Below are 57275 nucleotides of genomic sequence, written 5' to 3'. Positions count from 1 at the left end.
TCAAGGTGAACCCGACCCGGTTCTGGAACGTCAGCCTCGCCGGTGCGATCGCCGGCGCCGGTGGTGCGTACTTCACGCTGGTGTCGGTGCCGACCTTCACCAAGGAGATGACCGCGGGCCTGGGCTTCATCGCCCTCGCCGCCGTGATCTTCGGACGCTGGGACCCGATCCGCGCCACCCTCGCGGCGCTGCTGTTCGGGTTCGCGACGAACCTGCAGAACCTTCTGACGGTGCTGCGGACGCCGATCCCCAGCGAGTTCATGCTCATGCTGCCCTACCTCGTGACGATCCTCGCGGTCGCCGGGTTCGCGGGGCACATCCGTGGGCCGGCCGCCGCCGGCAAGCCGTACATCAAGGGGTGACACCGCTGTGACAGACATCGATTGGGACGAGCTGCGCGCCGTCGCGACGGAAGCCATGACGCGCGCCTACGCGCCGTACTCGCGCTACCGGGTGGGCGCGGCAGCGCTCGTCAGCGACGGACGCATCGTCTCGGGATGCAACGTCGAGAACGCGTCGTACGGCGTCGGGCTGTGCGCCGAGTGCGCCCTCGTCGGCGACCTGCACATGTCGGGCGGCGGACAGCTCGTCGCCTTCGTGTGCGTCAACAACGACGGGCAGACGATCATGCCGTGCGGTCGGTGCCGCCAGCTGCTGAACGAGTTCGCCCTGCCCGGAATGCTGCTCGAGACCGTCTCGGGCATCCGCACGATCGACGAGGTGCTGCCCGATGCGTTCGGGCCCCGCGACCTCGAGGAGGCCGCCCGATGAGCGCCGAGTCCACCGCATCCGCTGTCGAGGCGTTCGACGCCGTCGACGTCATCCGCACCAAGCGTGACGGGGGTGCCGTCCCTGAGGACGCGCTCCGCTGGATGATCGACGCGTACACGCGCGAGTACGTCGCCGACTCGCAGATGGCGGCTTTCGCGATGGCGGTGCTGCTCAATGGGATGCAGCGCGACGAGATCCGCGTCATGACCGACGCGATGATCGCTTCGGGCGAGCGCATGAGCTTCGCCGGTCTCGGCAAGCGCACGGTCGACAAGCACTCCACCGGCGGTGTCGGCGACAAGATCACTCTGCCGCTCGCGCCGCTCGTCGCCGCGTTCGGCGTCGCCGTGCCGCAGCTGTCGGGACGCGGCCTCGGCCATACCGGCGGCACGCTCGACAAGCTCGAGTCCATCCCCGGCTGGCGTGCCGCGCTGTCGAACGACGAGATGTTCGCGCAGCTTCGCGACGTCGGCGCCGTGATCTGCGCCGCGGGATCGGGCCTCGCGCCCGCCGACAAGCGGCTGTACGCGCTCCGCGACGTCACCGGCACGGTCGAGGCGATCCCGCTGATCGCCTCGAGCATCATGTCGAAGAAGATCGCCGAGGGCACCGAGTCGCTCGTGCTCGATGTGAAGTTCGGCTCCGGCGCCTTCATGAAGGACGTCGACAAGGCTCGCGAGCTCGCCCGCACGATGGTCGCGCTCGGCGCAGACTCGGGGGTCGCGACGACCGCGCTCCTCACCGACATGAACGCCCCGCTCGGTCTCGCGATCGGAAACGCGAACGAGGTCCGCGAATCGGTGGAGGTGCTCGCCGGCGGCGGCCCCGCCGACGTCGTCGAACTGACCGTCGCGCTCGCGCGCGAGATGCTCGCGCTCGCGGGTCAGCCCGACGCCGACGTGGAGGCCGCCCTCGCCGACGGCCGGGCCATGGACGTCTGGCGCCGCATGATCCAGGCACAGGGCGGCGACCCGGATGCCGCACTCCCGACGCCCCGCGAGACGCACACGATCACCGCGCCGACGGCCGGCGTCGTCTCTCGCCTTGAGGCGCTGCCCTTCGGCATCGCCGCCTGGCGTCTCGGTGCCGGCCGTGCGCGTGCCCAGGACCCCGTCATCCACGCCGCGGGCATCGACCTGCACGTCAAGCCGGGCGACGAGGTGGCAGCCGGTCAGCCGCTTTTCACCCTGCTGGCCGATGATGGTGCGCGGTTCGACCGCGCTCTCGACGCGCTGCACGGCGCGTGGGAGATCGACGACGACGCCCCGCCTGCGGGGCCGCTCGTCCTCGAGCGCATCACAGCCTGAGCCCGCCGGCACACCCCGTCCGTCCACCCGCCCGTTTCTTCCGGAGGAGCCCGTCATGCCGATCGAACAGCACGCCGACGTCAAACTGCAGGGCGTTTCCGTCCGGTCGCTGCCGAAGGTGTCGCTGCACGACCACCTCGACGGCGGTGTCCGCCCCGCGACCATCGTCGAACTGGCGGACGAACTCGGGCTCGACGTTCCCGAGACCGACGCCGACGACCTCGCCGACTGGTTCGAGGAGCAGAGCGACTCGGGTTCGCTCGTCGACTACATCAAGACCTTCGAGGTCACGCTCGGGGTCATGCAGACCGGCGAGGGACTGCGCCGCATCGCGCGCGAGTTCGTCACCGACCTCGCCGCCGACGGCGTGGTCTACGGCGAGGTGCGGTGGGCGCCCGAACAGCACCTGCGCGGCGGACTGTCGCTCCAGGAGGCCGTCGACGCCGTGCAGGAGGGCATCGAGGAGGGCGAGGATGCCGCCGAGGCGAAGGGTCACGACATCCGCGTCGGTCAGATCCTCTCGGCGATGCGTCAGGCCGACCGCTCGCTCGAGATCGCGCGTCTGGCGGTCGACAACCGCGGTCGCGGAGTCGTCGGCTTCGACATCGCGGGACCCGAGGACGGCTTCCTCCCCGCACAGCACCGCGAGGCGTTCGACTACCTCGCCTCGGAGTTCTTCCCGGTGACGGTGCACGCGGGCGAGGCTGCGGGACTCGACTCGATCCGATCGGCGCTCATCGACGGCCGGGCGCTGCGCCTCGGTCACGGCGTGCGCATCGCGTCGGACCTCAACGTCGTCTCGCGTGAGGGCGAAGAGGTGCTCGTCCAGTTCGGCGACCTCGCCCGGTGGGTGCGCGACCGCGAGATCCCGCTCGAGCTGTCGCCCTCGTCCAACCTGCAGACCGGAGCCATCGCCGGATGGGGCACGCAGTGGGAGGACCACCCCTTCGACCTGCTGTACCAGCTGGGCTTCTCGGTCACCGTGAACGTCGACAACCGCACGCAGAGCCGCACCTCGCTCACGCGAGAACTCGCGACTCTGGCGCAGACCTTCGACTACGACCTCGACGACCTCCAGGCCTTCCAGCTGAACGCCGCCGCCGGTGCTTTCCTCTCGGTCGAGGAGCGCGAGGAGCTGATCGAGGTCATCGCCGAGGGCTTCGGAGCCTGACCCCGAACTGGGACCCAACTCCTCAGATCTGTGCCGATTGCGCGGAGTTTGCGCGTTCCACCGAGGCCCTGAAGCTGGATCTGAGGAGTTAGCGCGCCGGACGGTTCGACACCACAGCTCGGAGCTGGTGCGCCAGCCGGTCGCGGTGGTGGAAGATGTCCTCGGCGAGCGGACGAATGGTCATGTACCCCTGGGTCGCGGCTGCGAGATCTCGTCGCTTGTCGCGCTTCTGGGCATCCCAGCCCGAGTGGTGGGCCTCGCTGTCGCATTCGATGATCAGCCACCCCTCGACGAGGAAGTCGACGCGGCCTACCCCGGGGATGACGACCTGGCTCTCGAAGCGGCACCCGATCGACCGGAGAATGAGGCGGAGGAGCGACTCGGAACCAGATTCTGCTGAGGGGTCGAGCAGTGGACGGAGGCGTCGGTAGCGGCGCGGCAATCTCTGAAAGACATCCTCGATGTCCTCCGCGTCGATCATGCGCTGGTGCCAGGCGTTGTCGAGAGTGGCGACCGCTGCGCGCGGATCTTGGCAGCGGCAGGCCTGCGCAAGGGCCGACACGAGATCGGCGGCAACCGAAGTCGGCGGGTCGTCATCGATTCGCCAGTGCCGGATGACGCCGTCGGGCGCCGCCGGAAGCCTGCTGGACCCGACGCGGGCGTTCACATGCAAAGAGTGTCGATCCAGGACGAACACGCCGACAGCTTTCAGCAGCGACACGCAGTCGAGACGGCAGCCCAGACGCGCCGCCGCCAGGAGATCGTGATGAGTCGAGGCGGGAAGGTAACGGCCGCGGCGGACACGGACCAGCGTTCCCTCCGCGAGCGCGCGGTCGATCTCTGAACGGCGGAGACCGAGGTCTGTCGCGCTCTTCCAATCCGTCGGCAGCACTCCGGCAGTATGCGAACTCCGTGCCTCCTGCGGGGGGCGTAGTGCGCTGCTGTGGACAGCAGGCCCCGGAATCAGCTCGGGGGAGGATCCGCTGCCCCGGCATCAACTCCTCAGTTTTTCAACCTCCGCAGGACCCGCTGCAGTCTCGGGCGTCTTCGGCGCCCACATCTGAGGAGTTATGCCGCCCGGGCCACCGGGTCAGCGGGGGAGAGAGGCCACGAGGTCCGACAGAGCCGCAGTAACCTCGGCGCGCATGTCGGGATCGGAGATGGTGGGGGTGCCGTCGCCGGCCTGCGGGCCGTAATCGCCGAAGGATGCGTGGCTGGCGCCGTCGATCTCGACGAAGGTCGTATCCGCGGGGAGGAGGTGGCGGTTGTCGTCGACCTTCTGAGGGGTCGTCAGGCCGTCCTCCGAGCCGGACAGGCTGAGCACCGGCAGCCCCGACGCCGACAGATCGGTCGCGCAGTACGACGCGAACAGGACGAGCCCGTCGGCATCCGCGGCCAGCTGACAGGCCCGTACGCCACCGAGCGAATGCCCACCGACCAGCCAGGCGTCCACACCGGGGACGAGGTCGGTGAACGACGAGAGCGAGCGAGGGTCGAAGAAGGCGAGGTTCAGCCACGGCCGGGTGATCACCACGCTGACGTCCTCGTCGGCGACGACATCGGCCAGGATCGCGGCGTATGCCTCGGCCTGCACCTTCGCACCCGGCACGAAGACGAGTCCGACCTCTGCCGGTCCCGCAGCCGGTTCGAGCACGAGACTGCCGCCTGCCTCCGACATGACGATGCGCTCGTCGGCGCGGACGGCGTCGAGCGGCCCGGCCTCGGCGTCCATGACTCCGACCTGGCTCCAGACCAGCATGCCGATCACCGCGGCCACGACGATCCCGACGACCGACAGAACGACGACGAGGACGATCCGACGCCGTCGCGAGCGACGATGCGGGCGAGCGGGCTCGTCACCCGTCGCCCGCACCGCTGCCGCGTCGCTCATCGAGCGTCGGAGCCGATCGCCGCCTGACGTTCGGAGACGGCGCGCTCGACCCGCGGGTACAGCGGGTGCGAGGGCTCGAGTCCGGTAACGGATGCCGTGAAGGATGCCGCGTCCTCGGCACGCAGGCGCTGCTGCAGCTCGACGGACTGCGGGTCCTCCGGGTCGTCGAACGCGAGGGCGGCACCGATCGCCGCGACCAGCGCATCGACCGACAGGCCGGCCTCGGCTGCTTCCGCGGCCGGGCCGACGAAGCGCTCGTGCCGGGAGAGCTTGCGCAGTGGCTGACGCCCCACACGTCCGACGGTGTCGGGCAGCTCGGGGTTGGCGAAGCGCCGCAGGATCGTGGCGCGGTAGTCCGCGAGCTCGCCGGCGTCGAGACCGTGCTTGTGGACGAGGAGCGCCGAGGTCTCTTCGAGCGCGGCCGAGACGCTCGCGGCGATCTCCGGCACGGCGAGGGCTTCGGCCACGGTCGGGGTGCCGGCCTGCGCGCCGAAGTACGCGGTCGTGGCATGACCGGTGTTGACCGTGAAGAGCTTGCGCTCGATGTACGGCTCGAGGTCCTCGACGAAGTGCGCGCCGGGGATGTTCGGCAGTTCGCCGCCGAACGGGCCGGACTCGATCGCCCACTCGTAGAACGGCTCGACCGTGACGTCGACTCCGGCGCCGGCGGGCTGCGCGGGCACGATGCGGTCGACGGCGGTGTTGGCGAAGATCGCTCGGCCCGAGAGGGTCTCCCACGCGTCACCGGCCTGGGCGCGGATCTCGTCGCGCAGCAGGTCGGTGGCGCCGATCGCGTTCTCGCAGGCCATCACGGCCAGCGGTGCCGCGGCCGGGTCGCGCAGAGCGAGGCCGGCGAGGATGTGGGGCGCGATGAACTTCAGAACGGTGGGACCCACCGCGGTCGTGACGACGTCCGCGTTCGCGACGGCATCCGCGACGGCCTGCGGGTCCTCCGCGCTGTTGAGTGCGCGGAAACCGGTGACGGTGCGGTCGACACCGCCCTCGCCGACCTCGTGGACGGTGTACTCGGAGGCAGCGTTGATGGCGTCGACAAGGGGAGCGGCGACGTCGGAGAAGACGAGCTCGTAGCCGCCTTCGTTCAGGAGGAGGCCGACGAAGCCGCGGCCGATGTTGCCGGCTCCGAAGTGGACCGCGGTGCTCACTGGTTCACCGAAGCGAGCAGGGCGTAGAGCTCGTCGGGGGTCTGCGCGGCCTTCAGGCGAGCGACGTCGTCCTCCTCGGAGAAGAGGAGGGCGATCTGAGACAGGATGTCGAGGTGCTCGTCGCCCTTGCCGGCGATGCCGACGACGAACGACACCGGCTCCCCGCCCCAGTCGACACCGCCGTCGTAGCGGACGAACGACAGCGCCGAGTCGAGGATCGCGTCCTTGGTCTCGTTGGTGCCGTGGGGGATGGCGAGCTCGTTGCCCATGTACGTCGACACGGTCTGCTCGCGCTGCTGCATGGCGTCGAAGTACGCGGAGGTCACGGCACCTGCGGACTCGAGCAGGTCAGCGGCCTCCTTCATCGCCTCTTCGCGGGTGGCGCTTCCGGAGTGGATGCGGATCTGACCGATGTTCAGGACCTCACGTGCCATGTCTGTCTCCTTCGAATGATGTTGCTGGGGGATGACGCGGGGCCGGGGCGGATGGACCGCCCCGGCCCCGGGTCTGGGTTTCGAGCCTACGCGTCGGCGTCGTGCTGCTTGCGGACCATCTCCACGACCTCGTCGTACTTCGGCGAGTTCATGAAGTTGTCCACCGACACGTGAACCGCGTCGGGGTTCTGCGCCTTGGCGCGGTCGGTCAGCTGCTGCTGCGTGATGACCAGGTCGGCGGTGCCGTCGAGGTTCGCGATCGCCTTGTTGACGACCGTGACGTCCTCGATGCCGGCCTTCTTGAACTTGTTGCGCAGGACGCTCGCGCCCATCGCGGACGAGCCCATGCCGGCGTCGCAGGCGAACACGACCGACTGGATTGGCTTCGTCGCCGTCGCGGTGGCGGCGCCGGTCTCGGCTGCTGCACCGGTGGCGGCGGCAGCACCCGATGCGCGCAGACCCGACAGGGCCTCCGAGCTCTTGCCCTTGTTGGCCTCGGTGCGTGCGATCGCGTCCTCGAAGGTGCCCTCACCAGCCTGCTCGCGAGCGAGGTCGCGCTTGCGGCTCGCCAGCAGGATCGCCGCCGAGACCGCGAACGTCACACCGGCCGAGATGATCACCGAGAGGATGACGCCGAGGTGGCTGCCCGGGGCGGTCTGGATGAGCACCGCGAAGATGGATCCCGGCGAGGCCGCGGCGACCAGGCCGGAGTTGAAGATGGCGTTCGTGGCAACACCACTGGCGCCGCCGGCGATGAGCGCGACGATCAGGAGGGGCTTCGCCAGCACGTACGGGAAGTACACCTCGTGGATGCCGCCGAAGAACTGGATGATGAACGCACCCGGTGCGGTACCGCGCGCGATGCCGACCCCGAAGACGGAGATCGCGAGCAGGAGGCCGGCACCCGGGCCGGGGTTCGCCTCGACGAGGAAGAGCAGGCTCTTCCCGGTCTCGAGCGACTCCTGGGTTCCGAGCGGGGTGAACACGCCGTGGTTGATGGCGTTGTTGAGGAACAGAACCTTCGCGGGCTCGACGATGATGCTCGCCAGCGGGATCAGGCCGCGGTCGACGAGGAAGCCGACGGCGCCACCGAGCACGTCGGTGACGAACTTCATCACCGGGGCGAGCCAGAAGAAGGCTGCGAGCGCGGCGAAGAATGCGACGAAGCCGGCGCTGAAGTTGTCGACGAGCATCTCGAATCCGGCGCGGACCTTGCCCGCCCACAGCTTCTCGATCCACTTGAGTGCCAGGGCGGTCAGGGGACCGGCGACCATTGCGCCGAGGAACATGATGGTCCCCGAGGCGCCCACGATGACGCCCATCGCAGCGACGGCGCCGACGACACCGCCGCGGACACCGAAGACCATGCGGCCACCGGTGTAGGCGATCAGGGTGGGCAGCAGGTAGGTGATGATGGGACCGACCAGGCCGGTCCACTCGGTGCCGTCAGGGGTGACCCCGCCGCCGAGCATGCGGGAGTCGGCCCACTGCCAGGCCTCGATCGGCCCGTCCTGTCCGACCCATCCCGTGTCGATGAACAGAGCGGTGATCAGACCCCATGCGATGAAGGCCGCGATGTTGGGCATGACCATTCCCGAGAGGAAGGTTCCGAAGCGCTGGACGCGGACCCGGACCCCACCTCCCGCGGGTGGTGTTGACGTCGTTGTCATTTCTGGTTCTCCTTCTGGTGCAGTGTGTGGTGCGGGTGCTGGTGCTGATCAGATGCCGGCGGCGGTCTGGGCGGCGGCACGTGCCGAGGCCGCGTCGGTCGCGGTCAGGGCGGCCTCGGCGATGCGGCGGGCGTCGTCGAGGGTGTGGTTGAGCAGGGTGGCGCGAACGTCGGCGAGCGCGGTGGGCGCCATCGACAGGCTCGTGGCGCCGAGGCCCACGAGCACGACGGCCAGCAGCGGGTCAGCTGCGGCCTCGCCGCAGATGCCCACGGGCTTGCCGTTGGCCTGGCCCGCCTTGCCGGTCTCATGGATGAGACGCAGCACAGCCGGGTGCCAGGGGTCCTGGAACGACGACACCGAACCGAGCAGGCGGTCGGCGGCGAGCGTGTACTGGGTGAGGTCGTTGGTGCCGATCGAGGCGAAGTCGGCGACCTTGAGGACGTGGTCAGCGAGCAGCGCCGACGACGGCACCTCGACCATGACACCCGCGGTCTTGATGCCGTACTCGCGGGCGATGCCGACGAAGTACTCGGTCTCCTCGACGGTCGAGACCATCGGCGCCATGACCCACAGGTCGGCCTCGGTCGCGGCATCCGCCTCGGCGAGCGCGGTGAGCTGTTCGCGCAGGATGTCCTCGCTGGCGCGCAGGGCGCGGAGACCGCGGAGGCCGAGCGCCGGGTTCTCCTCGTGCGCGTCGTTGAGGAACGCGAGCGGCTTGTCGGCGCCGGCATCCAGCGCGCGGACGACGACCTTCTGGCCCGGGAACGCCTGCAGCAGCTTCGTGTAGGCCTCGCGCTGCTGGGCGACGGTGGGCGCCTGCGACGAACTGAGGAAGAGGAACTCGGTGCGGAAGAGGCCGACGCCCTCGGCGCCCAGCTCGACGGCCTGTGCCGCGCCCTCGGGCTTGCCGAGGTTCGCCAGCAGCGGGATGGCGGTGCCGTCGGCGAGCGCGCCGGGGGTGATCGGGGCGGATGCCGCCGACTTGCGCTCGTCGGCACGGTTCTGCGCCTGTGCGAGCTCGTCCTCGCTCGGGTCGGTCGTGACGACGCCCTTCGCGGCGTCGACGATGACCGTCTCGCCCTCGGAGAGGCTGGCGGCGTCCGTGACGCCGACGACGGCGACGATCGACTTCTCGCGGGCGAGGATCGCGGTGTGCGAGGTGGGCCCGCCCTCGGAGGTCACCAGCGCCAGGACCATGTCGAGGTCGAGCAGCGCGGTGTCGGCGGGGGCGAGGTCCTTGGCGACCAGCACGAAGGGGTGGCCCGGCTCGGGGACACCCGGTGCGGGGACGCCGCGGAGGTGAGCGATGACGCGCTGCGCGACGTCGTCGAGGTCGGCGGCGCGCTCGCCGAGATAGCCGCCCATCGCGGACAGCTGGTCGCGGAACGAGGCGAAGGCGTCGTACACGGCGAACTCGCCGGTCTTGCCGGCCTGCAGGCGGGTCGAGACCTCGGCCTCGAGGCTCGGGTCCTCGGCCATCATGGCCTGCGCTTCGAGCACGTCGCGGGCGGCGCCGCCCGCCTGTGCGCCACGCTGTTCGAGCTCGCGCGCGACAGCGGCGACGGCATCCTTCACGCGCGCCGTCTCCTCGTCGAGCGACAGCTCCGACTTCTCGTCCTTCGGCGCGGGAAGCGGCTCCGCCATCCGTGCGATCGGTCCCTGCGCGACTCCCAGGCCGATGCCCACTCCGCGAAGCTCACTCATTGCTCGATCTCCTTCGTATCGTCCGTGTTCGTATCGATGGTCGTTCGTGGTCACTCGTCGTGATCGGTGGCGAGCAGGTCGGCGAGTTCGTCCAGGACGCTCTCGGCGCTGTCGCCGTCGGCCGTGAGGGTGACGTAATCGCCGTACTCGACGCCGAGCGCGATGACTCCGAGGATGCTCGCGGCGTTCACGGGAGAGCCCGAGCCCTTCGCGATCGTGACGTTGGCACCCGACTGCTTGACCGCCTGGGCGAACAGCTTCGCGGGACGGGCGTGGAGCCCGTTGGACGATCCGATGCGGACGGTACGCGATGCCTCGCTCATGAGGGGGTCCTCTCCGTTGAAGGGATGTCGGTGCTGGAACGTGTCGTGGTGGTGGCCGGAGCGGTGATCAGCGCGAGCGTCCGGCTCCCGTCGAGATCTCGGAAGATGTCGGCGGGCATCAGGATGACGCGCGTTCCGCGGGCAGCCGCGGCCTCGGTGATCCGGTCCAGCTTCGGGATGAGCTGGGGGCCGACGAGGACGATGTCCGCCGCGTCGAGATCGATCGGCAGTGACTGCTCGGTTCCGGCGGTGGCGGTGATGTCCAGGCCACGCGTCTGCGCCGCATGGCGCACCCGCTGTGCGACGAAAGTACTCGACGCGCCCGCGCCGCATACGACCAGGATCCTCATCGACCCGCCTCCTCCTCTCCCCATTGTTGTGAGACCCCTGAGAGGCGACAAGGTCTTCCTGCTTCCGCAGGGGCGGAAGGTCGGCCGGGCCATGATGGAATGGGAGCGTGACCAGGAGCCGGCAGGACCGCGTCCTCGCGATTCTCGCGCGCGACGGCGACTGGGTGACCGCAGCCGCGCTCGCGGATGCGATCGGGGTCACTCCGCGCTCGATCCGCAGCTACGTCACGGCCCTGAACGCCCGGGTGCCGGATGGCGTCGTGGTCGAGTCCGGACCGCAGGGCTACCGCGCGGGGCCGGAGAGCGCCGCGGCGGTGCATGTGGGCGACGCCGGCACTCCGCGCGACCGGCTGCACCGTCTGGTGCGCGCGCTGCTCGATTCCCCGGACGGAATCGACGTCTTCGAGACGGCCGAGGCCTTCTTCGTCAGCCCCGCCACGATCGATGCCGATCTCAGCCGGGTGCGCGGGCTGCTCGGCGGCACCGAGCTCAGCCTGGAACGCACGTCGTCGCGGGCACGGCTGCGCGGCACCGAGATGGCCCAGCGACGGCTGCTCAGCAGGCTCGCCCACGAGGAGACCGATGACGGCTCCTTCGACCTCGACAGCCTCCGTCGCACTCTCGGCGAACGGTCCGTCGGGGCGGTCGCCTTCGGCCCCTTCAAGGACGACCTGGTCACCGAGCTGACCGAGCTCGGCTACTTCGTCAACGAGTTCGGCATCGGGGATGTCGTCATGCACATCGCCATCGCCGCCGACCGGATCACGCGGGGTCGGGCTCTCGAAGTGGCGGAGGCCGACGACGCCGCGTTCCGCGCGGAGGTCGGCGACATCCTCGACCGCCTCACGCGCCGGCACCTCGGCGTCGTGCTGGGGTCGGGCGACCGTCAGCATCTCGCCGCCCTCGTGCTCACGCGCGTCGTGGCGCCCGGTGCGACCGAGCCGGCGGCGCTCATCCGCGAGCGCATCGACCCGGACGTCGCGACCGCCGTCCGGGACGTCGTGCGGCGGGCGGCCGCGGAGTTCCTCGTCGACATCGACCAGGAGGACTTCGTGCTGCGCCTGTCGCTGCACGTGCAGAACCTCAAGCACCGGGCACGCGAGCAGGCGTGGTCGCGCAACCCGCTCACACGATCGCTGAAGACGACGTATCCGATGATCTTCGAGGTCGCCGTGTACATCGCCGACGCGCTGCGGGGTCTGCTCGGCATCCCGCTCCTCGACGACGAGATCGCCTACATCGCGATGCACGTCGGCGGGCGCCTCGAACGCAGCCGGCTCTCGGCGCAGGCGCTGACGGCGACGATCGTGTGCCCCGGGTACTACGAGCTGCACGAGCTGTTGCGCTCGAGCGTCGACCGTTCGCTGGGACAGGCACTCGACGTGGTGGGCGTCGAGACGCGCGTCGACCCGGACTGGGCCTCCATCGACACCGACCTCATCCTGTCGACCATCGCGCCTCCGGTCATGAGCGACCGGATCGTCCACATCCAGCCCTTCCTCACCGACGCCGACATCGATCGGGTGCAGACCGCCGCCGCGCGGCTCCGCCGGGCCCGGCGCCTGACGCGCTTGCGCGCCGAGCTGGAGCGCTACTTCGACCCGTCCGCGTTCATCCGCGGGCTCGACGGCGACGGGGGAGAAGAGGCCGCGATCCGCCGGCTGGGCTCACTGCTGGTCGATCAAGGCGTCATCGACGACGACTACATCGAGCGCACGATCGAGCGCGAGCGGCTCTCGTCCACAGCCTTCACCGACGCGCTCGCCGTCCCGCACGCCATCGGGATGACCGCGACGCGTACGGCCATCTCGCTCGGGATCGCCGACCCTTCGATCGCATGGGGTGACGGCCGGGTGCAGGTCGTCGCGATGGTCGCCTTCTCGGAGTCGGACCGCGCCGCGTTCCAGACGGTCTTCGAGCAGCTGGTCGAGGTGTTCAGCGAGCGCGAGAGCGTGCAGCGCATCGTGCGACGGGGGACCACCTTCAGCGCCTTCCTCGACGAGCTCGTCGCGGTCGTCGACGGCTGATCGCTCGCGCTCAGCGGGCGAGTCGTGCTTCGAGCCCCAGCTTCACCGCAGGCCACTCGTGCGGGAGCACGGAGTACACGACCGTGTCGCGGAGCGTCCCCTGCGGGCCCAGCCGGTGGTTGCGGAGCACACCGTCCTGCTTCGCGCCGAGACGCTCGATCGCCGCGCGCGACTGGCGGTTGTGCCACGACGTGCGGAACTCCACCGCGATGGCGTCGCAGCTCTCGAACGCGTGGCCGAGCAGCAGACGCTTCGCGGCCGTGTTGACCGCCGTCCGCTGCGCCGACGGCGACAGCCAGGTGTGCCCGATCTCGACGCGGCGGTTGGGCTGGTCGATGTTGCAGAACGTCGTCATCCCCACCGCGACATCGTCGCGCAGCACGGCGAAAGGGTTCATGTGGCCCTCGTCGCGCCAGGCGAGACGCTGCGCGATGTCAGCGGGAACGGACGCGGGAACCGAGGTGTACCAGGCGTACTCGAGGCCGGCCGTGGCTCGCGCGAGGTCGTCGGCGTGGTCGAGGTCGAGCGGGACGAGTCTCACGTGGTCGTCAGCGAGCTCCACAGGTTGCGTCAGCAGCACTCCCGAAGCCTAGCGGCGCGGATACGCGATACAGACGTCGGACGGGTGGTGCTGGTGGGGTGTGCGGGGTCGCTCGAGGCGACATCAGCCCCGCGCGTCCGACGAATGTATCGCCAGAAGCGCGGGACCGTGCAGGCCGGAGGGCGGGGATCAGCCGATGGCCGCGAGCAGCTCGCGCACGCCGGCCTCGAGCGCGGCGAGCCGGGATGCCGCGTCGGCGGCCGAGTCTCCGCGAACATCGAGGTACAGCTTGAGCTTCGGCTCGGTGCCGCTCGGGCGCACGAGGATACGGGCGTCGCCCTCGAGCCAGAGGCGCAGGATGTCGCCGAGCGGCGGACCCGATACCGGAGCGGCGAGATCCTCGAACGACACGACTGCCGCGTCGCCGATGCGGGTCGGCGGTGCCGCGCGGAGCGCTGCGGTGATGCGTCCGATGACCGCGAGATCGTCGACCCGGACCGATACCTGCCCGCTCGCGAAGCTGCCGAACTCGGCGTCGAACTCGGCGAGCAGGTCACCCAGCGTCCGACCCTGTTCGCGCGCCTCGGCGGCGAGGCCGAGGATCGCGATGGCGGCGGAGATGCCGTCCTTGTCCTTCACGGTCTCGGGGTTCACCAGATAGCCGAGTGCCTCTTCGAAGCCGAAGACGAGTCCGGGGGCGCGCGAGATCCACTTGAAGCCGGTGAGGGTGGCGTGGAAGGCGAGGCCGTGGCGCTCGGCGACGACCTGGAGCGCCGGCGAGGATACGAGCGAGCAGGCCAGCGACGCGCCCTCGGCGACGCCGCCCTCCGCGGCTCGACGTGCCGCGCGCCAGCCGAGCAGCAGGCCGATCTGGTTGCCGGTCAGTCGCCGCCAGCCGCCCTCGACGGCGGTATCCGGAATGGCGACGGCGAGGCGATCGGCGTCGGGGTCGTTCGCGAGGATGAACTCCGCGTCGTTCGCGCGGGCGGTCTCGAGTGCCAGATCCATCGCGCCCGGTTCCTCGGGATTCGGGAACGCGACGGTCGGGAATCGGCCGTCCGGCTCGGCCTGCTCGGCGACCGGGACGGGGTGCGGGTAGCCCGCAGCGTCGAGGATGCGCAGCATGGTCTCGGTTCCGACACCGTGCATGGCGGTGTAGACCCAACGCATCCCGTTCGCGCCCGCGGGCGCCGGGGCGACGGTCGCCGTCGCGGCGACGTACGCCTCGACGACGGTGTCGTCGGCGGTCTCGTACTGCTCGGAGCGGGGGAGGACCGAGATGTCGCCGGCGTCCGCCACCCGCTGGATGTGCGCGGCGATCTCGCCGTCGGCGGGCGGGACGATCTGCGAGCCGTCGTCGGCCCCGCCGAGGTACACCTTGTAGCCGTTGTCGTCGGGCGGGTTGTGGCTCGCCGTGACCATCACACCGGCGTCGGCGCCCAGGTGCCGCACCGCGAACGCGAGAACCGGCGTCGGGAGCAGCCGCGGCAGCAGGATGGCGCGCAGCCCCGCCCCCGCGAAGATCTCGGCCGAGTCTCGCGCGAACCGCGCTGAGCCCCGGCGGCCGTCGTAGCCGATGACGACGACGGGGGGAGCATCCGGTCCGGCCTTCTCGAGCAGATACGCCGCGAGCCCCGCGGCTGCTTGCGTGACGAGCACGCGGTTCATGCGGTTGCTGCCGGCGCCGAGGCGGCCGCGGAGTCCCGCGGTGCCGAAGGCCAGGCGCGTGCTGAAGCGGTCGACGAGGTCGGCCGCGGCCGCTTCGTCGCCTGACTCGGCTGCGGCGATGACTGCGGCCAGCTCATCGCGGGTGTCGGAGTCGGGGTCCTGGGCCATCCAGGCGCGCGCAGCGTCCCAGGGAACCGCCGGCGTCGTCGCGTCGACATTCACGCCCGTGACCGGCTCGTCCGCGCCGGTCACAGCGCCTCGATCACGCGGGCGAGGAGCGCCGAGATCACCGGCTCGGCCTCGCGCCCGGCCTCGATCACCTCGGCGTGGCTGAGCGGGGTCTCCTGGATGCCGGCGGCGAGGTTCGTGATGAGCGAGAACCCGAGGATCTCCATGCCGGCCTCGCGGGCCGCGATGGCCTCGAGCGCCGTCGACATGCCCACGATGTCGCCGCCGAGCGTGCGAGCCATGCGCACCTCGGCCGGCGTCTCGTAGTGCGGGCCGCGGAACTGCGTGTACACGCCCTCGTCGAGCGTGGGATCGATCGAGCGCGCGATGTCGCGCAGTCGCGAGGAGTACAGGTCGGTCAGGTCGACGAACGTCGCGCCCTCGAGGGGCGAGTCGGCGGTGAGGTTCAGGTGGTCGCTGATGAGCACCGGCTGGCCGGGCCGCCACGTCGGCTTGATGCCGCCCGCGCCGTTGGTCAGCACCATGATCTTCGCGCCGGTGGCGGCGGCGGTGCGCACGCTGTGCACGACCCGGCGAACGCCGTGCCCCTCGTAGTAGTGGGTGCGGGCGCCGATGACGAGGATGCGCTTGCCCTCGGGGGTCAGGATGCTGCGCAGCGTCCCGACGTGCCCCTCGAGTGCGGGTTTGCTGAAGCCGGTGACGTCGGTGGCGGGGATGGTCGCCGTGGTCTCGCCGATGAGCTCGGCTGCGCGACCCCAGCCGCTGCCGAGGGTGAGCGCGATGTCGTGGCGCTCGACGCCGCTGATACGGGCGATGTCGGCCGCAGCCTCGCGGGCCACATCGAGCGGGTCGACAGCGGGATCGTCGAGCGGGTGCGCGGAGGAGTCAGGCATCCCCCCACTCTAAGACTCGCGACCCTCCAGACGCAGGCGTGCGCGACCGACTCCGCGGCTGAGGAAGAATGGAGACCATGTCGCCTCTCAGCTTCGAGCGCACCCAAAGCGTCGCCGTCCTCGGCGGCGGCCCCGGCGGATACGAGGCGGCCCTGGCCGCCGCCCAGCAGGGTGCGGAGGTGACGCTGGTCGAACGCGCCGGCGTGGGCGGCTCGGCCGTCATCACCGACGTCGTCCCCTCGAAGTCGCTGATCGCCACGGCTGATGCGGCCGTCGCCATCAGCGAGGCATCCGATTTGGGCGTGCAGCTGTTCGCGCGGTCCGACTCCGGCACTCCGCTCAAGCCGGAGGTCGCCATCAATCTCGCGGCCGTCAACCGCCGGCTGCTCTCTCTCGCTCGCCAGCAGTCCGACGACATGCGCGCGCAGCTCGTCGAAGCGGGCGTGCGCATCATCTCCGGCCACGGGCGCCTCGACGGCACGCACGCCCTGATCGCGGCGACAGGCCCCGGTGGCACCGACTTCGACCGCGTGGAAGCCGACACCCTCGTCGTCTCCGTGGGGGCGTCGCCGCGCGAACTGCCCAGTGCGAAGCCCGACGGGGAGCGCATCCTCACCTGGACGCAGCTCTACGACATGAAGTCGCTGCCCGAGCACCTCATCGTCGTGGGATCCGGTGTGACGGGAGCGGAGTTCGCCTCGGCCTACATGAACCTCGGGGCGAAGGTGACGCTGATCTCCAGCCGCGACCAGGTGCTCCCGGGCGAGGACGTCGACGCGGCCGCCGTCATCGAGAAGGTGTTCAAGCGCGGCGGGATGACGGTGCTGTCGAAGTCTCGCGCCGAGAAGGTCGAGCGCACCGAGAACGGCGTCGTGGCGACCCTCTCGGACGGGCGCACGGTCGAGGGGAGCCACTGCCTCATGGCGGTCGGCTCGATCCCCAACACCGCCGGCATCGGTCTCGAAGAGGCGGGCGTCCAGCTGACGGATTCGGGCCACATCCAGGTCAACCGCGTCGCGCGCACATCCGTGCCGAACATCTACGCCGCGGGTGACTGCACCACGTTCGTGCCGCTCGCCTCGGTCGCCGCCATGCAGGGGCGCCAGGCCGTGTTCCACGCGCTCGGCGACACCGTCATCCCGCTCGAGCGTCGCCGCATCACCGCGAACATCTTCACCGCGCCCGAGATCGCGACGGTGGGCCAGCAGCAGAAGGACATCGAGTCGGGCCTGGTCAACGGGTACGTGCACAAGCTCCCGCTCGCCGCGAACCCGCGCGCCAAGATGATGGGCGTCAAGGACGGCTTCGTGAAGATCATCGCGCGCGAGGGCTCGGGAACCGTCATCGGCGGTGTCATCGTGGCGCCCCGCGCCTCGGAGCTCATCTACCCGATCGCGATCGCCGTCGAGCGCCGTCTCACGGTCGACCAGGTCTCGCGGGTCTTCGCGGTGTACCCCTCGCTCACGGGCAGCATCACGGACGCCGCTCGCGCGATGCACCTCGTCCAGCGCGACGAGGATCCGCTCTCCTGAGCCGAGCCGAGCCCACGAGCGTCGGAGAATCGCGCGAAAGTCGGAGTGATCCTGGCGATCGCTCCGATGTACGCGCCTCTCTCCGACGCTCACGCGCGGTCATGCGGCGCCGTGTCACCTCACATCGGCGTAGTAGCGCGTCTCCGGCTCGGCGCGGACGGCAATCCTGACGGCGGTCGTGCGGGTGGCATCAACGAGCTCGAGAGCGTGCGGCTTCTCGTCGCAGTCGACGCTCGTCTCCACGCCACGCGAGCCGGACGTCGTCGAAGCCTCGACGAACACCGTCGCGGTGTGACCGCCGAAACACCGCACCTCGACCACACTCGCCGGCGCCGGCTCGGCGAGCGTCAGGATGACACCTGCGCTCCGGTCGCCGGAGTTCTCCAACGGCATCGTATGGCCGCTCGTCGTGCCGATGCCGACATCCGCGCCGGCTTGTTCGGCCGCGACCGAGGCGAGCCACGCGTCCGCCGCCGCGAGGTCGACCGTGTCGGAAGCGCAGCCGCTCAGCCCGAAAGCGAGCCCCAGCAGGCAGACGATGGGAATGACACGTGCAGGGCGGCGCATGCCCCCACCCTAGGGGTCAGGAGATGGTGAGCAGGGGGTGACCCGCGCCCACGGTGGTGCCCGGCGTCGCGTCGATGGAGCCGACGACGCCGTCCTTGTGGGCCTGGATGGGCTGCTCCATCTTCATCGCCTCGAGCACCACGACGAGGTCGCCCTTGACGACCTGCTGGCCGGCTTCGACCGCGACCTTGACGATCGTCGCCTGCATCGGCGACTTCACGGCGTCTCCGGATGCCGCGGCGCTGGCGTTGGCCGCGTGCGAGCGCCGCGACGGCGGCACCTGCGCGGGGCGGCCCACCGCGACCGGCGGGGAGGCGACCCGGTCGGGGAGGCTCACCTCGAGGCGCTTGCCGGCGACCTCGACGACCACCGTGTGCCGGCCGCTGGGTTCGGCGGGAGCCTCGAGCTCGCCGTCCCATGCCGGGATGTCGTTGACGAACTCGGTCTCGATCCACCGGGTGAACACGCCGAACGTGCCGTCCTCCGCCGTGAAGGCGGGCTCTCGCACCACGCGGCGGTGGAACGGCAGCACGGTGGGCATACCGGCGACCTCGAACTCGTCGAGCGCGCGGCGCGAGCGCTCGAGTGCCTCCTCGCGGGTGCGACCCGTGACGATGATCTTTCCGAGCATCGAGTCGAACGCGCCGGAGACCGAGTCGCCGGCCGTGACACCGGAATCGAGACGGATGCCGGGACCGCCGAACGTCTTGAAGACGTGGATGCGGCCGGGCTGCGGGAGGAAGTTGCGTCCCGGGTCTTCGCCGTTGATGCGGAACTCGATCGAGTGTCCGACCGGTGCAGGATCGTCGTAGTCCAGCGTGCCGCCCTCGGCGATGCGGAACTGCTCGCGGACGAGGTCGATCCCGGTCACCTCTTCGGATACGGGGTGCTCGACCTGGAGGCGCGTGTTGACCTCGAGGAACGAGATCGTGCCGTCTGCGCCGATGAGGAACTCGCAGGTTCCCGCCCCGACATAGCCGACCTCGCGCAGGATGGCCTTCGAGGCGGAGTAGAGGATGTCGTTCTGCTCGTCCGTGAGGAAGGGCGCGGGCGCCTCTTCGACGAGCTTCTGGTGGCGTCGCTGCAGCGAGCAGTCGCGCGTGGAGACGACGACCACGTTGCCGGCTGCGTCGGCGAGGCACTGCGTCTCGACATGGCGCGGCTTGTCGAGGTACTTCTCGACGAAGCACTCGCCTCGGCCGAACGCGGCGATCGCCTCACGAGTGGCCGACTCGAACAGCTCGGCGACCTCGTCGAGCTCGCGCGCGACCTTCAGACCACGCCCGCCGCCGCCGTAGGCGGCTTTGATGGCGATCGGCAGGCCGTACTCGTTCGCGAAGGCGATGACCTCGTCGGCACCGTCGACGGGCCCGGGGGTGCCGGGCGCGAGCGGAGCGCCGACCTTCTCGGCGACGTGCCGCGCGGTGACCTTGTCGCCGAGAGCCTCGATGGCTTCGGGGGAGGGGCCGATCCAGGTGAGTCCCGCGCCGATGACGGCGCGGGCGAACTCGGCGTTCTCCGCGAGGAAGCCGTAGCCGGGGTGCACGGCGTCGGCGCCGGAACGTCGCGCGACGGAGAGGATCTTCTCGATGGAGAGGTAGGTCTCGGCGCTCGTGGACCCCTCGAGGGCGTACGCCTCGTCGGCGAGGCGGGCGTGGAGCGCGTCGCGGTCCTGGTCGGCGTAGACGGCGACGGACGCCTTCCCGCTGTCACGGGCGGCGCGCACGATACGGACGGCGATCTCGCCGCGGTTCGCGATCAGGACCTTGGCGATCTCAGGCATGAATGCCAGCCTAGCGAGCACGCGGCCCCGTCTTTTGGATCACTCGCACAAAGTGACCGGCCGAACGTGAGTGGATGCCTACGAAGCGGGCCCGCCGCTCATGATGTCAGCCCCGTGGTCCAGAGGTCGGGCCAGGCCACGCCGAGCTCACGGACGAGGCGGCGCAACGTCGACAAGGACATCCCGACGACCGTGGAGGGATCGCCGTCGACCCGCGTGATGAAGGGGCCGCCGAGGCTGTCGACAGTGAAGGCTCCCGCCACCTGCAGAGGTTCGCCGGTGCCGACGTACGCCGCGATCTCGTCGGCGGTGATGTCGTCGGCGAAGGTCACCGCGGCGTCCGCGACGGCGTACGCCTCCTGCGCAACGGTCCCCGGGCGCACGCGGAACACCGAGTGCCCCGAGTGGAGGATGCCGGTGCCCCCGCGCATCCTCTCCCACCTCGCGGTCGCCACGTCGGGCCGGAGCGGCTTGCCGAGAACCTCGCCGTCGAAGGCGAACATCGAGTCGCCGCCGATGACGATGCCGTCGAAGTCGGGTTCGAGTCGCGCGAGCGTCGCGACCACGTCGGCCGCCTTGCGTCGCGCCAGCAGCAGGACGTGCTCGTCGGGCGGCAGCACGCGACCCTCCTCGGCTTCGAGGGCGGCGACGACGGCCTCCTCGTCGACCTCGGGGGCACGGGTCGCGGGTTCGATGCCCGCCTGACGCAGCAGCATGAGGCGGGCGGGGGAGGTCGAGGCGAGGCACACGCGCATGCCGTTCACGCTACCTGCGGGCGCGCGTGTGCGAGCATCGAGGGATGCAGTCCGGCGACCTCCTCGATCTCGACGTCACCGACGTCGCCCACGGCGGCGTCTTCGTCGCACGACACGAAGGCCGCGTCGTCTTCGTCCCCGACGCGATCCCCGGTGAGAGGGTGCGCGCGCGGCTGACCGACACCGCGAAGTCGTCGTTCTGGCGTGCCGAGGCGCTCGACGTGCTCGAGGCGTCGCGGCATCGGCGACCGCACGTCTGGTCGCCCGCCGACATCGGCACCGCGCCGGAGAACCGCCCGGGCGGGGCCGACTTCGGGCACATCGACCTCGAACACCAGCGCGAGCTCAAGCAGCGCGTCCTCCGCGACGCTCTGAAGCGCTTCGGCGGTGTCGACAGCGACGTCGTCGTCGCGGCAGCCGGCGCCGACGAGACGCCGGACGGCACGGGATGGCGCACGCGCGTGAGCCTCCACGTCGACGGGGATGGACGCATCGGGCCCTTCGCCGCGCGCTCGCACCGCGTCGTCGAGGTCGACGACCTGCCGCTCGCCACCCCGGCGATCGCCGAATCGGTAGCCCGCGGCCGGTCGGCCGCTCCCGGGCGCCTCGACCTCGTGCAGCCCTCCGACGGGCGCGTGCGAGCCCTGGCCCGCCCGGAGACGCCCCGCCGTCGACGTCGGGGCGGTCCGCGTCCGGCGGCCGACCCGGCGCTGCGCGAAACCGTGATCGAGAGGGTCGGCGACCGGGAGTTCCGCGTCGACGCCGGAGGGTTCTGGCAGGTCCACCGGCTCGCGCCGGTCGCGCTGCGCGATGCGGTCCACAGCGGCCTGCGATCCGCCGGCCGCACCGTCGATCCCGACGCATGGCACCTCGACCTGTACGGCGGGGTCGGTCTCCTCGCGGCCGCCGTCGCCGAGCTGGGAGGCACGGCCACCCGCATCACGAGCGTCGAGTCCGACACCCGCGCCACCGACCACGCCGGGGAGAACCTGGCCGAGTGGGTGGGCGCCCGCGCCGAGACCGGCCGGGTCGACCGCTGGCTGGCGCAGGTCGAGGAGACCGCATCGGCTGCCGAACGCGCCCGGCTGCGCGCCGGGGTGACGGTTCTCGACCCGCCGCGGTCGGGAGCGGGACGAGACGTCGTCGATTCGCTGCTGCGGCTTCGGCCTGCGACCCTCGTCTACGTCGCGTGCGATCCGGTCGCGCTCGCGCGCGATCTCGGCATGCTGCGCGCGGGCGGCTACGCGCCGGTGTCGTTGCAGGGCCTGGACCTGTTCCCCCATTCGCACCACATGGAGGCGGTTGCGGTACTCACCGACGAGGGCCCCCTGTCCTAGGCTGAGCCCATGACACGGGTGGCACTCATCGACGATCACGAGTCGGTCCGGCTCGGGCTCGCCGCCGCCTGCTCCCGAGCGGGAGTCGGGGAGGTCGTCTTCACCGGCAGCACCGTCGCCGAGTATCTGCGATGGCGGAAGGACACGGGGGAGTCGCCGGCGGATGTCGTTGTGCTCGACCTCATGCTCGGCGACGGCGCCACCGTGGCGGAGAACGTCGCCCAGCTCGTCTGGGACGGCTCGCAGGTCATCATCCACAGCGTCGCCGACCGGCCGGCGGCGGTGCGTGAAGCCCTCTCTGCGGGCGCGTTGGGCGTCATCAGCAAGTCCGCGCGCACCGACGACGTCGTCGCGGCGGTTCGGACGGTGGCGCGGGGTGAACACCTGGACAACGTCGAGTGGGCCAGCGCGGTCGACGGCGACCGGGCGTTCGCCGATGCCCAGCTCTCCGCACGCGAGCGCGACGTGCTCCGCCTGTACGCCGCCGGACTGCCCCTCAAAGCGGTGGCCGAGCGGCTCGGGATCGCCTACTCCACCGCGAAAGAGAACATCACCCGGGTGCGCGTGAAGTACGTCGAGGTCGGCCGTCCCGCACCCACCAAGGTCGACCTCCTCCGCCGTGCGATGGAAGACGGTCTCGTCGGCGAAGCCTCCGATGCCCGCTGAGACCCCGGGCACCGGCACGACCCGCCCGCGTCGTCCCGCGGAGTTCCGCGAGGCCCTGGCCCAGACTCAGCGCTTCACCCAGTCGCGCATCGACCGCATCCTGGGCATCGTCGTCGGCACCGGAAGCGCCGTCATCGGCATCCAGGCGCTCGTGGGAGCGCTCAGCACCCCCGCCGGACATTCCGCCTGGCACACGATCCTGCTGATCGTGGTCCTGGGCACGCTGCTGATGATGTGCGTCGCGTTGATCACCTCGCGGGCCGTCCGCGTGTTCGCCGCGATCTTCGCCGGCGTCTTCCCGATCGCGACCGTCCTCTGGCCGCTGGCGGCCGACCGGTCGACCACCGTCGACGAGCAGCCCTGGTTGTGGTTCCTCATCAACGTGGGGACCGTCGCGGCCGTCTTCTGCATGCCGCTCGCCGGACAGATCGTCTGGGCGTTCCTTCTGCCGTTGCTGTACGGCGCGATGCGGCTCACACTCCTGCCTCTCACGCCGGCCACCGTGCTCGACGTCGCGCTCGACTCGGCGTTCGCGATCATCCTCGCGAGCGTCCTGATCGTCGTCGGCTGGATCCTCCGGTCCCTTGCGGCGAGCATCGACAGCGGACGGGAGGGCGCGGTCCGCTCCTTCGCGCAGGCGGCCGCAGCAGACGCGGTCGAGAAGGAGCGGGTCGCCGTCGCGGCACTCATGCACGACAGCGTGCTGGCAGCACTGATCGCGGCCGAACGCGCCGAGACCGACCGGGAGCGGACCCTCGCGGTCGCCATGGCCCGCGAAGCGCTCACGCGACTGGCGAACGTCGACCAGGAGGTGGGCGAGGGTCCCGACGCCCCCATCCCGGCAGGCGTCGTCGGTGCCGAGCTCGAAGCGACGGTCCACCGACTGTCTCCGGACGCCGGGGTCTCTCAGCGGATCGAACCCGATGCCCGGTCTGTGCCGGGCCGTGTCGCCCGAGCGCTGCACCTCGCGGCGGCGCAGGCGGTGACGAACTCGGTCGAGCATGCTGGCGCTGCGAATCTGCGCGTGTCATTCCACGCCGACAGGGCTGGGCTTGCGATCACCGTCACCGACGACGGACCCGGTTTCGAGGCGACGCGCGTCGCCGAGGATCGCCTCGGGATCCGTGCCTCGATCATCGCGCGGGTCGCCGCTGTGGCCGGGGCCGCCACGGTCGACTCCGACGCCTCAGGGACGACCGTGTCCATCAGCTGGCAGGAGAGCTCATGAACCGCTCGGTCCGCTGGGTGTTGTCGGCACTCGGGGTCGCCTTCACGGCGTACTTGGCGGTCGGCGGCATGTTCTGGACGCGCCCCGTCGACGTCCCCGTCGTGCTGATCCTGAATCTCGTCGTCTACCTCGCCGTCACGGGCCTGTGCATCTTCTGGCCCACGCGGCCGATGGATGCGGCGGCGAAGCCGGCCGCGGAGGTTCCGGCGATGAGCGCCGTGACGGCGGGCATGAGCCGTCCGGCGCCGCTGCCCCTGTGGATCGCGCTCCTCGCCCTCGCGGTCACCGTCGTGATCCCGTCAGCCACCTGGTGGGCCGCGGGCGAAGAGGGGCGGCTGCAGCCGTTCGCGACCTGGAGCCTCGGCGGGCTCGGTGCCTTGATGGCCGTCCTCGTCGTGCGCCGGCGCTCGATCGTGGCCTGGTCGGGCATCGTCGTCCTGTTCCTGCAGTCGGTCTTGTGGATCGGCCCGGAGCCGACGCTCTCGCTGGGAGCCGTCGGTTCGGCGATCTGGGTGGGCGGAGCGCAGATCATCGTCCTGCTGATCGACCGCGCGGCCGTCGAGACCGCGCAGCTCACGGCGCTTCAACGCGAGGCGTCCGAATGGCTCGCCACACAGGAGGGCCGCCGTCGCGAGCGCCGGGTCCGCGTGCAGCGCGCGCTCGCCGTCGCGGGGCCGGTGCTCTCGCGCACCATCAACGCGGGCGGCGACCTCGACGACGACGAGCGCCTGCAGGCGCGGCTCGCGGAGGGGCGTCTGCGCGATGAGCTGCGCGGTCCGCGGCTGCTCGACGACGCGGTGCGCCGCGTGCTCGAAGACGTCCGGCGAGCCGGATCCCACGTCACCTTCCTCGACGAGGGCGGCCTCGACGGCCTCGACGAGCGCGAACTCGCCGCCATCCGCGCCGAGCTCGCCGACGTGCTCGACGGGGCACGGTCGGAGCGGCTCTACATCCGCACCTCGACGCATCCCGACACGGCGGTCACGGTCGTCGGTCGCTCGCGCCATGACGACGACGCCGATGAGACGGTCGATCTCTGGCGCGAGATCGCGCGGCCCCGCCCGCGTCTCTGACCGGACGGAGGTACTGGGGGCGAGGGGCGGCGAAGCCGCCCGCCCCTCGCCATGCGAGTGGTTACCCGAAGACCGACTCGCAGCAGTCACCGGCTAAAAGCTCGGGTGACCGAACGCAGTAGCGTTCCAGCACATTCAGTCTGCGGCAGCGTGCCAGATCTGTCTGTAGGTATTTCGGGGGACAAAATCAGCGTCGCCCGTCAACCGGTGAAACGCCCCCAGCCGAAGCCGCGCCGCAGCGGCGTCCGCAGCGCGCGTGCCGACCGCCGCCAGGCGGACTCGGGGGCCGGCTCGGGGGCGATCGCCTCCGCGGCTTCCTGGGCGTACGACTCGCTCACGACGGCGATGACGGCGGCCAGCTCCTCCGGGGTCGGATCGCCGCGCCGCACCTCGATGCGCAGGGGTCGCTCGTCGTGGCCCGCCTCGTCCCGGGAATCCTCTCGACCGCTCACAGCGGGATGTTCCCGTGCTTCTTCGCGGGCAGCTCGGCCCGCTTCCCCCGGAGCGCGCGCAGCGACTTCGCGATGTAGACGCGCGTCTGCGCCGGCTCGATGATGCCATCGAGCTCGCCCCGCTCGGCGGCCAGGAAGGGGGAGGCCACGTTGTAGGTGTACTCGGAGGCCAGGCGCGACCGCACCGCGGCGACATCCTCGCCTGCCTCTTCGGCGCGCTTGATCTCACCGCGGTAGAGGATGTTGACCGCGCCCTGGCCGCCCATCACAGCGATCTCCGCCGTCGGCCAGGCGACGTTCACGTCGGCGCCCAGCTGCTTGGAGCCCATCACGATGTAGGCGCCGCCGTAGGCCTTCCGGAGGATGACCGTCACGAGCGGAACCGTCGCCTCGGCGTAGGCATAGAGCAGCTTGGCCCCGCGGCGGATGACGCCGGTCCATTCCTGATCCGTGCCGGGAAGATAGCCCGGAACGTCGACGAGGGTGACGATCGGCACCGAGAAGGCGTCGCAGAAACGAACGAACCGGCTCGCCTTCTCGCCGGCATCGATGTTCAGAGTGCCCGCCATCTGCGAGGGCTGGTTGGCGATGATGCCGACCGTCCGTCCCTCGACCCGGCCGAAGCCGACGACGATGTTCGGTGCGAACAGCGGCTGCACCTCGAGGAAGTCGCCCTCGTCGACGATCCCCGAGATGACCTGGTGGATGTCGTAGGGCTGGTTGGGTGAATCGGGGATGACGACGTTCAGGGCACGGTCGTCGTCAGTGGTCTCCCACTCGAAGCCGGTCTCGTACACCGGGGCGTCCGACATGTTGTTGTCGGGCAGGAAGCTCAGGAGCGACCGGGCGTAGTCGATCGCGTCGTCCTCGTCCTGGGCCAGGTAGTGCGCGACACCCGAACGCGTGTTGTGGGTGTGGGCGCCGCCGAGCTCCTCCATGCCGACGTCCTCGCCGGTGACGGTCTTGATGACATCGGGGCCGGTGACGAACATCTGGCTCGTCTTGTCGACCATGATGACGAAGTCCGTGAGGGCGGGGGAGTAGACCGCGCCGCCCGCGGCGGGCCCCATGATCAGCGAGATCTGGGGGATCACTCCCGACGCCGCGGTGTTCAGGCGGAAGATCTCGCCGTACTTGCCGAGCGCCACGACGCCCTCCTGGATTCGGGCGCCACCCGAGTCGAGGATGCCGATGATCGGCATCCCGCCGCGCAGCGCGAGCTCCATGACCTTGATGATCTTCTCGCCAGCGGACTCGCCGAGCGAGCCGCCGAACGTCGTGAAGTCCTGCGAGTAGACCGCGACGGTGCGGCCGTGGATCGTGCCGACGCCCGAGACGACGGAGTCGCCGTAGGGGCGGGATCGGTCCATGCCGAACGCGGTGGTGCGATGGCGCACGTACTCGTCGAGCTCCACGAACGACCCCGGGTCCACGAGCATCTCGATGCGCTCGCGGGCGGTGAGCTTGCCCTTCTTGTGCTGCTTCTCGCGTGCCGCGGTCTCGGCGTCGACGACGGCCGTCTGGTAGCGGGCGCGGAGGTCGGCGATCTTGCCGGCGGTCGTGGACAGGTCGGGCTGGTCGGTCACGCGTTCCACCCTATCCAGCGCGGCCCCGCAGCCGTTGGAGCACACCCACAACGACGACGGCGATCGCCTGTGGAAACCCTCGGGCGCAACCCCTCGCCGAGCCGCGATCCGGCATCGTAGGGTGACGCCATGACGATCCCCGAGAACGGCTATCCCCGCGCGGCCGCGGTCTCGCCCCGCGTGCACGTCGTCGAGCACACCGATTCGACCAACGCCCACCTGCGTCGCGACGTCGAGGCCGACCCCGATGCCCACCCGCACCTCTCGGTGCTCCTGACGACCGACCAGCGCGCCGGTCGCGGCCGGCTCGATCGCAGCTGGACGGCTCCCGCGGGCACCGCGCTCGCGATCTCGGTGCTCCTGCGCGTGGGCGCTGTGCCGGTGCACTCGCGCGGCTGGATCCCCCTGGTCGCCGGTCTCGCGATGAGCGACGCCGTCTCCGCGCAGCTGCACGACCGGCAGGTCGGTGTGAAATGGCCCAACGACGTCCTCGTCGACGGGCGGAAGATTAGCGGCATCCTCGCCGAGGTCCTGCCGGGCGAGACCGGCGACGTGATCCTGGGTGCCGGGGTCAACACCACGATGGCCGAGGTCGACCTGCCGGTCGCCACGGCGACCTCGTTCGCCGTGCTGGGGGTGGAGGTCGACGAGGACCGACTGCTCGCGGACTACCTCACGGGCCTGCGCGACCACATCGCCCACCTCGCGGTGAGCGGCGCCGACGACGCCCTCCGGGAGCGGGTCGCCGCGGCGTGCGTCACGATCGGCGAGGACGTCGTCGTCTCGCTGCCCGGCGGCGAGACGCTGACGGGGACGGCGGAGCGCCTCGATGAGGACGGGCGCCTGGTCGTGCGGACGGGCGCTGTCGAGAGCGTCGTCGGAGCCGGCGACGTCGTGCATGTCCGCGGAGTCGGCTGAGGCCTCGCGGCATCCGGGCGTGCCGCCGAGGCGTTGTCGCACCCGCGGGCCATGATGGTGCTGTGACACAGCCAGCAGCCTCGTTCGGTCGCCCCGTCGCGCCAGCGCTCGGTGCCGCGGCCCCCGAGCTTCGTGTCGCGCGGTTGCGCCCGCACGCCGGGCCGCTCCTCTTGCCGGCGCTGCTGCTCATCGTCATCGCGGGTGTCACGGGGTACTTCACCGGGAACGTGCCCGACCCCTTCACCAACGTGATGCTGTGGTCGGCCGCGGGGCTGGTGGTCGTGCTCCTCGTCGTGCTGCCGTACCTGCGCTGGCTCGCGCATTCGTACACGATCACGACCCGTCGGGTCATCGAGACCTCGGGACTCATCGTCCGTCGCCGGTCGGAGCTCAGCCATATCCGTGGCTACGGCATCGACGAGTCGCGCGGCCCGATCCAGCGCCTGAACGGGACGGGAACGCTGACGCTCTCGAACGGCGTCGACCCCGCCATGCGGCTGCGGAGCATCCCGGCCGTCGCCCTCGTCCACGAGGTGCTGGCAGACCAGGTCGAGGTGAGCCAGATTCTGGCGCATCGCGACTCGCACAGCATGCCGATCATCGGCTCCGACGCCTGAGCATGATCGCGCCCGCTCACGCGTGCGACCCCGTCTTCGTGTGCGGGATGATGGATGCGAACCCGGAGGAGGCGCCATGTCGTTGCGAGTAGGAATCGTCGGCGGAGGGCAGCTGGCCCGCATGATGATTGCGCCGGCCGTCGAGCTGGGACTCGATGTGCGCGTCCTGGCCGAGGAGCCGGGCATGTCTGCAGCCATCGCGGCGACCGCGACGGGCGACTACCGCGACCTCGAAACGGTCCGGGCCTTCGCTCGCGACGTCGATGTCATCACCTTCGATCACGAGCACGTTCCGCAGGAGGTGCTCCGGGCGCTCGTCGATGACGGCGTCGCCGTGCACCCCGGTCCCGACGCTCTCTTCTATGCACAGGACAAGCTGCGCATGCGCGCGAGGCTCGCCGAGCTCGGGATGCCGCAGCCCGAGTGGGCCGCGATCTCCGATGCCGCCGGCCTGCAAGCCTTCCTCGACGACAACGGCGGGCGCGCGGTCGTGAAGACGCCGCGCGGTGGATACGACGGCAAAGGCGTTCGTGTCGTCCGTTCCGCAGACGACGCCGCTGACTGGCTTGACGCCCTCCAGCCGGGGGGACAGCTGCTCGTCGAGGAGCTCGTCGAGTTCACGCGCGAACTCGCGCAGCAGGTGGCGCGGCGGCCCTCCGGGGCGTGGCGTTCGTACCCCGTGGTCGAGACCGTGCAGCGCGACGGGGTGTGCGCGGAGGTCATCGCCCCGGCTCCGCGGGCGGGTCAGCGCCTGATCGAGGTCGCCGAGAACATCGGGGTCGCGATCGCGGAAGGGCTGGGTGTCACCGGCATGCTCGCGGTGGAACTCTTCGAGACGGCCGATGACCGGCTCCTCGTGAACGAGCTCGCGATGCGCCCGCACAACAGCGGTCACTGGAGTCAGGACGGCGCCGTGACCGGACAGTTCGAGCAGCATCTCCGCGCGGTGCTCGATCTGCCCCTCGGCGACACGGCTCCGCGAGCGCCGTGGTCGGTCATGATCAACATCCTGGGCGGTCCCGTCTCCGACTCGCTCGCCGCGCGCATCCCCGCCGCTCTCGAAGCCCACCCGGGTGCGAAGGTCCACACCTACGGCAAGGCCCCGCGTCCCGGGCGCAAGGTCGGACACGTCAACCTGTCGGGCGACGACCTCGACGCCGTCGTCGGCGACGCCCGCGTGGTGGCGGCGAACTTCGACGACTGAGCCCTCGGGGGTACCGCGCCGCTCCGGGGATTCCACAGGTGGCCCGCCTAACCTGGGTCGGTGACATCCTCGCCGCTGCATTCGTCGGACGCTCCGCTCGTCGGAGTCGTCATGGGTTCGGACTCCGATTGGCGCGTCATGAGCGACGCATCGCAGGCGCTCACCGACCTCGGTGTCGCGCACGAGGTCGAAGTCGTCTCGGCCCACCGCACCCCCGACAAGCTGCTCCGCTACGGTCGTGAGGCACGCGCGCGAGGGCTGCGCGTCATCGTCGCCGGCGCGGGGGGAGCGGCGCACCTCCCGGGCATGCTCGCGTCGCTGACGCCGCTGCCGGTCGTCGGCGTGCCGGTGCAGCTCGCGACCCTCGACGGACTCGACTCGCTGCTGAGCATCGTCCAGATGCCCGGCGGCATCCCCGTGGCCACCGTGTCGATCAACGGCGCGAAGAACGCCGGCCTCCTCGCTGCGCGCATCATCGGCGCGGGCGACGCCGAGCTCGCCGATCGGCTGGAGGAGTACGCCCGCAGCCTCGAGCAGCAGGTCGAGGAGAAGAACCTCCGACTCAAGGAATCCCTGTGACCGTCACCGCTCCGCCGCGCAACTCCGCACGGCCGCGACGCGGAAGCCTTATCGAGGAGCGGCCGCTGCGGCATCCCGACACTACCTCGCCCGAGGTCATGGGTCGTCGCGGGTGGTGGCTCGTCGTGCTCAACTTCCTCCTGCCCGGCTCTGCCCAGGTGCTCGCCGGGAATCGCCGACTGGGGCGTTTCGGTCTCGCCGCAACGATCACGATGTGGGTCATCGCGCTCCTGACCGTGCTGACCGGTCTGCTGTGGCGCCCGCTGCTGCTCTCGCTCGCCACCAACTGGTTCGTCCTGCTGATCGTCCAGGTGGTGATCGCGTTCTACGCAGTGCTGTGGATCGTGCTGACGGTCGACACGTTGCGTTTGGTGAAGCTCGTGCGCGCGGGCACGGTGGCCCGCATCGGCGTCCCGCTCCTGGCCATTCTGCTCGCCGTCGCGTCGACGTCGGCCGCCGCGTGGACGTTCGACCGCGTGAACTCCGTTCGCGAGACGCTCAGCACCGTCTTCGGTGCGAGTGGGCCGAGCGTTCCGCCGTCGGACGGCTACTACAACGTCCTCCTGCTCGGTGCCGACAGCGGTGAAGGCCGCGACTCCATGCGCTTCGACTCGATCTCCGTCGTGTCCGTGAACGCGGAGACCGGGGCGACCACGATCACCGGTGTCCCGCGCGACATGGGGCACTTCCCGTTCGCTCCGGGGCCGATGAAGGATCTGTATCCCGACGTCCACGAGGGACGCGTCGACCCGAACTGCGGGTGGAGCAGCGGCATCAACCAGCTGCAGACCGAGGTGGAGATCTGTCGCGACGGCAACGCCCTCTATCCGGACGCACATGACGACGGATCGTCGCCGGGGGTGGAGGCGACGAAGGACGCCGTCGAAGGCATCCTCGGAATCACGATTCCCTACTACGTCTTCATCGACATGAAGGGCTTCGCCGACCTCGTCGACGCGCTCGGCGGTGTCGACATCAACGTCGTCGAGCGCCTACCCAAGGGCGGCGGGCCCCAGTACGAGGGGCAGCCGGCCGACGACTGGGCCGAGGGATGGATCGAGGCGGGCCAGCAGCACATGGACGGTGACACCGCCCAGTGGTATGCCCGGTCGCGCTACACGACGAGCGACTTCGACCGGATGCGTCGCCAGCGCGAGCTGCAGCAGGCGATCCTCGCGCAGATGACACCGCAGAACGTGCTCGACCGGTTCACCGAGATCGCGGATGCCGGGCAGGTGCTCGTCCAGACCGACATCCCCGCCGATCTGCTGCCGTTCCTCGCCGATATCGCGATGAAGGCCAAGGAACAGCCGGTCACCACGATCGAGCTCACGCCCGAGAACGGAATCGAGGAGCGTGACCCCGACTTCGCGCTGGCGCAGGAGATGGTGCGCAACGCGCTGCACCCGCCGACACCGGAAGCGGAGACCGAGGGATGACCACCGTCCTCAAGCTCGTGCTCGACCAGCTCGCCGACGTCGTCGACGCCGACACGGCGGAGGCATCGCTCGAGGTGGCGCGCGCGCTCATCGCCACCGCCCCGGCCCGCTGCGAAGTCGCCGGGTTAGTCGCCTCGGATGCGGGCAATGCCGCCGCCGCGATCGCCGGTCTGGCGCAGACCGTCCGCGCACCGTTCCCGCGCACCGGGCTGCTGGCCTCGTGGCCCATGGGCATCACGGGGGGAGTGGCCGGGGGACTGCTGCACGCCCCCACGCTCCTCGCCCCGCTGGTCAAGCACGACCGTGCCCACGACCTCGAGCAGACCGTCGTGACGGTCTGGGACCTCGCCGCGTGGGAGACTCCCGCCCTGCTGCCCAGGGCGACGGTGCTGGCTCAGCGCGCGCTGCTCAAGCGCGCCGAGAAGCACGCGGATGCCGTGGTCGTCCCGACCCACGCCCTCGCCGAACGCCTCGCCGAGATCGCCCCGCGGCTCGGAGCGCGGGTCCGCGTCATCCCCGGGGCTGCGCCGGATGGGTTCCGCGTGCCCACGGACGCGATCGGGCGCCGCCGCGAGCTCGGGGTTCCCGACCGGGTCGCGATCGTCGCCGGCGGCACCGAGGACCAGCTGCGCGCCGTGCTGTCGTCGATCGCCGGCGAAGAGACCGTCAGCGTCGTGATCTTCGACGAGCCGGCTGATATCGCCGGCGTGATCGAGAACGCCGGCATCGCCCGCGACCGGGTGATCATCCCCGGCCGACTGGATGCCGCCGACCGTGCGGCCGTCCTCGACGCCGCGGTGCTGCTGATCGCGCTGTCGGAGCAGTCCGCGTTCCCGTGGCGCGCCATCGAGGCGATGGTGCTGGGCGTACCGGTCGTGGCCGCTGATTCGCCCGTGCACCGCGAAGTGCTGCTCGACGGGGCGCGCATCGCTCCGTTCGCCGAGCTGCGCGACGCCGCCGGCGAGGTGCTGGCCACCCCCGACGAGCTGCACCGATGGGCGGTGCGGGCCGGCGATCGCGGACGAGCCTTCTCGTGGCGGGATCACGCGGAGCGGGTCTGGGCGCTGCACGCCGAGCTGTGACGGGGTCGTGATGCACGGCCGATCGATTTCTGTTTCGCAGACTGGAACAACATCGGTCACACTGTTCACATGAGTCGAAGGTGGAACACCCTGTCGCGGCGACTGCTTTCGCCTCTCGTCGCCGTCGCGGTGACCGCAGGACTGCTCGTGAGCATGTCCGCCACGGCTCCGGCAGCGGCCCAGCCGAACCAGGCTGTGCAGGGCGCCGCGTCTGCAGCCACGCTCGGACGGTCCGCGCCGACGGCCGTTGACATGTCGCAGTTCCGCGCCGGCAACATCATCTCGGACGCCATCTTCTACAACGGCGCCGCGATGAACGAGGGCCAGGTTCAGGACTTCCTCAACTCACAAGTGACCACGTGCCGGTCAGGCTACGTCTGCTTGAAGGACAAGACGGACCAGACGCGGTGGATCGCAGCCGATCCGATGTGCCGCACCTACGAGGGCGGGGGCGTCGAGAGCGCGGCACGCATCATCACGAAGGTCGCCCAGGCATGCGGCCTCAATCCGCAGGTGCTCATCGTGATGTTGCAGAAGGAGCAGGGCCTCGTCACCGACACGTACCCGTACGACTCCCAGTACCGCATCGCGATGGGGCAGGGTTGCCCCGACACGGCGGGCTGCGATTCGGCGTACTACGGATTCTTCAACCAGGTGTACGGAGCGGCACGTCAACTTCGCCGCTACGAGAACCCGCCGGGGACCAGCAACTTCTTCACCTGGTACGCGCCGGGTCGGACGTGGAACATCCTGTATCACCCGCCGGCGCTGGTGAACGGCCAGTGGGTCGATCAGTGCGGCTCGTCACCGGTCTACATCGAGAACAAGGCGACTTCGGCGCTGTACTACTACACGCCGTATCAGCCCAACGCCGCGTCCTTGCTGGCGGTCACGGGGGAGGGGGACGGATGCTCCTCCTACGGCAATCGCAACTTCTTCCGGTTCTTCCACCAGTGGTTCGGCAGCGCACAGCCCGACTACTGCGCGGCGCCGCGTGAAGAAGAGGTCGCGGCGGTCTCGGGCATCTACGTCGTGACGGCGGACGCGCTCAACGCTCGCCGCGCTCCCGATGAGCGGTGCGGAACCGGAGTCATCACCCTGTCCGGCGGAGAGATGGTCGTGCGCCGGGCGACCTACGGTGAGTGGGTGCGGGTCGACGCGCACGGGCGTGTCGCCTGGGTTCACTCCCGCTATATCGCGCCAGTCAACTCGCAGCCAACGCCGACTCTCGACCTCGACGGCGCGTCCCATCTGTTCGCGGCGGGTTCGGACGGAACTATTTGGGCGTACCCCTACGCCGCTCCCGCTCGCTGGGGTTCGGCCGTCGCGCTCGCTCGCAACACCGGAATGCGTTCCATCCTCGGCATCGGAGACTTCGACCGTGACGGTCACCGTGATCTCATCGGGGTCGACGCCAGTGGTGATCTCTGGCTGTTCCGAGGCGACGGGTCCTCGCTGGGAACCCCGACGAAGATCGACGGCGACTGGCGGTCGGTCCGGCTGATGTCAGCGGCCGGCGACGTCGACGGAGACGGCATCCCGGATCTCGTCGGCATTCAGGGCTCGTCCCTCATGCTGTGGCGCGGTGACGGCAAGGGCGGTTTCCAGGCCGGTGAGCGTGCGGGCCGCGGGTGGGGTAGCATGACTGCGCTCGTCGGCGGGTCGGATTTCACGGGTGACGGCAACACCGACATCATCGCCCGCGATGACGCTGGTGTGCTGCGCCTGTATCCGGGCACGGGAAGCGGGGGGTTCGGGGCGGCGATCAACCTGGGCCGGGGTTGGACATCCATGGCCGCGTTCGCCGCGATCGGTGATTTCACCGGAGACGGGAAACCGGACCTCGTCGCTCGTCATAACGATGGAGCCCTCCACCTGTACCGCGGTACGGGCGGTGGACTCGCCCACGTCGCGCCGGTCGGGAGCGGTTGGGGCGGGATGGTCTCGCTCGCAGGGCCAGGCGCGCCGGTCGTGAGCCCGCCGTTCGTGCGCGATATCGACGGTGATGGCGGTGCAGACGTACTCGCGGTCGCCCCGCCGGGCCTGACTCTGTACCGGGGCGACGGGCGGGGCGGCTGGGCGGGAACGCTCTCGCTGGCAACCGACTGGCCCGCCGGTGCGAAGCTGGTGAGCCTCGGAGACTTCTCGGGCACCGGTCATGTCGACGTCGCCCGCATCGAGCCCAACGGGCGCTTCGTGCTGCTCCCCGGAGCGGGTGACGGACGCGTCGGACCGCCCCGATCGATCGGGAACGGCTGGGGGACGTTCACATCCGTCATCGGCGGCATCGATTTCGACGGCGATGGCCACGTCGATGTCATCGCGCGCGACTCGGCCGGGCGGCTGCTGCTCTACCGCGGCGACGGCGCGGGGGGCTGGCTCGGAGGCGGGCAGCAGATCGGTCGCGGCTGGGGAGGGTTCGTCGATCTCACCGTCGTCGGCGATTTCGCCGGTGACGGCACCGCTGACATCCTCGCTCGCAGCACCGACGGTCGCCTCTGGCTCTACTCCGCGCAGGGCGACGGAACCTGGACGCCCGGACGAGTGGTCGGTCGTGGTTGGTCCGGGATGACGAGCCTCGTCGGCACCGGCGATTTCGACGGCGATGGTCGCCCCGACGTGATCGCGCGGACCGCGGCCGGCGCGCTGCTCCTGTATCGCGGGAACGGCGCCGGGGGCTTCTCCGGCTCCGTACAAATCGGGCGTGGTTGGGCCGGCTTCGAGCAGGTCGGCTGAGGCCTGGCCTCGGCAGGCCCCCAGCCCGATCCGGCTATGATGAACCGGTTGCGGACGCCTCCGCGCATCGACCCGAATAGCGAAACGTGACCGATACATCTCCTCTGTTCGCCGCCGTGCCACGCAGCGAATTCGCCCGTCCCGGCTCGGGGCGGGGCCTGCTCGACGTGGTGCGTTGGCGCTACCTGCTGCGGCTGCTGATCCGGACGGGCGTCACCACGCGCTACCGGAACTCCGTGCTGGGCTGGACCTGGTCGTACGTCCGCCCCGCTGCGCAGTTCCTCGTGTTCTGGGTCGTGCTCGGCCTCTTCCTCAGCCTCGAGCGGGGCATTCCCAACTACGCGGTGTACCTGTTCTCGGGGATCATCGTCATCAACCTGTTCTCGGAGGCGTACAAGAACGCGACGACCTCGATCGTGGGAAACGCGCCCCTCGTGCGCAAGGTCTACCTGCCTCGGCAGCTGTTCGCGATCTCCGCCGCCGCCGTAGCATTCGTGCACTTCCTGCCGCAGCTCGCTCTGCTGCTGATCGTGTGCGGTTTCCTCGGTCTTTTCGCCCAAGCATCGCTGCTGTCGGTCCTGGCCGTCCTGGCGGCCGTCGCCATCATCCTCATCTTCGCGCTGGGGCTCGGGCTGCTCTTCGGCGCGATCAACGTCCGCTTCCGTGACGCCGAGAACGTCGTCGAGCTGCTCTTGCTGCTCGCCACCTGGGCATCGCCGGTCCTGTACTTCTGGACGATGGTCCGCGATGCACTCACAACACTCGGGCTGCCGTCGTGGCTGCTCGAGGTGTACCTGCTGAACCCCATCACCCAGGCCGTCGAGCTCTTCCATTACGCGTTCTGGTTCCCCATCAGCGACAGCGCGCTCGAGATGCCGCCCGCCCTCGGGATCAACACGATCTGGGCGTTCGTGATCTCCTTCGCGTTCCTCTTCCTCGGACAGAGCGTGTTCCGTCGCCTCGAGGGAAGGTTTGCGCAAGACCTATGACAACCACAGCCACTCGGCGGCCGAGCATCATCATCGACGGCGTCGAGAAGACCTTCCTGCTCAATCACGCCTTCTCCCTGAAGGACAGCGTGGTGTCGTGGCTGCGCGGTCGGAAGACGACGAGCGTGTTCCATGCGCTGCGCGGAGTCGACATCGTCATCGAAGAGGGTGAGTCGGTCGCGATCCTCGGTTACAACGGGTCGGGCAAATCGACGCTTCTCAAACTCATCTCCGGCGTCATGCAGCCGGATGGCGGCGAAGTCCTCACCCGAGGGCGCGTCGCAGGACTGATCGAGGTCGGTGCGGGTTTCCATCCCGAGCTCTCCGGGCGGGAGAACGTGTTTCTCAACGCGGCGATCCTCGGCATGAGCCGGAAGGAGATCGAGGCGCGATACGACGACATCGTCGCCTTCAGCGAGATCGGTGAGTTCATCGATCAGGAGGTCAAGCACTACTCGTCGGGCATGTTCATGCGCCTCGCTTTCTCGGTCGCGATCCACGTCGAGCTCGATGTCCTGCTCGTTGACGAGATCCTTTCCGTCGGCGATGCCCCGTTCCGCGAGAAGTGCCGGCTGAAGTTCGCCGAACTGATCGAGCAACGCAAGACGTTGGTGGTCGTGTCGCATGACATGGAGATGGTGCGCGAGCTGTGCAGCCGCGGCATCGTCATCCAGAAGGGCGAGGTCGTGTTCGACGGGCCGGTCGAGGAAGCGATCGCGCAGATCGGCGACTAGCGTGACCGAATGGTTCGCGAGCAGCCCGGCGTATATCGTCGCGGCCATCGTCGTCCTCGTGCCCGGGCTGGGGATGGGATCGATCCTGCGGCTCCGGTCGCTGGCTCTGTGGGCGCTCGCTCCCGCCTTCACGGTGGTCATGGCCGTGGGCTCGGCTCTTGTGCTCGGTCTGCTCGGCCTGCCCTGGTCACCCGTCAGCGCGCTCATCGCGTTCGCCGGCCTCTTGCTGCTGGTCTGGGGTATCCGCTGGGCTCTGCCCTGGCCGGGTCTCGGCGGCGTCGACCCCCGCCGTGGGACGGACACCACCATCGTCTTGATCGGGCTTCTGCTGGGCGTTGTGCTGCTCGGCATCCGGTTCGTCGCCGAGTTCGGCACGCCCGACGCCATCTCGCAGACGAATGATGCGGCCTTCCACCTGAGCGCGGTGCGGTTCGCGACCGAGACGGGTATCGCCTCACCGCTCGCGATCACCGAGGTCATCGGCGCCCGGGGCTTCTACCCGTCCGCCTGGCACACTCTCGCGGCCCTGATCCCGCCGCTGACCGGCGCGTCGATCCCCCTCGCGGCGAATGCCGTGACGTTCGTCATCGGCGTCGTGGTCTGGCCCCTCGGGCTGGCCTTCCTCGCCTTCCGCGTGGCCGGCCCCGTCGCAGCCGGCGCTTCAGCCACGGTCGCGGGTGCCGTCATGGCATTCCCTCTCGGCCTCGTGCAGTGGGGCGTCCTGTACCCGCAGCTGCTCGCCGGCGCGCTCCTCCCCGCCGCCGTCGCCACGACCATCCCCGCACGCGTCTCCGAGCATGTCGCCGGCGGCGCGAACGCGCTCGAGCGGCGTGTTGCCATCGGCGCAGTGGTACGCGGGCTCGCGGTCGTCCTGCTCCCGCTCGGTGCCGTCATGGTGGCGCAGCCCTCCACCGCGCTCGCCTGGGGAGTCGCCGCTCTGGCGTTGCTGCTGTGGTCGCTGCCGGAGCGCTTCGCGCGCAGGAAGCGCGCGGGGCTGACCGGCCTGATCGCAGCCGTTGCAGCGGCCGGCGCGCTGATCTGGGTGTGGTGGTACTTCGGAGCCAGCGTCTCCGCCACCTGGGAGCCGCACACCCGCATCCGTTCGGCGGCCATCGAGGTCGGCGTCAACGGCTTCCTGGGCTATGCGCCGGCTCTGTCCGTCAGCATCGCGATGCTCCTGGGCCTGCTGGCCGGTCTGGCCGCGGGCGGGTGGCGCATCCGAGCGATCGCCTCCGCATGGGCGGTGAGCGCCGGTCTGTACGTCGTCGCCGCGGCGGTGGGGTCGGATCAGGTGCGGGCGGCGCTCGTGGGGCCGTGGTACGAGGACCCGTACCGGCTCGCTGCCATCGTTCCCGTCTTCGGGCTCGTGCTCGCCGGTGCGGCAGTCGCCGCCGTGGCGGACCGCATCTCGGCGCTCGCGCGGCGGCGCACCGACGGCTATTCCTCGCGCGCACTCGTGGCCGGCGCAGTGGGGTTGCTGTTGTGCGTTCCCGTGATCGTCCAGACGGTTGCGACGCCGCGTGTCGAGCGACGAGACGTCTTCGCCAGCGAAACGGATCCGCATGCCTACGAGGTGTCGGCGACCTCCTTCGTCTCGGAGGACGAGCTCGCACTGCTCGAACGTCTCGACGATGTCCTGCCCGAGGATGCCGTCGTGATCGCCAACCCGAGCACCGGCGCGTCTTTCGGCTATGCGCTGAGCGGGCGCGACGTGATCCCGCGCACGTGGGCGCCGCCGTCGGCCGACCCGTATTGGCTCCTCGCCGAGAACCTGCGCAATGTCAGCGACGACCCGGCCGTCTGCGACGCGCTCGCCGTCTTCGGCGCGGATTACCTGCTCGACTTCGGACCGGGTGAGTGGTACCCCGGACGCTGGATGATGCCGGGGTTTGCCGACATCGATGAGCGGCCGGGCTTCCAACTGGTCGACCGCGAGGGCGACGCATCGCTCTGGCGCGTCACCTCCTGCTAGACGCTGGGCTCATCACCGCTACCGTCATCGACAGCGGCTCGGTGCTGCGGCGAGGGAGCGGTCGCGTGCCCGTCCGAGGGCGATGCGGGTGTCCCTTCGGCGTCCGTGCGAAGCTGCCGGGCTTCGGCGAGGAGCGCCTCCTGAATCGCGAATCTTCGCGCCAGCCGGGTGAGCTGGCGTTGCAGACCGGCGTTCGCTCGGTACTGCGCGTAGACGAACGCGAGGAAGACGACGACGAGCGCGTACAGCAGAAGATCCGTGCCGCGTCCGACGCCCATCAGCTGCGCGAGCCACGTCAGCCACTGCGGGAACAGCACGGACAGGATCGCAACGAGGGCGAACGCGGCGAAGAGCATGCGGCGCAGCGCCTGGTGGGTGTCGCTCCCCGGCTTGCGCAGCAGAAGGAACCCCAGGACGAGGATGGACCCGATCAGCAGGATCTGAATGCCCACGATCACTTCACCACCAGGTCCACGAGGATGTTGACGGCATTGAGCAGGCTCTGCCCCTTCGCCTTCGAATAGTCGGTGTAACGCAGCTCCACCGGGTGTTCGGCGTGCGGGAGACCGGTGCGGTTGAGCTGTAGGACGATCTCCGTCGCGTGCGCCATGCGGTCCTGTTGCAGATCGACCCGCGCGGCCGCGTCGCGCCGCAGCACGCGCAATCCGTTGTGGGCATCGGTGAGGCGGGTGCCCGTCGTCATGTTCGTGACCCAGACCGCGGTCTTCAGCACGATCTTCTTGGCCCATCCCGGCCGCGTGCGGTCATCGAGGAAGCGCGAACCGAAGACGATGGCCAGGTTCTCGTCGTGCGCTCGGCGGACCATGGCTACGGCGTCCTCGACGCGATGCTGCCCGTCGGCGTCGAACGTGACGAGGTACTCCGCCTGCGGGTGTGAGAGAGCGAACTCGATTCCCGTCTGCAGCGCCGCGCCCTGCCCCAGATTGACCGGATGCCGCACGACCGTGGCTCCGGCCGCGACGGCAGCAGCGACCGAGTCGTCGCGAGAGCCGTCGTCGACGCAGACGACGTGATGGAAGTGAGCGGCGAGTTCGCGAACCACGTCCCCAATGACCGTCATCTCGTTGTAGAGGGGAACCACCACCCAGGTGATGGCGCCGACGCGATCGACGGGAGGGATGGCGGGGGACACGGTCTCATTGTCGCAGACGCGGACGAGAAGCCCGGGGTGGTTAGGATCGAGGGGTCATGCGCATCCAGGTCGTCTCGCGAATCTATGCGCCGGAACCGGCGGCGGCGAGTCTGCGGCTCTCGCTCCTCGTCCGAGAGCTCGACGAGCGCGGACACCATGTCGAGGTTCTCACCAGCCGTGCACCGCGGTCAGCGACGTCGGTGCGTCTGGCCGGACGGGTTCGCCGCTGGCCGGTGCTCCGAGATCGATCCGGGCAGGTGCGGGGTTACCTGCCTTACCTCAGCTTCGACATCCCGGCGTTCTTCCGCGTGCTGTTCGGCCCGCGAGCGGATGTCGTGGTCGTGGAGCCCCCGCCGACGACCGGAACCGTCGTGCGCATCGCCAGCGCCATCCGGCGGGTCCCATACGTCTACTACGCAGCCGACCTCGTCTCCGTCGCGGCCGAGTCAACGAGCGCACCGCGGATGGTCGTGCGGCTCGTGCGCGCCCTCGAGACGTGGTCGCTCGGCGGAGCGCGCGCGGTGCTCGCGGTGACCGCGGGAGTCGAGGCGACGGTGCGCGCCCTGGCCCCCGGCGCGCACGTGACCGCCGTGGGGCACGGCGTCGACGACGAGACCTTCCACCCGGCGGTGACGCCCGACGCGGCCGCTCACGTCGTCTACATCGGCACCGCCAGCCAGTGGCACGGTGCGGGAGTCTTCGTGGACGCGCTGGCGGTCGCGCGTTCTCGGGGACACGCGATCACCGCCTTGTTCGTCGGTCAGGGTGGCGAATGGGATCAGCTGAAAGCGCGCACGAGGCAGCTCGGCCTCGATGACCTCGTGCGCTTCCGCGAGCAGGTGCCGGCTCCTGAGGCTGCTCGATTGATCCGGGGAGCGCGTGCGGCGCTGGCGTCGATCCGCGAGGGCGGGGGGTACGAGTTCGCCGTTCCGACGAAGGCATACGCCGCACTCGCCGTGGGCACTCCGGTCGTCTACGCGGGGCCGGACCCCGTGCGCTCGCTCGTGGTCGACAACGATCTGGGTGCCGGCACCGCGTGGGATGTCGAACCGGTCGCCGCCGCGCTGATCGAGACGGCCTCGGCCGAGCCGTCTGCGGAGCGTCGGGCCGCGGTGGCGGCCTGGGCGGCGCGGAATCTCTCCGGGCGCGCCGTCGCTCGCCGCGCAGCCGACGTGACGCTCGCCGCCGCTGACGACCCGGGGTTTACACGGGGTCGTCGCAGACGGGCTCGTTAGGATGAATACGGTGTGCGCCTTCTCGCGGTGCGCACGGGAAGTTTGAGATGACCCATTCACATGACACCCGCGTGGTGGACTCAGCCGACGTCGCCGCTGATGTCTCCCTGGGGGCGGGCACCGCGGTGTGGCACTTGGCCCAGATCCGAGAGGGTGCGCGCATCGGACGCCGTTGCGTCATCGGCCGCGGAGCGTACATCGGCTCCGGGGTGACGGTCGGCGACAACTGCAAGATCCAGAACCTCGCGCTCGTCTACGAGCCGGCGCGCCTAGCCGACGGTGTGTTCATCGGTCCGGCCGCGGTCCTGACGAACGACACCTACCCGCGCGCGATCACCCCCGAGGGTGAATTGAAGAGCGCGGACGACTGGACGCCCGTCGGGGTCGAAATCGAGCACGGGGCGTCCATCGGTGCGCGCGCGACCTGCGTCGCCCCCGTGCGCATCGGCCGCTGGGCCATGGTTGCAGCCGGCGCGGTCGTCGTGCGCGACGTGCCCGACCACGCGCTGGTCGCGGGAGTGCCGGCCAAGCGCATCGGTTGGGTGGGGAAAGCCGGGGTACGCCTCGAACAAGCGGAGGACGGCGTGTGGGTCTGCCCGAGCACGGGCGAGCGCTACACCGAATCCGCCGGAATGCTGAAGGAGTCGCGATGACTGAAATGATCCCGCCCGCTCGTCCGATCGTGGGCGATGAGGAACGCGCCGCCGTCGACCGCGTGCTCCGGTCCGGCATGATCGCCCAGGGCCCCGAGGTGGCCGCGTTCGAGCAGGAGTTCGCGGCGCACTTCGTCGAGTCGCGGCCCGTGGTCGCGGTGAACTCCGGTACGTCCGGCCTGCACCTCGGCCTTCTGGCGGCCGGGATCGGACCGGGCGACGAAGTGATCGTCCCGTCCTTCACTTTCGCGGCCACGGCGAACTCGGTGGCCCTCACCGGCGCGACGCCCGTCTTCGTCGACATCGAGCCCGACACGTTCTCCCTCGATCCCGCGGCCGTCGAGCAGGCGATCACCTCGCGGACCCGCGGCGTCCTCCCCGTTCACCTGTACGGTCACCCGGCTCGGATGGACGAACTCGCCGACATCGCGACGCGACGCGGTGTCGCCCTCTTCGAGGACGCTGCACAGGCTCACGGTGCGGCGCTCGGTGGCCGCCCTGTCGGCACCTTCGGCGCGTTCGCGATGTTCTCGCTCTATCCGACCAAGAACATGACGAGCGGCGAGGGCGGCATGGTTTCGGCCGTCGACGAGGAGTTCGCCCGCCGCGTGCGTCTTCTGCGCAATCAGGGGATGGAGCGTCAGTACGAGAACGAGGTCGTCGGTTTCAACGCTCGGATGACCGACATCCATGCCGCCATCGGACGGGTGCAGCTGACGAAGGTCGAAGCGTGGACCGAGAAGCGCCGGGCGAACGCCCGGTTCCTCGACGACAACCTCCGCGGGGTCGTCGTTCCCCCGGTCGTCGAGGGCGCACGCCACGTGTACCACCAGTACACGATCCGAGTCCCCGAGGACCGTGACGGCTTCGTCCGCGCGCTGCGGGATGAATACCAGGTCGGATCGGGCGTCTACTACCCGATCCCGAATCATCGTCTGCCCTCGCTCGCCTCGTTCGCACCCGGCCTGGAGCTTCCCGAGACCGAGCGTGCTGCGGCCGAGGTCATCTCGCTGCCGGTGCACCCCTCGCTGAGCGACGGCGATCTGGAGCGCGTCGTCGCGGCGGTCAATGCGCTGGCATCGGCGGGTGCCGAATGACGCTGCGTGCGGGACTCCTCGGCGTCGGCATGATGGGACGCCACCACGCCCGCGTCCTCCGTGAGGTCGACGGGGTCGAGCTGGTCGCGATCGCGGATCCCGCGGGCGATCCCTTCGGCGTCGCCGGCTCGCTGCCTGTGCTCGACGACGTGGACGCGCTGATCGCCGCGGGGATCGATATGGCCGTGGTGGCGGTTCCGACCCGATTCCACGAGGACGCCGCGTTGCGGCTCAGTGCGGCCGGCGTGCACACCCTCGTCGAGAAGCCCATTGCCGACACGGTCGAGGCCGGGGCGCGCATGGTCGAGGCATTCGACGCCGCCGGCCTCGTGGGAGCCGTCGGTCACATCGAGCGATTCAATCCTGCGCTGCAGGAGATGCGGCGTCGCCTCCGCGAGGGCGAACTCGGCCAGGTCTATCAGATCCAGACGCGCCGTCAGGGCCCGTTCCCGGCCCGCATCGCCGATGTCGGGGTGACCAAAGATCTGGCGTCGCATGACATCGACCTGACCGCGTGGGTCGGCGACAGTACCTACGAACGCGTATTCGCCCAGACCGCTCACCGCAGCGGCCGCGAGCACGAGGACATGATCGCGATCACTGGACGGCTGGCGTCGGGCGTCATCGTGAATCACCTGGTGAACTGGCTGTCGCCGATGAAGGAGCGGGTCACGGTCGTCACGGGGGAGCGGGGAGCCTTCGTCGCCGACACCGCGACCGGTGATCTCACCTTCTACGCGAACGGGACTATCCCGCTCGAATGGGAATCGGTGTCGAGTTTCCGCGGCGTGTCCGAGGGGGATGTGATCCGGTTCGCCTTCCCGAAGCGCGAGCCTCTCCGTGTCGAGCACGAGGCCTTCCGTGACGCGGTGCTCGGACGACCCAGCGACGTCGTGACCATGGCCGATGGGCTGCGAACGTTGTCCGTCGTCGAGACGGCGCTGAGCGCCGCCAAGACCGCGAAGGCGGCGACGCTCTGATCGCGCAACCGTCATCGCGCGCCGGGGGACCGCAGTGAAAGAACTCTGGCTGTCGTTGCGGGAGCTCCTCCGGCTGCTTCCGCCGAACGCTCGAGGTTTTCTGACCCGCTACGCGATCAGTTCCTCGGCGCTCGCGCTGATCGACATCGTGGCGCTCGGCCTCCTGGCGCTGGTGCTGGGCTCGTTCGCCGTCGGCCGACCGGTGACGCTGCCGGTGTTCGGCGAGGTGTCCTCCGCTGCCGTCATCTGGCTGCTGGTCGGCGCCTGCGCTCTCATGGTCGTCAAGTCGATGATCGCCCTCGCGCAGCAGTGGTACGTGACGCGCCGCATGGCCGAGTTCGAGCTGACCATCGGCAACCGGCTGTTCGAGGCGTACATCCGCGCTCCGTGGCTCGAGCGGCTCAAGCGCAACTCGTCCGAGCTCGTCCGGATGGCGGATGTCGGCATCGCCAACACGACGTCCGGTCTGCTGCTCCCCGCGGCCTCCCTGCCCTCGCAGGTCGTCACCTTCCTGTCCGTGCTGCTGGTGCTCGTCGTTTCGCAGCCGCTGATCGCCGCCGTCACGCTGCTCTACCTCGGGCTGGTCGCCGCGCTGCTCTACGGTTGGGTCTCGCGTCGTGCTGTCCGCAACGGACGCATCAACCGTGACTATTCCTTCAAGACCGCTCAGCTCATGACGGAGATGGTGCAGGCGCTGAAGGAGATCACGCTGCGCGACAAAGCGCAGGAGGTCGCCTCTCTCGTCAGCGCCAATCGCGAGCAGGCGGTGCGCGCGCGCGCCACCATCGGCTTCCTCGGCGCCATCCCGCGATTCGTCGTCGACTCCGCCATCATTCTCGGCTTCCTCCTCATCGGCGGCGTCGGTTATGCGACCGGCGGCGTCGAGACGGCGTTCACGTCGATCGCCCTGTTCGGTCTCGCCAGCTTCCGGATGGTGCCCTCGATGCTGCAGTTCCAGGGTGTGATGACCTCGACGGCGTCGACCATGCCGCATGCCCGCGCCGTGATGCGCGATATCCGAGCGGCGGACGAGTACGTTCGCGATGCGGAGTCCGTCGGCTATGGTGCGCTCGACCCGCAGCCGGAACGCCTCGTCCTGAGCGGTGTGTCGTTCACCTACCCCGGCAGCGCGGTTCCCGCACTCGCCGACGTCGATCTCGAGATTCCCTTCGGCGGGCACGTCGCTTTCGTCGGAGCCTCGGGCGCAGGCAAGTCGACGATGGTTGATCTGCTTCTCGGCCTCATCACGCCCTCCGCCGGATCGATCCGCGTGGACGGCCAGGATCTCCGGGGAGTCCTCGGCACCTGGCGCTCACGCGTGGGATACGTGCCGCAGGATGTCGCCCTGTTCGATGGGACCATCGGTCAGAACGTCGCGCTCACCTGGAGCACGGACTACGACCGAGACGCGGCGGCATCCGCGATCGACCGCGCGCAGCTGGGCACCTTCCTGCAGGCCCGCGAAGGCGGGCTCGACGCGCGGATCGGCGAGCGCGGTCTCGCCCTTTCCGGAGGTCAGCGCCAACGACTCGGTATCGCACGTGCCCTCTATCCCCAGCCGGTCGTCCTCGTCCTCGACGAAGCGACGTCCGCCCTCGACACGACGACCGAGGACGCCGTCACCGCTGCGATGGAACGGCTGCGCGGTGCCGTGACCGTCATCACGGTGGCGCATCGCCTGTCGACGGTGCGCCGTGCCGACCTCGTGTGCTTCTTCGCAGACGGACGCATCGTCGCCAAGGGAACGTTCGACGAGGTCGTCCGTCAGGCACCCGACTTCGCCGCCCAGGCGCGCTTGGCGGGCCTGACCTGATCAGTGATGCCGGATGATGCGCCGGTAGGTCTCGTCGAGCTGGGGCAGGTAGCGTGCCGCGGTATGCCAGGTGCGCGCCCAGTCATCGGCCGCGAGCTCGGCGGACGCCGCGCGCGGGTCGGACAGGTCGCGGAGCACCTGCTCGGTCACGGCTGCGGGGGTGCCCTCGCGGATGGGCAGACGCCCGCCGTCGGGCCCGGGAAGGTGATCGCCGACGGCCGCCAATGGCACCCCGATCGCGAGGGCCTCGAGCTCGGAAACGCCAAGCACCGAGTTCGACTGCCCGACGGCGACCGACGCATGCGAGAGGAAGTCGAGATAGTCCGGGTGCGACATCCGCGGCTCGAGCTTCACGCCGAGCGCGGCCGCTTCGGGGGCACCGGGACCCCAGTCGAGGCCGCGGACTTCGACCCCAGCCGCGATCAGCCCGCGAGCGACCGTCAACATGTCGCGCTGGCCCTTCACGTCCTCCCAGCGCGAGGAGAAGGCCACGTAGGGCTGCGGGCGCCACAGGGGCAGCTGCCGCGGATCGATGAAGATCGGCAGGTACTCGGCGTCGCTTCGTGCCTGGGTGGCGTTACCGGCGAGATCAGGCGTCGAGTAGAAGACATGCGCTGCCTGGTCGATATACGACTGGATCTTGGCGTGTTCGCTCGACGCCCAGCGGGTGCGGATGTCGGTGCCATGCAGGTGCAGGACGTAGGGACGTGACGGGACGAACCAGGGGAGGACCCGGCTCGCCGTCGTGGCGAAGTGCACGTGCATCGCCTGCGACCATGCGGCCCCCGCTGCGATGCGCGCGAAGGTTCGGGCGAGCGCGGGCTTGGAGGGCTTGGTGCGACCGGGCCGCACCGCGGGCCACGACTTCTCCGGCGGGATGATGCGCCACGGACGGCCGCTGTCGCGTGCCGCTGTCACGATGTGTCGTCCGACGAAGGCGCAGTCGTTGAGGTGCAGAACGCGCGGGGAACGAGGCATCCCTCCATGCTAAGCGGCCCGGCCGAACGCACCCGCGCTGTTATTCTCGGTGAGTGCGCGTGCGAGTGGTGACGTCCTGGTACCCCACGCGCCAGAACCCGGGCGCAGGGTCGTTCATCGCACGGGATGTGCAGGCGCTCACACGGGACCACGACGTCGAGGTGCTGCACCTCGTCGGACGCCGCCTCGACGACGGACGGCGGGCGTTCGTGGACGGAGGGGCGCGTGTGCGACGGATCCCGGTCGATGTGCGCTCGCCGCGCGGCTGGGTCTCGGTGCAGCGACACTTGGACAATGTCGACAGGGGCGTCGACATCGTGCACACGATGGCCGCGCCCGCCGCTATGCCGTTCGCGCTGCGTCGTCCCCGACGCCCCTGGGTCCACACCGAGCACTGGGGCGCCATCCCGCGACTCGTCGACGAGGGCCCCGTCGGCAGTGGAGCAGCCCTCGGCATGCTCCTTCACGGCCCCGACGAGGTCGTGGCCGTCGGCGAGCATCTCGCCGACCGTATCCGGGCTGTGCGGAAGCGCCCGGTGTCGGTGGTGGGGAACATCGTCGATGAGTTACCGGTCCCCTCGACCGTCCGGCACGAGCGAGGCGGGGTTCTGCGGGTCGTCGTCGTCGCGTCCCTCGTCGAGTGGAAGGGGTGGCGCATCGCGCTCGAGGCGATCCGACGCCTGCGCGATCGCGGCGTCGCGATCGAGCTCGACTGGATCGGTGACGGAGCGGACCGAGCGGAGTTCCTCGCGCAGGGAGCGGATGTGATCCGAAGCGCGCCGGGGCATCGGGACCGTGCCGGAGTCGCGCAAGCGCTCGCGGACGCCGACGTGTTCCTGCTTCCTACCAACGGCGAGACCTTCTCGCTCGCGACGGTGGAAGCGCTCTCGATGGGGACGCCCGTCGTGGTGACCGGTGCCGGAGAGCACAACACCTTCGTCGCGCCCGCTGTCGGCGAAGCCGTCAGCCGTGACGCGGCAGCGATCGCGCCGGCCATCCTCCGGGCGGCCGAGCTCGACCGTGAGGCGGTGCGCGAGCACGGACGGGACCTGTGCGCGCGGTTCAGCGAGACCGCCTTCCGCGAGGCCTATCGCTCGATCTACGAGAGGCATACCGGTGAGTGACAGAACCGTAGACATCATCATCGCCGTGCACGACGTCCGGCGGAACATCCGTCGCGCCGTCGGATCGGTGCTCAGCGACGGCGATCCGTCAATCCGCGCCCTGGTCGTCTGCCACAACCTGCCCGCCGCTGTTGTGACGGCCGAACTGGCCGACGTCATCGAACGGTCTCCCGGGCGCGTGCGGTTCATTCAGCTCGACGACGGCGTCCCGAGCCCCTCGGGTCCGTTCAATCTCGGTCTCGCCGTCTCGGATGCGGACTACGTGGGGATCATGGGCTCCGACGACGAGCTCGATCCGGGTGCTGTCGCGCAGTGGCGTGCTGTCGCCGAGCGTCACCGCGCAGACGCCGTCATCGCGAAGGTCGTGCGGGGCGACCGGCGCGCTGTCGTCCGCTCACCGGCCAAGCGCGTGTGGAAGACGGGCGTCCTCGACTTCGCGAAGGATCGGTTGCCTTACCGCAGCGCGCCGCTGGGACTCATGCGGCGGGATGCCGTGGAGCGCCTGCGACTGCGCCTCATGGACGGTGCCCGCAGCGGCGGCGACCTCCCGTTCGTCACCCGGTTGTGGGCGCTCGGACGCGTCGTGCCGGCGGCCGGAGTCGCGGCGTACATCGAGCACGCCGACGCTCCGGTACGCGTCACGTGGGATCCCAAGCCGGTGCGGCAGGAGCTCTCCGCCATCCGCGAGGTGCTGGGCAGCGCGTTCGTCCGCTCTCTGGCTCCCGGCTACCGCGACGCGCTCGCCACCAAGCTACTGCGCCGCAACCTCATGGACACCGTCCGCATCCGAGACGGCGGGCGCGGATTCACCCGCGATGATGTGCGGGCCTTCCGCGAGGTCGTCGACATGATCGAGTCGATCTCGCCCCGCAGCCTCGGCTACATCGCGCTGATTCATCGGCTCACCGTCGACGAGCTGCGCCGCGGCGAGCCCGATCTCGAGGTCGTGCACCGGTTGAGCGAACAAATGGCGAATCCTCGGCACTGGGCGATGGTCCGGCCGGCGAAGTTCACGGCGTTCTTCCATGCTCAGGCGCAGCCGCGCTATGTCGCGGCATCCGCTCTGATCAAGGTTGGGGCTTCTCGGTTCCTGCCGCTGGCGAGGAACACAGCTGTCGGTGTCGCCGGGCTCGTGCTCGCGACGCTCGTCGCGCTGCTCCTGCGTCGGAGATAGCCGCGGAGCTCCGCTTATAGACTGGGGTGTATGCGCATCGCCGTGATCGCCCTTGGAAAAATCGGGCTTCCTCTCGCCGTTCAGTTCGCCGAGTCGGGCCACGAGGTCATCGGGGTCGACGTCAACGCGAGCACTGTCGCGTCCATCAACGCGGGCGTCGAGCCGTTCCCCGGTGAAGCCCACCTGCAGGAAAAGCTGGCGCGCTTGGTCGCGGACGGGCGCCTGCGCGCCACCGTCGACTACGCCGAAGCCGTCCCCTCGGCGGACGCCGTCGTCCTCGTCGTGCCGCTGTTCGTGGACGACAGTACGTGGGAGCCGGACTTTGCGTGGATGGACGCCGCCACTCGGTCCCTTGCGCAGCATCTCACTCCCGGCACCCTCGTCTCCTACGAGACGACCCTCCCGGTGGGGACGACCCGGAATCGGTGGAAGCCGCTTCTCGAAGAAGGCTCCGGGCTCACCGAGGGCGACGACTTCCACCTGGTGTTCTCGCCTGAGCGTGTGCTCACCGGTCGCGTCTTCGCGGACCTGCGCCGCTACCCCAAGCTCATCGGTGGACTGTCGGGGGCCGGCGCACAACGGGCCCGCGAGTTCTACAAAGCGGTGCTGCAGTTCGACGAGCGCCCCGATCTGCCCCGACCCAACGGCGTGTGGGACCTCGGAAGTGCCGAGGCGGCGGAAATGGCCAAGCTCGCCGAGACGACCTACCGCGACGTGAACATCGGGCTGGCGAATCAGTTCGCGCTGTTCGCCGGCGACCACGGTATCGACGTGTACCAAGTCATCGAGGCGTGCAATTCGCAGCCCTACAGCCACATCCACCGGCCCGGCATCGCCGTCGGGGGACACTGCATCCCCGTCTATCCGCGGCTCTACCTCTCGACCGACCCGGATGCCGACATCGTTCGTACAGCCCGCCTGCTCAACGCTTCGATGCCCGAGCGCCTCGTCGCCCGGGCGGAGGAGCTGCTCGGATCCCTGGAAGGGCTGCGCGTGGTCGTGCTGGGTGCCGCGTACCGCGGGGGAGTGAAGGAGACCGCCTTCTCGGGCGTGTTCCCGACCGTCGAGGCGCTCCGCCAGCGCGGAGCCGTCGTGACGGTGCACGACCCGCTGTATGACGACGATGAGCTCGGTCGATTGGGGCTCGCCGCGCACAGCGCCGGTGCGACCGTCGACATGGCGATCCTGCAGACCGACCACGACGAGTATCGGGAGCTGACTCCGGCGGACCTGCCCGGCATCCGGCTTCTCGTGGACGGACGCAACGCGACCGACGAGAGCCGCTGGGCGGGCACGCCCCGCATCGTCGTGGGTGCGGCGTCGGGATCGACCATGGCATGACCGGGCTCGGGCCGGCGTCGGCCCGACCAAGACAGGACTGGGTCGACATCGCGAAGGCTCTCGCGATCCTCCTCATCGTCGTCTACCACGTCACGACGTGGTTCGCCGGGTACGTCGCGCCGTGGGTGTTCGAGCATCGGTCGTTCATCGTCTGGCGCGAACTCAGCCGCGTACTCGTCCCGGTGCGAATCCCGCTGTTCTTCCTCGTTTCGGGACTCTTGGCGCAACGGGCGATCACCCGGCCCTGGGGGGACCTCTGGCGCTCGCGGTTTGCAACACCGCTGTGGGTCTTCGCTATCTGGACCTGTCTGATCGCGGCGCCATGGTCATTCCGGGCTGCTCCTGGCGACCCCGCGGGCCACCTCCCGATGGTGGTTCAGTCACTATTGCTCGCCGGGACGCACTTCTGGTATCTCCCTGCGCTCGTCGTGTACATCGCCGTCGCCAAGGTCGCGGTCGGGCGACCCCGCTGGGCCCTGGGCGCGAGCGCCCTGGCGACCTTCGTGGTCGGACCGTTGCTGGTGGGGCATCTGGATGTCCTCGGCCCTGTCCTCGGCCCGAATGTCGAGCGACTATTCCTATTCGCCGTGTGGTTCTGCCTCGGGTGTTTTGCGCCTTCGCTCGTCCAGCGGGTCAGCACCCTGCGGTACCGGTGGCTGATCGTCGCGGGGGCGGTCTTCGCCTTCGCGTGGACACTCGTCCCCCTCGGGTGGCTGGCGCAGCGGGTCGTCGTCCCAACGATCACCATCGCGGGCATTGTCGCGCTCGTCCTCATCAGCCGCATCCTGGAGCGCGCCGCCGTCGTGCGCACCTGGGGCAGATACCTCGCGCGGCGCACATTACCGATATACGTCGTCCACGCCTTCCTGCTCGAGGTGCTGGCGCTCGTGATGACGCGGTTGCCGATCGGCGCCAGCCCAGGGCTGGCGCTGCCGGTCGGGTCCTGGACGGCGGCGCTCTTCGTGCCCGTGACCTTCGCTCTGGTCGTCGCGGCGTCCCTGGCGCTCGACGCCGTCGCGCCGCGCATCGGGGCGAGATGGCTATTCACGGCGCCTCGGCTCGTCGCGGGTTCCGTCGCCGTGAAGATGTGAGCGGCGGTGGCGCAGCGGCGTGAGGGAGGCAGCGCTGCGGGTGAGCTATTGGCCGCGCTGCGCGTAGAAGGCCTCGGCGGCGTCCTTGGCCGGTGCCCACCATTCCTCGTGCTCGCGATACCAGTCGATAGTCGCTGAGAGTCCGGCTTCGAAGTCCTGGTAGCGCGGAGCCCAGCCCAACTCGGCACGGAGCTTCGTCGAGTCGATCGCGTAACGCTGGTCGTGTCCCGCGCGATCAGTCACGTGGTCGTACGCGTCGGCGGAGTGCCCCGTCAGGCTGAGGATCAGCTCGACGACCGACCTGTTGTCCCTCTCCCCGTCTGCACCGATGAGGTAGGTCTCGCCGATGTCGCCCTTCTCGAGGATCGTCAGGACCGCGGACGAGTGATCATCGGCGTGGATCCAGTCGCGCACGTTCGCGCCCGCGCCGAAAAGTTTTGGACGGACGCCGCGCAACACGTTCGTGATCTGCCGGGGGATGAACTTTTCGACGTGCTGAAACGGCCCGTAGTTGTTCGAGCAGTTGCTGATGGTCGCACGTATGCCGAACGAACGGATCCAGGCCCGCACGAGCATGTCCGAGCCCGCTTTGGTGGACGAGTACGGTGACGAGGGGTTGTACGGCGTGCTCTCGGTGAAGCGCTCCGGAGCATCGAGCTCGAGGTCGCCGAACACCTCGTCCGTGGAGATGTGGTGGAACCGTATGTCGTGCTTGCGCGCAGCTTCGAGCAGCGTGAAGGTGCCGACGATGTTCGTGTCGACGAACGTTCGCGGCTCGTGCAGCGATCGGTCGTTGTGCGATTCGGCGGCGAAGTGCACGACCGCGTCCACTCGCGAGAACAGCGTATTCACGAGCGCTGCGTCCGCGATGTCTCCCCGAACGAGACGCACTCGGTTCTCGGGGAGGTCCGCCAACGATGCCGGATTCCCGGCGTAAGTGAGCTTGTCCAGGACGATGACCGCGTGGTCGGTGCGGGCCATGACGTGATGGACGAAATTCGCGCCCACGAATCCGGCACCGCCGGTCACGAGCAGGGTCTTCATGAGGGTGAGCTTACGAACATCGACGATGCCTCGGTGCTACCGCGACACGGCCTTCAGGGTCGGATCGGCACCGATGATTCGGCCTCGCACGCCCTCGAGGCGGCCGATGAACGCAGTCCATCCCGCGCTGAGGGTGTATTCGGAGCCGCGCCGAACGCCGATAAGCAGCCCCGCAACGACGAATGCGTAACGCTGCCATCGCGGGAAGGGGTGCCGGCGGTACACGTAACCGACCCCACGCCCGTATGCCCGAAGTTTGCGCATCGACTCCGCGCGGGTCAGGCCCGAGACCTCCGCGATGCCGTTCACGTGCGCACCTGCGTCGTGCACCCAGACGAATGTCGACCGAAGCGCGGGGTGCTGGTTCAGCACCCTGAGGAGAAGGTCGGTCACCTCGCCCGCCTGCCACGGGGTCGCCGCCCCGGTTCCGATCGACTCGTCGAAACCACCCGCGGTGCGGAACACATCGAGGTCGATCACGAGGCCCATCTCGATGACGGACCAGACGTTGCGGGCATCGACGGGTGTGCCGGAGGGCGGGAGCGCGAATCGCGCTCCCGAGGGCGTCTCCACCCGGACCGCACCGGCGGTCGCCCCCGTCATCGCGCGCCGAATCGCGGCGACGCTTCCCGGCGGGAACGTCGTGGTGTCGTTCGGGAACATCACGTGGGCGTCGCGCAACCCGTCCGACCCCAGACGGACGCCGGCGTTCCGTCCTCGGGACGCGCCGCGATCGGATGTCGCGACGTGAAGGCCGGCCGCAAAGCGGGGACGCCAGCGCGCGACGAGTCGCTCGACGTCCGCGACATGGGACTGCGCGATGATCGTGAGCCGATCATGCGGCTGGAGTTGATCCGCGAGACTCTGCAGCAACAGGTCGAGGGCACTCACCCGTCCGAGCGTGGAGACGACGAGGAGCAGCGGCTTCTCGGTCATGAAACACCCTCCTGTACCAACCGGCGGAACCCATGCGCCGTCTGCCGCGCCAGAAGGACGGTCGAGACTGATTCCGTCACGGCGAAACCGACCGCGACGCCGAGCGGGCCCACAAGCCATGCGCCTGCGAGCATGGCCGGCACGCCCACGATCGTTGCAGTCACCGTCGCCCACATGACGCTCTTCTCGGCTCCCGCCGGGAAGAGGACGTGACGGGTCATGGAAGTCCGGAGCGAGTACATCGCGAACCCGATGCCCAGCGCAAAGCACACGCCCATCGCCGCCCCGGCTTGCGGTCCGAAGAAGAGGGCGGTGACGGGCGGGCCGGCGAGGCCCAGCACGACGGCTCCGAGGGCGCCGAAGCCGCCGTGCATCAGCAGCGCCGTGCGCAGCCGCTTACCGCGCTCGGCGCCGGTCACCTCCGCCGTCCACGACTGAAGGGCGTTGGCGAGGGTCAGGGGTAGGAACTGCCCGAGTTTGGCGAGCTTGTCGGCGGACGCGAAGCCGGCGGCGGCCGAGCCGGACGCGATCGTGTTGACCAGCGGCATGGGCACCGAAGAATACGCGCCGAGCGCGCCGTCGTTCAGGGCTACGGGCGCTCCCACGCGGAACAGTCCCGGAATCTCCCGCAACGGCGGCCACGGCGACGGGTAGCGTCGGAGGAGTCGCAGGGTGTACACCGTCGTTCCGATCAGCGTGACGAGGATGCCGACGGTCGGGTACACCTCGACCGGCACACCGCCGACTATCGCGATCATCGCGGCGACGGCGACGAACAAGCGCGGGATCACGTCATAGAACAGAATCGAGCGCGGGTCGCCGACACCTACGGCGAACCACGTGAAAGACAGGCCGATGAGGGCGCCTTGCAGCCCCATAAGCGACGCGAGAAGAGCATGACCCGGCGCCGCTACCGCCGCACACAGCACGACGAGCAGCGGCAGGGCCACCACGGACATGGCCAGTCGCACCACCACGGCATCCCGGTACAGGCGCCCCCGTCTGACGGGGTCGGTGGTGCCGGCGATGAGCGCCGGGCCGACGGTGGTCCAGCCGTACGCGACGGCGATGGCCGCGAACGTGCCCACCGATTCGCCGGCGATGGCGCTGGCCCAGCCGTCGTCGCCCGCGGAGCGGGACACCGCAGGCAGGACGACGAGGGGTGACACCGCGGCGATGGCCGGGATGAGAGTGAAGCCGAAGAGACGCGCCCGCAGCGAGCTGCTCTCAGACACGCGGGCGCCTCGCTTCAGCGGCCGCACGCAGCACGTCCGCCACGCCGAGCGCGGAGGCGTCCCAGGTGAAGCGCTCCGCCCAGGCTCGCCCGGCGGCGCGGCGCTCCTCCCGCTCGCCGGCATCGAGCTCAAGCACGCGCGAGATCTGCCGGCCGAATTGCTGCGGGTTCCGAGCATCGGCGTAGAAGGCGTGCTCGCCTCCGACTTCCCGCAGGACGGGCACATCGTTGGCGACGACCAGGCAGCCGGCGCGGAGCGCATCCACGACGGGCAGCCCGAAGCCTTCGGTGAGCGACGGACAGGCATAGACCGTCGCCGCAGCGTAGAGCGCTCCGAGCTGATCGTCGCTCACCCAGCCCGGGAGAACGACGTCGGACTGGAGACCGAGAGCCGCGACGGTCTCGGCGAGGGGGTCGTGCTCGCCGCCGCCGACCACGACCGTCCGGGGGCGGAGCGCCGGCTCGATCGTCGCGATGGCGGCGAGCAGTCCCGCGAAGTTCTTATGGGGCATGCGGTTACCGGCACTCAGCAGAAGGGGGCGTTCCGCGGAGACGCCGAGGGAACGCAAGGCCGGCAGGGGGTCGGCGCTGCGCCGTGACGGCGCGCTGCCGTTGTGCACGACCGTGATGCGGCTGCCCGCGAGGCCGAGGTGATGCGAGATGGCGGCGCCCGCGGCATCCGAGACCGTCAGGACCCGGTCGGCCGTCCGTGCGGCCCGAGCCATCAGCCACGCAGTGACGGCGCGGGGGAAGCGCGCGATTCCGGTGCCGCGCACCTCGTGATAGATCACGTCGTGGATCGAGACGACGCGCGGGACCGCGCCGCGCGTGACGGGTCCGAAGTTCGCGGGCGACCAGACGAGGTCGGCGCGTGCACGGCGAGCCCGCCGACTGACGGCGAGGATCTCACCGAGGGCCCACGTGGCCCGGTCCGCGCCGACCCACGGCACCGTCTCGACCCGGCCGGGGAAGAACCCCGAGACGGCTGCGGCCCCAGAGCGGCCGGTCACGGCCACGAAATCGGCGTCCGGCAGGATGCCGGCGAGCCGGGGGAGGAGCTCCCGGACATACGTCTCGGTGCCGCCGCGGCCGCCGGTGTATCCCAGAAGGTCGACGAGGATCCGCATCCGCGGTCAGCTCTCGATGACGACTTCGGGCTTCTGCTCTCGGCGCGGGGTGGTGAGCACGCCCGAGAAGAAGCTCATCATCACCGTCTGGAATCCGAGGATGATGCCGAGCGCGCTCGGGATGGCGATGCGCACGGCCTGCGCGGCATCCTGCGTGCCAAAGTCGATGCTCCCCCACCGTGCGACCTGGACGATCCCGATGACCACGCCGAGGAGGAAGATCGCAACGCCCACGAGGAGCCCGCGTTCGGCAGACCACTTCGCGACGATCCGGCGATATCGAGCACTGGTGGGGAGGAATCCTTCTTGCGTCGCGTACAACTTGGTGAGCCAGAAAAACAGCAGCGCCTGATAGCCCAGCACGCACAACGCGCTCGCGTAAACCATCGTCGTCACGTCGAACCCGATCCCGGCGACCTCGACGCCACCGAAGGCGAGCACGGCGACCGTGACGGCGCCGAGGAAGAAGGCGACGAGACCGGGGAAGACGAAGAGCCAGCGCGGGGCGAAGAGCAGGAGGAACCGCAGGTGGCGCCAACCGTCGTGCCAGCTGCGCAGGTGCGGCGGCCGCGAGCGCCCGTCCTTCTTCAGGGTCGTCGGGACCTCCTCGATGCGGTACTTCGCGAGAGAGGACTTCACCACCATCTCCGAGGCGAACTCCATTCCGGTCGTCTGCAGATCGAGCTCGCGCATCCGCTCGCGATTGAATCCGCGCAGGCCGCAATGGAAGTCTCTAACGTTCGGGCGGAAGAACAGCTGGCCGATGGCCGAGAGGACGGGATTGCCGAGGTACTTGTGCAGGGGCGGCATGGCGCCCGGCTCGATGCCACCGGCGAAGCGGTTGCCCATCACCAGATCCGCACCCCCGCGCAGCCTCTCGACGAATGGCTCGAGGTTCTCGAAGTCGTAGCTGTCGTCCGCGTCGCCCATGATGATGTAGCGAC

General features: G+C 69.8%; 53 protein-coding genes (2 of these 53 cut by a window edge). 29 read left to right on the top strand and 24 right to left on the bottom strand.

What is annotated here, in order from left to right:
* The 4 genes in view from P6897_RS12655 to P6897_RS12640 are tightly spaced (at most 55 nt apart) and all read left to right on the top strand, a layout consistent with a single transcriptional unit that may run on beyond the window.
* A protein-coding gene (locus P6897_RS12655; protein WP_282501397.1) for an ABC transporter permease crosses the window boundary here: on the top strand, positions 1–362 show its final stretch. The gene continues 916 nt to the left of window position 1, outside the view; only the last 362 of its 1278 coding nucleotides appear in the window; its start codon lies off the left edge, out of view; it ends in the stop codon at positions 360–362.
* Between the two features lie 7 nt (positions 363–369).
* Positions 370–771 carry a cytidine deaminase gene (locus tag P6897_RS12650; protein ID WP_023955526.1) on the top strand — a complete coding sequence of 134 codons (402 nt, stop codon included), beginning with the start codon at positions 370–372 and terminating at the stop codon, positions 769–771.
* Positions 768–2078 carry a thymidine phosphorylase gene (locus P6897_RS12645; protein ID WP_114588570.1) on the top strand — a complete coding sequence of 437 codons (1311 nt, stop codon included), beginning with the start codon at positions 768–770 and terminating at the stop codon, positions 2076–2078. The genes P6897_RS12650 and P6897_RS12645 overlap by 4 nt, the downstream gene beginning before the upstream one ends.
* 55 nt (positions 2079–2133) lie before the next feature.
* A complete protein-coding gene (locus P6897_RS12640) occupies positions 2134–3249 on the top strand; it encodes an adenosine deaminase (RefSeq protein ID WP_274178917.1) in 1116 nt (371 codons plus the stop codon).
* Between the two features lie 88 nt (positions 3250–3337).
* Here P6897_RS12640 and P6897_RS12635 read toward each other — a convergent pair whose 3' ends face one another.
* The 8 genes from P6897_RS12635 to P6897_RS12600 form a co-directional block, all read right to left on the bottom strand.
* A complete protein-coding gene (locus P6897_RS12635) occupies positions 3338–4141 on the bottom strand; it encodes a DUF559 domain-containing protein (RefSeq protein ID WP_274178916.1) in 804 nt (267 codons plus the stop codon).
* Between the two features lie 198 nt (positions 4142–4339).
* The gene (locus P6897_RS12630) at positions 4340–5140 is read right to left on the bottom strand and encodes an alpha/beta hydrolase (RefSeq protein ID WP_274178915.1); all 801 of its coding nucleotides are present in this window, start codon (positions 5138–5140) and stop codon (positions 4340–4342) included.
* Entirely contained in the window at positions 5137–6303 is a 1167-nt protein-coding gene (locus P6897_RS12625) for a mannitol-1-phosphate 5-dehydrogenase (protein WP_282501396.1), read from the bottom strand. The genes P6897_RS12630 and P6897_RS12625 overlap by 4 nt, the downstream gene beginning before the upstream one ends.
* Positions 6300–6737, bottom strand: a complete 438-nt coding sequence (locus P6897_RS12620; protein ID WP_023955519.1) for a PTS sugar transporter subunit IIA — start codon at positions 6735–6737, stop codon at positions 6300–6302. Before P6897_RS12620 ends, P6897_RS12625 begins: the two co-directional genes overlap by 4 nt.
* An 86-nt stretch (positions 6738–6823) precedes the next feature.
* On the bottom strand, positions 6824–8407 hold the full coding sequence (locus P6897_RS12615; RefSeq protein ID WP_112617403.1) for a PTS mannitol transporter subunit IICB: 1584 nt from the start codon (positions 8405–8407) through the stop codon (positions 6824–6826).
* A gap of 48 nt (positions 8408–8455) precedes the next feature.
* Positions 8456–10111, bottom strand: coding sequence for a phosphoenolpyruvate--protein phosphotransferase (gene ptsP / locus P6897_RS12610; RefSeq protein ID WP_112617402.1), 1656 nt, complete (start codon positions 10109–10111; stop codon positions 8456–8458).
* A gap of 50 nt (positions 10112–10161) precedes the next feature.
* Positions 10162–10434 carry an HPr family phosphocarrier protein gene (locus tag P6897_RS12605; protein WP_023955516.1) on the bottom strand — a complete coding sequence of 91 codons (273 nt, stop codon included), beginning with the start codon at positions 10432–10434 and terminating at the stop codon, positions 10162–10164.
* Positions 10431–10784, bottom strand: a complete 354-nt coding sequence (locus tag P6897_RS12600; protein ID WP_112617401.1) for a PTS sugar transporter — start codon at positions 10782–10784, stop codon at positions 10431–10433. The genes P6897_RS12605 and P6897_RS12600 overlap by 4 nt, the downstream gene beginning before the upstream one ends.
* A gap of 107 nt (positions 10785–10891) precedes the next feature.
* Between P6897_RS12600 and P6897_RS12595 the strand changes: the two genes are divergently transcribed.
* Positions 10892–12811 carry a PTS sugar transporter subunit IIA gene (locus P6897_RS12595; RefSeq protein WP_112617400.1) on the top strand — a complete coding sequence of 640 codons (1920 nt, stop codon included), beginning with the start codon at positions 10892–10894 and terminating at the stop codon, positions 12809–12811.
* Between the two features lie 10 nt (positions 12812–12821).
* Here P6897_RS12595 and P6897_RS12590 read toward each other — a convergent pair whose 3' ends face one another.
* The 3 genes from P6897_RS12590 to P6897_RS12580 all read right to left on the bottom strand — a co-directional run bounded on the left by P6897_RS12590 (position 12822) and on the right by P6897_RS12580 (position 16102).
* A complete protein-coding gene (locus P6897_RS12590; protein WP_274178911.1) occupies positions 12822–13391 on the bottom strand; it encodes a GNAT family protein in 570 nt (189 codons plus the stop codon).
* A 150-nt stretch (positions 13392–13541) separates the two neighbouring features.
* Positions 13542–15188, bottom strand: coding sequence for a phospho-sugar mutase (locus tag P6897_RS12585; protein WP_274179038.1), 1647 nt, complete (start codon positions 15186–15188; stop codon positions 13542–13544).
* Between the two features lie 80 nt (positions 15189–15268).
* Positions 15269–16102: a purine-nucleoside phosphorylase gene (locus P6897_RS12580; RefSeq protein ID WP_274178910.1), complete on the bottom strand. Its 834-nt coding sequence runs from the start codon at positions 16100–16102 to the stop codon at positions 15269–15271.
* A 68-nt stretch (positions 16103–16170) separates the two neighbouring features.
* Here P6897_RS12580 and P6897_RS12575 point away from each other — a divergent pair, with 68 nt between their 5' ends.
* A complete protein-coding gene (locus tag P6897_RS12575; protein ID WP_114588564.1) occupies positions 16171–17634 on the top strand; it encodes an NAD(P)H-quinone dehydrogenase in 1464 nt (487 codons plus the stop codon).
* 114 nt (positions 17635–17748) lie between these two features.
* Here the strand turns inward: P6897_RS12575 and P6897_RS12570 are convergent, their stop codons facing one another.
* The 3 genes from P6897_RS12570 to P6897_RS12560 all read right to left on the bottom strand — a co-directional run bounded on the left by P6897_RS12570 (position 17749) and on the right by P6897_RS12560 (position 20739).
* Positions 17749–18201 carry a hypothetical protein gene (locus P6897_RS12570; RefSeq protein WP_282501394.1) on the bottom strand — a complete coding sequence of 151 codons (453 nt, stop codon included), beginning with the start codon at positions 18199–18201 and terminating at the stop codon, positions 17749–17751.
* A 16-nt stretch (positions 18202–18217) separates the two neighbouring features.
* Positions 18218–19984: a biotin carboxylase N-terminal domain-containing protein gene (locus P6897_RS12565; RefSeq protein WP_282501393.1), complete on the bottom strand. Its 1767-nt coding sequence runs from the start codon at positions 19982–19984 to the stop codon at positions 18218–18220.
* A gap of 98 nt (positions 19985–20082) precedes the next feature.
* Positions 20083–20739, bottom strand: a complete 657-nt coding sequence (locus P6897_RS12560; protein WP_282501392.1) for a Maf family protein — start codon at positions 20737–20739, stop codon at positions 20083–20085.
* A gap of 44 nt (positions 20740–20783) precedes the next feature.
* On the opposite strand from P6897_RS12560, the gene P6897_RS12555 reads away from it, so the two are divergent.
* The 4 genes from P6897_RS12555 to P6897_RS12540 are packed head-to-tail and all read left to right on the top strand — an operon-like array spanning position 20784 to position 25043.
* Positions 20784–22076, top strand: a complete 1293-nt coding sequence (locus P6897_RS12555; protein WP_282501391.1) for a TRAM domain-containing protein — start codon at positions 20784–20786, stop codon at positions 22074–22076.
* Positions 22077–22085: 9 nt separating this feature from the next.
* Positions 22086–22742, top strand: a complete 657-nt coding sequence (locus tag P6897_RS12550; protein WP_114588562.1) for a response regulator transcription factor — start codon at positions 22086–22088, stop codon at positions 22740–22742.
* Complete coding sequence (locus P6897_RS12545) at positions 22732–23970, top strand: ATP-binding protein (RefSeq protein ID WP_282501390.1); 1239 nt, start codon at positions 22732–22734, stop codon at positions 23968–23970. Before P6897_RS12550 ends, P6897_RS12545 begins: the two co-directional genes overlap by 11 nt.
* Positions 23967–25043 (top strand): hypothetical protein, encoded by a 1077-nt coding sequence (locus tag P6897_RS12540; protein ID WP_282501389.1) that lies wholly within the window; start codon positions 23967–23969, stop codon positions 25041–25043. The genes P6897_RS12545 and P6897_RS12540 overlap by 4 nt, the downstream gene beginning before the upstream one ends.
* A gap of 200 nt (positions 25044–25243) precedes the next feature.
* On the opposite strand, the gene P6897_RS12535 is transcribed toward P6897_RS12540, so the two are convergent.
* Both P6897_RS12535 and P6897_RS12530 read right to left on the bottom strand, forming a co-directional pair.
* Positions 25244–25495 carry an acyl-CoA carboxylase subunit epsilon gene (locus P6897_RS12535; protein ID WP_181574234.1) on the bottom strand — a complete coding sequence of 84 codons (252 nt, stop codon included), beginning with the start codon at positions 25493–25495 and terminating at the stop codon, positions 25244–25246.
* Positions 25492–27081, bottom strand: a complete 1590-nt coding sequence (locus P6897_RS12530; protein WP_181574233.1) for an acyl-CoA carboxylase subunit beta — start codon at positions 27079–27081, stop codon at positions 25492–25494. The genes P6897_RS12535 and P6897_RS12530 overlap by 4 nt, the downstream gene beginning before the upstream one ends.
* A 129-nt stretch (positions 27082–27210) precedes the next feature.
* On the opposite strand from P6897_RS12530, the gene P6897_RS12525 reads away from it, so the two are divergent.
* From P6897_RS12525 to P6897_RS12480, 10 genes are all read left to right on the top strand, one after another.
* Positions 27211–27999, top strand: coding sequence for a biotin--[acetyl-CoA-carboxylase] ligase (locus P6897_RS12525; RefSeq protein WP_282501388.1), 789 nt, complete (start codon positions 27211–27213; stop codon positions 27997–27999).
* 62 nt (positions 28000–28061) lie between these two features.
* On the top strand, positions 28062–28616 hold the full coding sequence (locus P6897_RS12520; RefSeq protein WP_269267865.1) for a PH domain-containing protein: 555 nt from the start codon (positions 28062–28064) through the stop codon (positions 28614–28616).
* 76 nt (positions 28617–28692) lie between these two features.
* Positions 28693–29820: a 5-(carboxyamino)imidazole ribonucleotide synthase gene (locus P6897_RS12515; protein WP_112617388.1), complete on the top strand. Its 1128-nt coding sequence runs from the start codon at positions 28693–28695 to the stop codon at positions 29818–29820.
* Positions 29821–29931: 111 nt separating this feature from the next.
* The gene (purE, locus tag P6897_RS12510; protein ID WP_112617590.1) at positions 29932–30399 is read left to right on the top strand and encodes a 5-(carboxyamino)imidazole ribonucleotide mutase; all 468 of its coding nucleotides are present in this window, start codon (positions 29932–29934) and stop codon (positions 30397–30399) included.
* Positions 30396–31838 (top strand): LCP family protein, encoded by a 1443-nt coding sequence (locus tag P6897_RS12505; protein ID WP_282501387.1) that lies wholly within the window; start codon positions 30396–30398, stop codon positions 31836–31838. The genes purE and P6897_RS12505 overlap by 4 nt, the downstream gene beginning before the upstream one ends.
* A complete protein-coding gene (locus P6897_RS12500) occupies positions 31835–32920 on the top strand; it encodes a glycosyltransferase (RefSeq protein WP_282501386.1) in 1086 nt (361 codons plus the stop codon). The genes P6897_RS12505 and P6897_RS12500 overlap by 4 nt, the downstream gene beginning before the upstream one ends.
* 69 nt (positions 32921–32989) lie before the next feature.
* On the top strand, positions 32990–35656 hold the full coding sequence (locus P6897_RS12495) for a VCBS repeat-containing protein (RefSeq protein WP_282501385.1): 2667 nt from the start codon (positions 32990–32992) through the stop codon (positions 35654–35656).
* An 86-nt stretch (positions 35657–35742) separates the two neighbouring features.
* Positions 35743–36645 carry an ABC transporter permease gene (locus P6897_RS12490; RefSeq protein ID WP_282501384.1) on the top strand — a complete coding sequence of 301 codons (903 nt, stop codon included), beginning with the start codon at positions 35743–35745 and terminating at the stop codon, positions 36643–36645.
* Positions 36642–37379, top strand: a complete 738-nt coding sequence (locus P6897_RS12485; protein WP_282501383.1) for an ABC transporter ATP-binding protein — start codon at positions 36642–36644, stop codon at positions 37377–37379. Before P6897_RS12490 ends, P6897_RS12485 begins: the two co-directional genes overlap by 4 nt.
* Position 37380: 1 nt before the next feature.
* Complete coding sequence (locus P6897_RS12480; protein WP_282501382.1) at positions 37381–39351, top strand: DUF6541 family protein; 1971 nt, start codon at positions 37381–37383, stop codon at positions 39349–39351.
* On the opposite strand, the gene P6897_RS12475 is transcribed toward P6897_RS12480, so the two are convergent.
* Together P6897_RS12475 and P6897_RS12470 are read right to left on the bottom strand one after the other, a co-directional pair.
* Positions 39348–39803, bottom strand: coding sequence for a DUF2304 domain-containing protein (locus P6897_RS12475; RefSeq protein WP_282501381.1), 456 nt, complete (start codon positions 39801–39803; stop codon positions 39348–39350). The genes P6897_RS12480 and P6897_RS12475 overlap by 4 nt on opposite strands.
* Positions 39804–39805: 2 nt before the next feature.
* A complete protein-coding gene (locus P6897_RS12470; RefSeq protein ID WP_114588685.1) occupies positions 39806–40432 on the bottom strand; it encodes a glycosyltransferase family 2 protein in 627 nt (208 codons plus the stop codon).
* Positions 40433–40560: 128 nt separating this feature from the next.
* On the opposite strand from P6897_RS12470, the gene P6897_RS12465 reads away from it, so the two are divergent.
* Genes P6897_RS12465 through P6897_RS12445 form a run of 5 tightly spaced genes read left to right on the top strand, consistent with a single transcriptional unit; the run spans position 40561 to position 46282 of the window.
* Positions 40561–41739 (top strand): glycosyltransferase, encoded by a 1179-nt coding sequence (locus P6897_RS12465; protein ID WP_282501380.1) that lies wholly within the window; start codon positions 40561–40563, stop codon positions 41737–41739.
* 47 nt (positions 41740–41786) lie between these two features.
* Positions 41787–42392 (top strand): acyltransferase, encoded by a 606-nt coding sequence (locus P6897_RS12460; RefSeq protein ID WP_114588550.1) that lies wholly within the window; start codon positions 41787–41789, stop codon positions 42390–42392.
* Entirely contained in the window at positions 42389–43489 is a 1101-nt protein-coding gene (locus P6897_RS12455) for a DegT/DnrJ/EryC1/StrS family aminotransferase (protein WP_282501379.1), read from the top strand. The genes P6897_RS12460 and P6897_RS12455 overlap by 4 nt, the downstream gene beginning before the upstream one ends.
* Positions 43486–44469 (top strand): Gfo/Idh/MocA family oxidoreductase, encoded by a 984-nt coding sequence (locus P6897_RS12450; RefSeq protein WP_282501378.1) that lies wholly within the window; start codon positions 43486–43488, stop codon positions 44467–44469. Before P6897_RS12455 ends, P6897_RS12450 begins: the two co-directional genes overlap by 4 nt.
* Positions 44470–44503: 34 nt before the next feature.
* Positions 44504–46282 carry an ABC transporter ATP-binding protein gene (locus P6897_RS12445; RefSeq protein ID WP_282501377.1) on the top strand — a complete coding sequence of 593 codons (1779 nt, stop codon included), beginning with the start codon at positions 44504–44506 and terminating at the stop codon, positions 46280–46282.
* On the opposite strand, the gene P6897_RS12440 is transcribed toward P6897_RS12445, so the two are convergent.
* Positions 46283–47260, bottom strand: a complete 978-nt coding sequence (locus tag P6897_RS12440; RefSeq protein WP_282501376.1) for a hypothetical protein — start codon at positions 47258–47260, stop codon at positions 46283–46285.
* A 53-nt stretch (positions 47261–47313) separates the two neighbouring features.
* Here P6897_RS12440 and P6897_RS12435 point away from each other — a divergent pair, with 53 nt between their 5' ends.
* Genes P6897_RS12435 through P6897_RS12420 form a run of 4 tightly spaced genes read left to right on the top strand, consistent with a single transcriptional unit; the run spans position 47314 to position 51990 of the window.
* Entirely contained in the window at positions 47314–48384 is a 1071-nt protein-coding gene (locus tag P6897_RS12435; protein WP_282501375.1) for a glycosyltransferase family 4 protein, read from the top strand.
* Complete coding sequence (locus P6897_RS12430) at positions 48377–49558, top strand: glycosyltransferase (RefSeq protein ID WP_282501374.1); 1182 nt, start codon at positions 48377–48379, stop codon at positions 49556–49558. Before P6897_RS12435 ends, P6897_RS12430 begins: the two co-directional genes overlap by 8 nt.
* A gap of 30 nt (positions 49559–49588) precedes the next feature.
* Positions 49589–50899, top strand: a complete 1311-nt coding sequence (locus tag P6897_RS12425) for a nucleotide sugar dehydrogenase (RefSeq protein WP_282501373.1) — start codon at positions 49589–49591, stop codon at positions 50897–50899.
* Positions 50896–51990, top strand: coding sequence for an acyltransferase family protein (locus P6897_RS12420; protein WP_282501372.1), 1095 nt, complete (start codon positions 50896–50898; stop codon positions 51988–51990). Before P6897_RS12425 ends, P6897_RS12420 begins: the two co-directional genes overlap by 4 nt.
* Positions 51991–52035: 45 nt before the next feature.
* Here P6897_RS12420 and rfbB read toward each other — a convergent pair whose 3' ends face one another.
* The 5 genes in view from rfbB to P6897_RS12395 are tightly spaced (at most 36 nt apart) and all read right to left on the bottom strand, a layout consistent with a single transcriptional unit that may run on beyond the window.
* Positions 52036–53034, bottom strand: coding sequence for a dTDP-glucose 4,6-dehydratase (gene rfbB / locus P6897_RS12415; protein ID WP_282501371.1), 999 nt, complete (start codon positions 53032–53034; stop codon positions 52036–52038).
* Between the two features lie 36 nt (positions 53035–53070).
* Positions 53071–53970: a hypothetical protein gene (locus P6897_RS12410; protein ID WP_282501370.1), complete on the bottom strand. Its 900-nt coding sequence runs from the start codon at positions 53968–53970 to the stop codon at positions 53071–53073.
* Positions 53967–55205 carry a hypothetical protein gene (locus P6897_RS12405; protein ID WP_282501369.1) on the bottom strand — a complete coding sequence of 413 codons (1239 nt, stop codon included), beginning with the start codon at positions 55203–55205 and terminating at the stop codon, positions 53967–53969. The genes P6897_RS12410 and P6897_RS12405 overlap by 4 nt, the downstream gene beginning before the upstream one ends.
* Entirely contained in the window at positions 55198–56331 is a 1134-nt protein-coding gene (locus P6897_RS12400) for a glycosyltransferase family 1 protein (protein ID WP_282501368.1), read from the bottom strand. Before P6897_RS12400 ends, P6897_RS12405 begins: the two co-directional genes overlap by 8 nt.
* 6 nt (positions 56332–56337) lie before the next feature.
* Positions 56338–57275: the 3' portion of a glycosyltransferase family 2 protein gene (locus P6897_RS12395; RefSeq protein ID WP_282501367.1), read on the bottom strand. It continues 262 nt past the right edge of the window; only the last 938 of its 1200 coding nucleotides appear in the window; its start codon lies beyond the right edge, outside the window; it ends in the stop codon at positions 56338–56340.

This window comes from Microbacterium sp. BDGP8 (assembly GCF_029991045.1).
GTDB classification, from domain to species: domain Bacteria; phylum Actinomycetota; class Actinomycetes; order Actinomycetales; family Microbacteriaceae; genus Microbacterium; species Microbacterium plantarum.
Note: the sequence above shows the minus strand (reverse complement) of the source record. Positions and strands in the feature narration are given on the sequence as shown.

Coding starts and splice junctions, on each gene's coding strand:
- P6897_RS12645 (WP_114588570.1), top strand. CDS start 768: ATGAGCGCCGAGTCCACCGCATCCGCTGTCGAGGCGTTCGACGCCGTC.
- P6897_RS12640 (WP_274178917.1), top strand. CDS start 2,134: ATGCCGATCGAACAGCACGCCGACGTCAAACTGCAGGGCGTTTCCGTC.
- P6897_RS12630 (WP_274178915.1), bottom strand. CDS start 5,140: ATGAGCGACGCGGCAGCGGTGCGGGCGACGGGTGACGAGCCCGCTCGC.
- P6897_RS12620 (WP_023955519.1), bottom strand. CDS start 6,737: ATGGCACGTGAGGTCCTGAACATCGGTCAGATCCGCATCCACTCCGGA.
- P6897_RS12615 (WP_112617403.1), bottom strand. CDS start 8,407: ATGACAACGACGTCAACACCACCCGCGGGAGGTGGGGTCCGGGTCCGC.
- ptsP (WP_112617402.1), bottom strand. CDS start 10,111: ATGAGTGAGCTTCGCGGAGTGGGCATCGGCCTGGGAGTCGCGCAGGGA.
- P6897_RS12605 (WP_023955516.1), bottom strand. CDS start 10,434: ATGAGCGAGGCATCGCGTACCGTCCGCATCGGATCGTCCAACGGGCTC.
- P6897_RS12600 (WP_112617401.1), bottom strand. CDS start 10,784: ATGAGGATCCTGGTCGTATGCGGCGCGGGCGCGTCGAGTACTTTCGTC.
- P6897_RS12585 (WP_274179038.1), bottom strand. CDS start 15,188: ATGGCCCAGGACCCCGACTCCGACACCCGCGATGAGCTGGCCGCAGTC.
- P6897_RS12580 (WP_274178910.1), bottom strand. CDS start 16,102: ATGCCTGACTCCTCCGCGCACCCGCTCGACGATCCCGCTGTCGACCCG.
- P6897_RS12575 (WP_114588564.1), top strand. CDS start 16,171: ATGGAGACCATGTCGCCTCTCAGCTTCGAGCGCACCCAAAGCGTCGCC.
- P6897_RS12570 (WP_282501394.1), bottom strand. CDS start 18,201: ATGCGCCGCCCTGCACGTGTCATTCCCATCGTCTGCCTGCTGGGGCTC.
- P6897_RS12565 (WP_282501393.1), bottom strand. CDS start 19,984: ATGCCTGAGATCGCCAAGGTCCTGATCGCGAACCGCGGCGAGATCGCC.
- P6897_RS12560 (WP_282501392.1), bottom strand. CDS start 20,739: ATGCGCGTGTGCCTCGCCTCGACCTCCCCCGCCCGCCTCATGCTGCTG.
- P6897_RS12555 (WP_282501391.1), top strand. CDS start 20,784: ATGCAGTCCGGCGACCTCCTCGATCTCGACGTCACCGACGTCGCCCAC.
- P6897_RS12550 (WP_114588562.1), top strand. CDS start 22,086: ATGACACGGGTGGCACTCATCGACGATCACGAGTCGGTCCGGCTCGGG.
- P6897_RS12545 (WP_282501390.1), top strand. CDS start 22,732: ATGCCCGCTGAGACCCCGGGCACCGGCACGACCCGCCCGCGTCGTCCC.
- P6897_RS12540 (WP_282501389.1), top strand. CDS start 23,967: ATGAACCGCTCGGTCCGCTGGGTGTTGTCGGCACTCGGGGTCGCCTTC.
- P6897_RS12525 (WP_282501388.1), top strand. CDS start 27,211: ATGACGATCCCCGAGAACGGCTATCCCCGCGCGGCCGCGGTCTCGCCC.
- P6897_RS12515 (WP_112617388.1), top strand. CDS start 28,693: ATGTCGTTGCGAGTAGGAATCGTCGGCGGAGGGCAGCTGGCCCGCATG.
- purE (WP_112617590.1), top strand. CDS start 29,932: ATGGGTTCGGACTCCGATTGGCGCGTCATGAGCGACGCATCGCAGGCG.
- P6897_RS12500 (WP_282501386.1), top strand. CDS start 31,835: ATGACCACCGTCCTCAAGCTCGTGCTCGACCAGCTCGCCGACGTCGTC.
- P6897_RS12495 (WP_282501385.1), top strand. CDS start 32,990: ATGAGTCGAAGGTGGAACACCCTGTCGCGGCGACTGCTTTCGCCTCTC.
- P6897_RS12485 (WP_282501383.1), top strand. CDS start 36,642: ATGACAACCACAGCCACTCGGCGGCCGAGCATCATCATCGACGGCGTC.
- P6897_RS12470 (WP_114588685.1), bottom strand. CDS start 40,432: ATGACGGTCATTGGGGACGTGGTTCGCGAACTCGCCGCTCACTTCCAT.
- P6897_RS12465 (WP_282501380.1), top strand. CDS start 40,561: ATGCGCATCCAGGTCGTCTCGCGAATCTATGCGCCGGAACCGGCGGCG.
- P6897_RS12460 (WP_114588550.1), top strand. CDS start 41,787: ATGACCCATTCACATGACACCCGCGTGGTGGACTCAGCCGACGTCGCC.
- P6897_RS12455 (WP_282501379.1), top strand. CDS start 42,389: ATGACTGAAATGATCCCGCCCGCTCGTCCGATCGTGGGCGATGAGGAA.
- P6897_RS12450 (WP_282501378.1), top strand. CDS start 43,486: ATGACGCTGCGTGCGGGACTCCTCGGCGTCGGCATGATGGGACGCCAC.
- P6897_RS12440 (WP_282501376.1), bottom strand. CDS start 47,260: ATGCCTCGTTCCCCGCGCGTTCTGCACCTCAACGACTGCGCCTTCGTC.
- P6897_RS12425 (WP_282501373.1), top strand. CDS start 49,589: ATGCGCATCGCCGTGATCGCCCTTGGAAAAATCGGGCTTCCTCTCGCC.
- P6897_RS12420 (WP_282501372.1), top strand. CDS start 50,896: ATGACCGGGCTCGGGCCGGCGTCGGCCCGACCAAGACAGGACTGGGTC.
- rfbB (WP_282501371.1), bottom strand. CDS start 53,034: ATGAAGACCCTGCTCGTGACCGGCGGTGCCGGATTCGTGGGCGCGAAT.
- P6897_RS12410 (WP_282501370.1), bottom strand. CDS start 53,970: ATGACCGAGAAGCCGCTGCTCCTCGTCGTCTCCACGCTCGGACGGGTG.
- P6897_RS12400 (WP_282501368.1), bottom strand. CDS start 56,331: ATGCGGATCCTCGTCGACCTTCTGGGATACACCGGCGGCCGCGGCGGC.